Origin of the sequence: Amycolatopsis sp. NBC_01480 (assembly GCF_036227205.1) — a bacterium.
Taxonomy (GTDB): Bacteria; Actinomycetota; Actinomycetes; order Mycobacteriales; family Pseudonocardiaceae; genus Amycolatopsis.
Window position 1 is genome coordinate 7780331 of the sequence record NZ_CP109442.1, and the last position, 57671, is coordinate 7838001.

Below are 57671 nucleotides of genomic sequence, written 5' to 3' on the forward strand. Positions count from 1 at the left end.
TGTAGATAGTGAGCAAGATCGTCCTCGGACACAAATATGTGGGAGATCTCCCAAACCACAGAGTAACAGGCCCGCTACGGCGGGTCTTTCTGGCGTTCAGCTCCTGTCGGCTTCGACTAGCCTGATCTTGAACGTGTCCTCCCTTTGCGCAGTGTGCAGGGGAGGTGCGTCGTGAGTGGGTTCGTCTCACCGCTGGTGCTGCCTGACCGGATTGCCACTCCGTCTCCGGCTGGGCCGTCGTGTCCACCCGTCCCGATGGGCCTCCCGCAGCTACGCGACCTCAGCGGTGCGGACGGTCCGCGCTTGTCGATCGCGCTCATGGACGGCGGGGGACGGCTGCAGGACCGCGGCGCCGTCGCCGCGCTCGGCTGGAGCCCTGGCGACCGTCTGCTGATCACCCTCGTCCGGACATCGATCGTGATCCGCCGACGCCCCGACGGGGTGTTCGTCATGCCCCGCAAGCCCTACGTCGCCCTCCCTGCCCCGGTTCGCAAAGGCTGTGGCGCCATGGCGGGCAGCCGGCTGCTGCTGGTCGCCGACCCCGTCCACGAGGTCCTCATCGTCCATCCCGAAGCCGCCGTGCAGGCGATGCTCCGCACCTTCCACACCTCGCTGGCCGCCCCTGAGGAGGCATCATGAACGCACCCGTGACCCCGCAGGACCTCGAAGCGGCCCGGTTGCTGCTCTCACGTCTCGGCGTCGATCCCGCGGACCTCGTCTCCGGCGCCGGCACGGTCGAGGGCGCGCCCGATCAGCGGCCGATGCCGACGATTCGCGAGTGGATCCCGGTCGTGGCCGCGCTGGTCTCTCCGAGCACGGCCGCTTCGTACGGCTCGTACTGGAACAAGGCGGAGGCCAAATGGGGCGACCGGCGCATGAACACCATCACGGCCAGCGAAATCAAAACCATGGCCGAGACGGTGCGCAGCAGCGCCCGCGTCCGGCGCAATTCCCGCGGTGGGCGCAACGCGGTGGAGAACTTCGTCGCGGCCATGCGCTGCCTCTACAAGCACCTGGTCAACGACGGGCGCCTCGACGAACGCCACAATCCCGCCATACGGGTGACCAAACCACGCCGCAACCCCTCCACCCGCCGCGCCCTGGCCGGCAACCGATTGACCGAACTCAACGACGTTGTCGCCAGCACCGGCGACGACCCGGAACTCGACTCCCTCATCTGCCGCCTGCACGAAGAGACCGCCTGCCGCCGGGGCGGTGCCCTCACCCTTCGGCCTCGTGACCTGGACCGCCAGCAGTGCGCGATCCTGCTGCGGGAGAAAGGCGAGACCGAGCGCTGGCAGCCCGTTTCACCCACCCTCATGCGTCACCTCATCGCTCACGCCGAGGAACGTGGCAGTGGCGACCCGGAAGGTCAGCTCTTGCGCTACGCGAGCGGCAAGCCGATCACCGACCGCCGCTACGACTACCTCTTCGGCAGAGTTCAGAACGAACTCGACTGGGCCAGGACACTGCAAGTCAGCGCTCACTGGCTGCGCCACACCACCTTGACCTGGGTGGAGCGCCACTTCGGCATGGGCGTCGCCCGTGCTTATGCCGGGCATGCCGAGTCCGGCAGCGATATGACGACCACCAGCTACGTGAAGGCCGATATCGGCGAGGTCGCCGAGGCCCTGGCAGCTCTGACTGGTGAGCCGCACCCCCTTGCCCCCGCCAGAACTGCGCGGGCTGAGGCGGAGTGACTTTGGCGGGCGCGGCGGCACGCCGCGCCCGCCTTTATTCGGCTGCTGTCCGATGTGGAGCGCTCGCGTGGTACGCGATGACCATCTCGTGGAGCACGTGCTGCGGGTAGACAACCAGCAGGTCGTGCTCCACCAGCGCCGCGAGCAACACCTGATCACCAGGGCGTATCCGACACTGTCGACGTAGCCGGGCCGGCAGGGTCACGCACATCCTCGGCGGCACGGACGCCTGCCCTCGTTCCTCGCATGGTGCCACGACGAGCAGACCCGAAGACACCTCAAGCTGAATCGCCGAGCCGGCGACCCAGCCCAGCTGTTCCAGAGTCACCCGCGCGGCCACCACGCCGTTTCCACCGACTCGGACCACACTGAAAAAGACCGACCCGGCGTCCACCAAGGGCCCGAGATCTGCTACGGGCATCGGAACGACAGTGCCCCGGCTTCGCTGACGCGCGGGTAGAGCGAGTGCTGCGACGATTCGATCCGCTGACCTCGACACAACACCAACTGAGAGGTCGCCAATCGGCGGTTCAGATGCTGCCGGGCATTCAGGCGCCTCGGCCCTGGCGGTACTCCATGTTCTCGACATCCTGCGTCCACGTGTTCTCGGCGTGGGAGGGCGTCGGCCAAGAGTGACTTGGTCAGCTTTTGCCGAGCATGCCGCACGAACTCAAGGTCGGCAACGTTCTGCGCCGGGATTCGAGCTTCTGACGACTGACTCCGGAGGGATGGGCACGGCGGTGACTATGGCCTCTACCTGCGACTTTGCCATCTCTAGTGACGTCCGCGGCCCCGTGAACCACGCCGTTCGCCGCCGGTTCGTGTCACGTCCGGTGTCACGCGAAATTCGTGTGGACCTTCGGGCGTGTCGTCGGCGATCGATGGGAGGTGTCGGCTCCTCTGGCGGACTCGGACCCTGAGTCAGGAGGACAAGAACGCCTTCCTTGGCTGCCGCCGGCCCCGTCGTCATCTGGGGGACAAGTACCTCGATGACGACGGCGCTCGCGGGACTGCTTGGCATCGCGATGCCGGAACGCGACGACACGGAGAAGGTTGAACAGAATGCCTCCACGCAAGCGCCAGACGGCAGCCGTAGCCAAGCGGCGTGGAGCGGCTCAGAAGAAGGCCACTGCCGCCCAAGGCGACGGGACGGGGCAGGCGGCCCAGGCTCGATCTGAGCTCTAGCTGTTGCGGGTCATGACGTTGGTGACGTGGGTGAGGGCCTGAGCTGAGGTGAGGTTCCCCCTGGGCGGTGGACACCGAGCTAGCAGGACTGCGGTCCTGCTGGAAGGATGTCCGTTATGCCTCCTCGTAAGCGTCGGTCGTACACGGCCGAGTACAAGATTGAGGCTGCGCATCGTGTGATCGACTCCGACCGCACGATCGCCGAGGTTGCCCGTGAGCTGGGGATCGATCCGGGGATGTTCAGTGTCTGGGTCAAAGACGAACGGCGGAGGATCGCCGCCGCCGGGGTCCACGGCGAGAAACCCCTGGAAGCTGCAGAGCAAGCCGAACTGCTGCGATTGCGCAGGCAGGTGGCCGAGCTGGAGAAGGACAACGCGTTCTTGGTAAAAGCGTCGGCGTACTTTGCCGCGATGCAGAAGAACCCGCGAGGTTCGATCTGATGGCGAAGTACGCCGGCCCCGACGAGCCCGCCGGCTCCACACCACCCGAGGGCACACGGTTCTCTGTCCTGCGCATGGCGCGGCTGCTCGGTGTCTCGACGTCCGGCTACTACGCGTACATGAAACGTTCCGCAGCAACGATGTTGACGCCCCGGCGGCAGCGCCGCGCTGATCTGGCGGTGAAGATCCTCGACGTACACACCGAGTCCGACGGTACCTACGGGTCCCCGCGGATCACCGCCGAACTACGGGCACGCGGTGAAACAGTGAACGAGAAAACCGTCGCGGCAATCATGGCCGGAATCGGGATCGAGGGCATCAGTCCCCGCACCTTCAAAGTCCGCACCACGGTGGTTGACCCGGCGGCGTCGTTTCCGCCGGATCTGGTGCGACGCAACTTCGACCAGGGCAAGCTCGACGCGGTCTGGCTGACCGACATCACCTACCTCACCTGCGGTGAGGGTGATCTGTACTTGTGCGCGATCCGCGACGGGCATTCCCGCCGCGTGCTCGGGCACATCGTCGCCGACCATATCGGTGCTGACATGGTCTGTGAGGCCATCGACGCGGCGGTGGCCTGCCGCAGCCGCGGTGTCGCCGGCACAGTGCTGCATTCCGATCGCGGTGGGGAATTCACGGCCGGGTTGACGGCGCGAGCCTGCGACCGGTACGGGTTGAAACGGTCGATGGGTGAGACCGGTATCTGCTGGGACAACAGCCCCGCGGAATCGTTCTGGTCAACGTTCAAGCACGAGTACTTTTACCGCCACACGTTCACAGTCAAGGCAGAACTTGTTGCTGCAGTTGACAAGTGGATCGGTCGGTACAACAATGAGAGGCGTCACTCGGCTATCGGGATGCTCAATCCTGTGTGCTACGAACAGTCCCTGACAGGCGCAGCGAAAGCTGCTTGAAGACCTGTCCACTGTTCGGGGGGAACCTCAAGGGACGGGTCTTTCAGCGGCAGGATGAGAAGTGCGACCAACTCGTCCGCCGAGCAGAAAGACCCGTCCATGCACCACCGTAATGCCCCACTGTCCCTCGAAGGCCGCCGTCGGCTCGTCGCGCGTTGCCAGGCCCGCCCGATCGCCCACGTCGCGGCCGAGATGGGTATCTCGCGGCAATGCGCATCCAAGTGGGTCAACCGCTGGCGGCGCCACGGCGAGGCCGGCCTGCTCGACCGGCCCAGCGTCCCGCACCGCCAGCCGACGGCTGCCCCCGCCGAGGTGGTGGTCCGGATCGAGCAGTTGCGCCGGCAGCGGAAGTACTCCGCTCGCCGGATCGCCACCGAGCTGGCCGCCGACGGCATCACGATCTCGGTGCGCACCGTCGGCCGCCACTTGCTGCACCTCGGCCTGAACCGACGACGGTTCCTCGACCCCACCGGCCAGAACAACCGGCAACCGCGGCGGATCATCGCCCGCTGGCCCGGGCACATGGTCCACCTCGATGTGAAGAAGACCGGCCAGATCCCCGACGGCGGCGGCTGGCGCGTCCACGGCAAAGGCAGCGACCAGGACCGACTGGTCGCCCGAAGCAAAACCCGAGGTCAACGGGCCCGCTACACCTACCTGCACTCGGCCGTCGACGGCTACTCCCGCCTGGCCTATACCGAAGCCCTGCCCGACGAGAAAGCCTCCACCGCGATCGGGTTCGTCCACCGCGCCCGCGCGTTCTTCGCCGCCCACGGCATCACCCACATCCACCGCCTCGTCACCGACAACGGCGCCTGCTACCGCGCGAACGACTTCGCCACCGTCCTGCGCGGCGCCCGCCATCAGCGGATCACGCCCTACACCCCGCGCCACAACGGGAAAGTCGAGCGTTACAACCGGATCCTGGCCGAAGAGTTCCTCTACGCCCACGTCTGGACCAGCGAAGCCCACCGCACCGAGGCTTTGGCGGTCTGGAACATCCACTACAACTACCATCGACCCCACACTGCCGCCGGAAACCAGCCGCCAGCATCCCGGCTCCACACCGGCGTCACCAACCTCATGGCCTCATACATCTAGCAGTGGTACCACCGCTAGAGCGCTTTGCAGTTCTACCTGCAGTAGCTGGGCGCCCTAACGGTGCACACCGTTAGGGCGCTAGTATCTGCTTTGCCACTTCGCTGTTAAAGCAGCAAGGTGGCAAAGCAGCAGAAATGAAGGCGGCGTCCGTCTTCGACGGACGCCGCCTCGTGCCTAACTGCGACCCGGGGTCTTGAGTAGCTCGTGGGTCAATGCAGCCAGCGGTACTGCTAGCTGCACCAGCGGGATTGCTAGCTGGAGCAGCCGGATGAAGGACTTCCGCCTGTCGGGACCGTGGTAGCGGTCCCGACAGGCGGTATTCCCCGGCAACGTTTCGCCGGAGCCATCGTCCTCACCTTCGCGGCATTCACTCATTTGTGGTTCTCCCTGTTGGAGGATGACGCTGCTCGCCGATCCCGTTCCCCGAGTGATCGGGAGGCGACCGGACCACTTGATGAGTGACACCGCCCATCAGCCTAGCCTGTGAACCACGCGCAGGTTCTTGGGGCCCTGCAACGGAAACGTCAACTCATATGGACGCGGCTGCGAATCGACTTTGTATCGACATAGGTGACCGATTCGACAAGCTGCTCGCTGAGCATACGCAGGCGTTCGTCAAAGCGATCCGCGTGCGTCCGAAATAACGGTGGGTGTGGCGAAGGTCTGGTCGGATTCGCGGCTGGTACTGGTACTCCCCCTGCCGGATCGAGCCGGCGTGCAAGAACGGCAAGTCCGAGCGGCGTCTGGCACTGACCGTGCAGTTCCGGTGAACCTGTGTTCGCAGGCAGTTCGTGACCGGACGACGCGTGCGGATCGGGTGAACCGGGTCGCGCAGCGCCGTATTGTCCGAGGCATTACGAACACCGTGCAGGCCGCACGCGTTGGACCGGCGGCGTTTTCTCACGGTCAGTCAGGCGGCCGAGCTACTGGGCGTCTCGGCGATGACGATCTACCGGGCGATCGACGCCGGCGAGTTCCCAGCCATTCGCACGCGGGGGCGTATCTCGATCCTGGCGAAGGCCATCGACCTGATGGAGGAGGCTGCCTTGGTGCAGAACGCACTCGTTGACTCGGCTCAGTATGTCGCGCAGCCGCTTGAGGCTGGCTGTGCTGAGGTGCCTGATCCGTTCGGTCGGCGGGGAATTTCTGCGTCCTGAGGTCGGCGCTTGGTGGGCTGGATCGTGCGCTCAGGCTGGGTCTCGGGCGGGCGGTCCACCGCCGCTCGGCCTGGAGCCTGCGCCAGATTGAGCGCTCGACGGCATTGCGGGCGCGGAGGGTCTGAGGGTTCGCGCGTCCTCGCGTGGGGGTGTACGGAGTGGAGGAAGTAGCGTTGAGGTGTCTCTGGGCGTCGGTTTCGAGCGATTCGCTGAGCCGCCAGGCATCGCAGTCTGTTGAGCCGCCCCGGTAGCGGTGGGCTTGCCGGATGAGGCCGAGTTGGGCGGAGATGTCGCGGGCGCGGCGGACGGTCTTGGGGTCGAGGTGCGCTCGCTCGGCCCAGGTTCGCACGGAGATCGATCCGTGGGTTCGCACGATGGCTTCGGCCAGTGTGTCGAGGGCAGCGTGAAGGCTCCGAGCGCGGATACCCAGGGCTGGCACGCCTAGACGACCGACAGCGTCACGAAGCGCGCATCGGATGGCGTCGAGCCGGGGGTTCCGACCGTGCTCCGCGGAGACCGGAAGGTGGAGCGCGGTCTGTTGCGGGTATTGCGGAAGACGTCGGCGTCGGGGGCGGTCGAGGGTAGCTTCGGCGAGCGCGGGGAGCCACCGCTGCCGGAGCCATAGCCGGCGTCCGAGGCGCTTGGCTTGTCGCGGTGAGGCGTCGATGAATCGTTGCCAGGCCTGGTGTTCGGTCAGGTGCTGTTCGGCGGCGGCGATGGTGGTGGCGGGCGCCCAGAACCATCGCTGCCACGCCTGTCTTCCGATCTGCCGTGCTTTGGATCGTGGTCGGTTGGCCCAGTTCCACGCAGATGCGGCATCCACGTCGGCGCGTGCGAGGGCGAGGGCGTCGCCGTACTCGCGCTCAGACCGGCTCCCGACGGTCTTGTGTGGACGACGGCGGAGAGAATTTCCTTGTGGCGATGGGGATATCTGGCTCTCGGGGTGTCCGTAAGGCGGTGCGTCGGCTGGAATGAGGGTGCCGTCGAGTATCGGGCTGTTGAGGCGGAGGCGGTGTGGCGCGGAGGTGAGCCGGAGCGAGTGGCGGACCGTGGCTGATACGCCGTGGAGCGCGGACGCGTGTCGGGTGATGGTACGAAGATCGTCGTCGAGGCCGGACGGAGCTTTCACGATGAGGTGGACGTGCCCGGGCCGGCCGGAGGCCCGGCGTAGCCACGGCAGCCCGAGCTTTTCGGCCCAGGCAACCAGGTCATCGGCGAGTGCGTGGCCGGCTTCCTCGGTGCGTCCGGAGTCGCTGGGGTCGATGTCGACGGCGACGAACGGCGGTCGCAGCGTTCCGACGATGGATCGCGCTGCAGGGGCTTCGTGCAGGAGCGCCGTGGCTGTGCTGATGTTGTTCGTGACGAGGTGAGCTGTGTTGTCCTCGGCGATGAGGACGAACGGCGCGGTGAACAGCGCGCGATCCAGGGCCAATGGATCCGGGGCACTCGGTTGGGGTGCGAGCTGGTGGTGGGTTGGGCTGCGCATGGGAATCCTCGGTGCGCCGCGCTCAGGAGCAATACCGCGCGACGCTGGTGATGGGGCAGGTCAGCGCGGCAGTGCCGCGGGTTCGGTCGGCCGCCGCCACGGCCAGCGCAGCGGTGGCGTGAGGTGGCGCAGCGCTGCGGGGACGCGGTTGATGCGGAGGATGGCGGCGGTCCAGCTCATGCCGACTCCGACGCCGATGAGGGCGACGTGGTCGCCGGGGGCGACGGCATGGCGGGCGAGGAGGTGGGTGAGGCCGATGATCTGGTCGTTGGGGCCGATGTGGCCCCACTGATCGCCGGCGTGCTTGAGGGTGACAGCGGCGGGGATGTTCAGTGGTTGCAGGCATTGGGTTTCGAGGTGGTGGTGCCCGTAGTGGGGCAGCAGCACCCAGGCAAGATCGCTGGTGGTGAGCTTGGTGTCGGTGAGTACGCGGTTCATGACGTCACGGATGCCGCGGGTGTTGCGGGTGCGGACGGACTTCGTGCCGACGGTCTTCAGGTATTGGGTTTTGCGTTGGTGGACGTGTTCGATGCCGGTTTCGGTGGTGCCGGCGGGGAGGAAGCGGCTGTGGCCGCGGTGGAGTTGTTCGAGGGTGGGGTCGGTGTAGGAGGCGGTGGCGAGAATTTGGGCGAGGCCGGGGTGGCGGCTGAGGATGAGGGCGGAGCCGCCGTCGCCGTAGGCGATGCCGTGGTCGGTGGTGAGGTGGTCGAAGGCGGGCGGGCCGAAGGTTTCGCCGCCGGTCAGCAGGATGTGGTCGGTGTCGGGGCTGCCGGCGAGGATGCGCGCGGAGAGGTCGATGCCGCCGACGAGGCTGTTGCTCATGGCGTTGATTTCGGTGGCGATGCCGGGTCCGGCGGGCATGCCGAGGCGGGAGCGGACGTAGCTGGCGCGGGACCAGAAGTCGATTCCGCGGCTGCCGCGCCAGATCGCGGCGTGGAAGTGGGCTTCGGGGACTGGGAGAGGCCCGTCGGTGATCTGGGCGAGGCTGGCCAGGGCGTTGTGGCCGGCGCGGACGGCGAGGTCCATGCCGGTGCTGTCGCGGGCGACGGACACTGATCGTTGGCCGGCGCGGGGGTCCAAGCTGGAGCCGATGGGGACGGGGACCAGGTCGCCGAGGGCGGCGCCGACGCCGCGGACGTGCAACTTGTTCCATCGCATGTCACGCCTCCGTCGCCGGAGGTGGCGGTGGGGCAAGGTCGCGCTCGATCGCGGTGACCGAGGTGTAGTAGGCGCGCAACTGCCGCGTGGTGATTCCGGCGGTGGCGGCGATCTCGTCGAGCGTCGGCCTGCGCTCGACGGCATGACCCGCGGCGTAGAGGTCGCGGGCCGCGTCGAGGATGCGCGTGCGCATGGCGTTCTCCGTGTGGTGAGCCTGAGGGGCGGGGCGGTGGCGCCGAGCTGCCGCGAACACGCGCCGTCCGGGGTGACGCCTCCGGCCGGACGCGCCGGCCCGGAGTGCGCGGCGGGGTGGGGGCGTCATCGGGGCCTTCGGCTGGAACTGACGCGCCGTCGGGTGATCCGCTCGAGATGTTCGGCGCGCAGGTTTTCGGCGCGGATGGTCACGGCGGGGTCGAGGTCGGGCGCCGGTTCGAGGGCGGAGCCGAAACGGGGGTCGGTGGTGACGGCGAGCATCAGCACGGCGGCGTTGCGGCTGAGGTTGACGACCGCGTACGGCAGTGCCCGGCGGATGTAGATCAGGTCGCCGGGGGCCGGCAGCACGGGGCGCAGGGATTCGCCGGCGAGGACGGCGGCGTAGCCGCTGAGCAGGATGAGCGCGGTCTCGGCGGCGCGGTCGCGGTGGGTGGGCAACTGCCTGTTGCCCGGGATGAGCAGCCGTCCGGCGGAGAGCTGTTCGGTGGGGACAGCGGGGGCGTAGAGGATGGAGGTGACCAGGGTGCCGCCGGGCACGGTGCGGGTGTCAGCACCGCTGGGCCGTCGGTGCACGCCCCCGTCGATCCGGCCGGTCACCGCTGCTTTCCTCGGGACTTGTGGTGGCTGGCGAAGGGTCGATAGGGAGTGCCGGCGAGACTGCGGGCGAGCGCGGTGTTGTCGGCGGTCGCGGCAGGTGTGCGGCGGCCGTGGCCGCACGCTGCGGCGACCGCGGTCACCGGCCGACCCAGGGCGTTCTCGGCGAGTTCGAGCGCACGGCGGGAATCCTGTGGGTTGACCTCGTCGACGAGTCCGGCGATCACCTCGATGTCGTCGGGCAGGCGGCCGAGGGCTCGGTAGAAGGCGGCGTCGGTCGGTGGGCCGGTGGTGCCGGTGCACATGGGGATGTGCACCGGCGGCATCGTTTCGCCGAGCGTCCGCAGCCGGTGATGCAGGGCCCGGATCAGCCGGACTGCGGGGCCGAGGCTGTCCGGGGTGACGAGGGGTACGTGCTTGAGGTCGCCGTGGCAGAGGTGCAGGATCCACCGGGCTTCGCGTGGGGTGTCGGTGATCAGCCGGGTGATCTGGCCGGCGAGGAATCTGGCCATCAGCGGTGCGAGCGCAGTGGGCGCCGTGTCGAATGCGATCAGGGAGGCGGGGGTTTCCAGTTGGAACACGACCTCCTCGCCCCAGTGCTGGTGTATTTCCTCGACGTCGTCGATGAGGGCCTGGCGGAACACGCCGAGGTGGGTGAGCAGGTGGAGCGGGGCGCCGAAGCAGAGGTACGCGAGATCGAGTGGATTCGGGACCGATACTTGCATCGGCGGCAGCGTGCGGGTGGTGTCGAGGGCGCGGCGGGCGGCCATGACGGCGGTGGTGTCGCTGGCGCGGCGCAGGGCCACGTCTTCCGGGGCGAGGCGCTGGCCGGGGGTGATGCGGTAGCGGGGGTAGTCGTGGTAGCCGGTGGCGTTGCCGCGGCGGATCGGGGTGAGGGCGTCCCGGTCGGCGAGTTGGTGGAGCCAGCGGACGACCCAGTCCGGGTCGCGGTCGCAGGGCAGGGTCGTCAGCCCGGCCTTGTCGGTGTGGTCGAGGATCCACTGCATTGCCGTGCGGTCGTCCGGATGCAGCTGCTGGGGCAGTGATCCGACGAAGTGCACGGCGCGGCCGGGCGCGTCCAGTGCGGGGTCGTTCTCGAGGTGGTGTGGTGTGGTGGTCGACATGGTCTCCCCTGGGGTGGATGGGTTGAGGCTCGGCTGCGGCGAGGGGAGGGGACGCCGTGCGGCCGCGGGAAAGAGGGGCGCGTGACCCGCCCCCGGACAATGCGCGGGGACGGGCCACGGTCTGGCCGGAGGGATTCGGGACCGGTCAGCCGGTCACCGGGAGGTGACCCGGCTTGGGTGTCGCGGTCGGAGCCGGCCGCTGTCCGGTGTCGGTGTGCTGCTGGTCGCGGTCGGACGGGTGCCCGGGCCGCTCGGTCGGGTTGGGCCGGTGGGCCGGGCTGGTGGGCCGGCCGGGCGGGGTCGGGTTGCTGGTGGGCGGCGAGGTGGGCGGGGTGCCGGTTCCACAGGCGACGGCGGCGACCCGCACGGTGATCGCCTTCTTCGCGCCGGGCGTGGTGACGGTGATGGTCGCCGCGGTGCCGCTGGCGCCACCGGAGGCACCCGGCGTCACCGTGAGGTTTCCGCTGCTGTGCGCGGCGGCGCTGACGGTGGTGACTCCGTTGTGGCACTTCGCCGAGAACGGCCCGACGCTGGTCCCGCCGACCCGCACGCTCGCGACCGTCGCTTCGGCGAGTCCGGCGCCGGCGCGCAGTGAGATGCCGCTCGCGACGACGGCGCCGGACGGGGACGAGACGGACCCGCCGCCGGTCCGGATCTCCCCGCTGCTGCTGACCGACGGGGCTGGACCGAAGTGCTCGCCGTCGTTGACGGTGATGCCGCTGGCCGACGATGCGGTCGTGGCCGCTTGCGCCTGGGGCGACTGCTCAGTGAACAGAAAGGCGTGGGTGAGCGTGCCGGCGACCAGCGCGCCGACGGCGATACTGCTCAGGCCGAGGCTGGTGGTCAGCAGGCGGCGGGTCTCGGGTCGAGGTGTCGACATGGTTTTCCCTTTTCTCCCTTGATGGTGCGGGTCAGCGGATGAAGACGGGGGTGCCGAGCGGCACCGTGGTGGCCAGGACGCGCAATGCGTCCGCGGGAACGCGGATGCAGCCGTCGCTGGATGGGGTGCCGAAAACGTTCGCGGCGGGCCAGGTGTGGATGCCGGTGGTGCCCGGCCCGCCGCCGAAGGTCTCGTGGCTGGTCGAGTGGATCCCGAGCGGAAGGATCACCGGACTGTAGGTCTGATGACTGTCCTGAATAGACGCCATCACGAAGGTCCGTCCGGCCGGTGTTGGGGCGGAGGACTTTCCGACGCCCACTGTCCACGTCCCGATCTCGTTTCCGTCCCGGAACAGGTGCAGTCGGAACGTGGCCCGGTCCACTTCGATCCGGAAGGGCGTGTGAGCGGTGTCGAGACTGTTGTCCTGTGTGGACAGCCACCCGGTGGAGCCATTCGGCCTGCTGGGCAGGAGAACCTGCACCCAGCCGCGCTCTGCGGCGATCACCGGGACCCACGTGTCCGAGGAGATCTCCTGCGGCGGCAGTGCCGCGATCGCCGGACCACCTGGCGCGGCGAAGACCGGAACCCGGTCACGGGGGTGCACCACTGTTCCAGCCGGAATCTCCTGCACGTTCACATCCGTTGGGGCGCCTGGAGTTGTCGCGTAGGTCGTGGCCTCGGGCAGGGCGCCCAGATTTGGCACCGTGCGCGCCGCGATGATCTGTGCCTGCGCGTTCGACGGTGCCGTTGGTGTGACGGCGGCCGAGCTGTCGTCGCGAGCCTCGATGTGCTCGGACAGCAGCAGGACGCTCACGAATGCGACAGCGCACGTGACCACCGAGACGATGATCTGCACTGGCCAGCCTGGATCGATCGGGTCGCGAAATTCATTGCGACGGCGTGACATCGTGGACCTCCACCGGGCGGCACGAAGCCTGTGGTCGGGGTGCGGACCCGCCCTCTCGGCGGGCCCGCACCGGTGGTCACTGAGCGGCAAGAGCGGCGACGAACCCGGAGTCGGGGGTGCCGACACCGGTCACGTTGTCCCAGCCAGGAGCACTCTGCAGGGGCTCCTTCTGCGGCTGCGGCCGCGCGTCGAAGTCGACGAGGTAACTACCCCGGCTCCCGGGCACAGTGGTGCCGGGAAGCGCGTGCATCACCGAGGTCCACACGCCGGCCTTCTGCGGCGTCACATCGGCGATACCGCCGTGCATCCCGTAGAGCGCCGGCGTGAGCAGCCCGCCGCGGCCGCCACGTGCCTGCTGCGCGTCGGCGGCAAGACCGGCGATCAACGGCGACGCGAGCGAGGTGCCGCCGTAGGAACCGATGCCGAACTGGCCGTTCACGGTCTGCCCGACCAGCATCCCGGTGTAGGAGTCCGCGAGCGCGGCGATGTCCGGCACCGCTCGATGCCCGTGCGACGCGGACGCCGGCACGACACCGGTTTGCCAGTCCGGGGTGTCATAGAGCGCCGACGCGCCACCGCCCGCGCCACCGGCGAAAGGCCCGTCGGCATCGGACTGCGGGACCCATTGGCCGCCGGTGAGGGTGTTGCCGCTGTTCTCCCAGCCCGTCACCATGACCGGCTTGTTCGCGGAGTCGAGACCGACGCTGGTGCCGCCGACCGCGGTCACCCAGGGGCTGCTCGCCGGGAAGCTGGCCGTCGGCTGCCCGGCCAGGGTTTCGTTCGTGCCGGCGTCGCCACTGGACACCGTGATCGACTGGCCCTGGATCGCGGCCTGCAGCGCCATGGAGTTGAACTGGTCCCGCGCGGCCGGGGTCATGCTGCGCTCGCCGTCGGCGTTTCCCCAAGAGAGACTGAGCACGTCGACCGCGTTGTCGGAGACGGCCTGGTTGACCGAGTCGTAGAGGCCACCAATGCAGGACTTGGCCGCGTAATACCGGATTTTCGCGCTCGGCGCGACAGTGTGCGCGGCCTGGACGTCCAGGGTCTGCTCCCCGGCCCAGCTGTCGGGGTTGCACTGCTGCTGGTCGGTGAATCCACCTTCCGGCAGTACCGCGGAGTACTGCCCGGCCGCCAAGGCTGGGACTCCGAGCTGCGGCGCGGCGCGGTTGGTGTCGTCGACGACCGTCTCGGAGTTGTACGCCCCGACGACGCCGACCGTCGTACCGGCGCCGCTATTGCCTGCCCCGAGCCCGTACATGGCGCGCACGGACGTTCCGGTGTAGCCGCACAGCGCGTTCGACTGCGCGCCCGCGGGATACTTCTGCGGAACGTCCGCGTTGTTCTGCTCACCCCACCAGCGGGCGCAGTCCTGCGCGTCCGCCGCAGCCGGAGCGGTGTGCTGCGGCCGGACCGTTTTCGCACTGTCGTCCAGACCGAGCACCGCGGTCACCGTCGTGCGCAGCGACCGGGGAATGGTGATCGGCGAGTCCGGGGCGACGAGCGTCTCGGTCCGGCCGCCCACGTGGGAGCGGAACGTGGAGAGCGTCGCACCGAACACCCGCTCGAGGTCCCCGGTCGGGGCCTGGGCGTCGATGAAGTGCCGGTTGCCGCTGACCCCGGTGACGGTCACGCCCTCCCGCGTCAGCCAATCCCGGACCTGCGCCACCGCGTCATCGGTAGGACCGAAACGGTCGGTGAACTGCTGCGAGGTCAGGAACTTCCCCTTCCCCGCGTTCCCCGGCGCGGACACAGCCGCGGCGAGCCGGGCCGCCCCTGCCTCGTCGCGCAGCGCGAGCGCGATCTGGATGTGCCGGACTGCGGCGGCGTCGGTACCGCCGACCTTGGCCGCAGGAGTAGCCCACGCCGGCGTGTTGCCGGCGACGACGGTCCGATCGCCGTCAGCGGGACCGGCGGCCTGGACGCCCGCGGGCACCGCGGCGGCACCCGCCGCGAACGCCAGCGCGGACATCAGCGCCGTGGCCGTGGATGACAAAGGCATGAGAATCCTTTCGAATCTATTTCTGGGCAGGTCGAATAGACGCCGCAATACGGCGTGCTTCAGGCATGGGAGTAGCGCGCAACGATGGATGATTGCCGCGAAATATCTCGCGAAACTAATTCCGTGTCGTTCGATGGTGACCGACTACGGATGTCGAGTAGAAAACTGCCGGGTTAGGTGGTGCTCGAGAGAATCGAGGCGGCCCTCGCGCAGGTGTTTCCAGCCTGGGGCGTGCGCAGGTGGTCATCGCGACGTAGCCACCGGCTCCGGTGCCGCCAATCCCCGCGACGGCAACCTCGGCGGCCCGAGCGAGCCTGATCAGGGAGTTGGGTTCGGCTGCCCGCCGATGCAGCTGACGCACTCGCGGGATGTAGATCGACGGCACGTTCGCGGCCAGCAACCAGACTTCTTCGGAACGATGCGGCGAGGTCCGATGCGCGTACAACTCCCGCGTCGCCTGCACATAGCCCACCGCCCAGGTTCCGCCGAAGCCAACATCCTGCACGCTAGGATCGTCGTCGCCGTCGCGTCTCCATCGGAAACCCAACGGGACGGCACCAACCGCCCCGGCGACGGCCGACCCGGCCAGACCTCGGCGCGGATCGTGCCGGACGAACGCCGCAGCGTCCGTCCACACCGACGACACCGAGACGGGACGGTCCGATGCCCGTGCCCAGCCGCGGCTCGCAGCTCCGAGAGCGCCACCCGTCACATCGAGGCTCAGGACAAACCTGCGCAGGCGCAGGATCTTCCGGCGTGCCTCGTGGAGCGCGTCCGCCTGGCGCCGCAACTGCCGTAGGCGAGCGTCGGCGCTCTTACTCTGCCGCCAAAGCGAACGGCGATCCGGTGCGCGTGGATCGGCCGCGGTCGCGGAGCGGGCAACTTGCCAATAGAGCTCGCCGTTCAGCGCGATCAGCCGGTAATGCCGTTCGAGTTCCACGAGATCGGCGCCGGCATGCTCAGTGAGACCCGTGCGAAAAAACACGAACAAATCGGCGGCGATGTCACGGGGAACCCGGTGTACGTGATCGTCCGCCCGCAATTGCAGCCGCCGCGACGAGCATGCCCAGGTGACAGCCGAGTCCATCTGTTCTCCCCGCTCCTGCGGTCACTGGGCCCGAACGCCGCACCCTCCCTGACGCGACGACACCAGATGACCAAGTACGTCTCACCGTAACGTCGAACCGTAGGATGTCAACACCGTGATACAAGATGCGTGAGGAATCCATCCATGCCGCGCCGCGCGATCAAGCAGCTCATAGTATGGTCGCGACCGTTGGTCTCGCCGACGCGGCGCCGAGACGCGGAGGCACTGCCCTGATGCCCGCGAGGTTCGGCCCGAGATGTACGTGTGGCTCCCGGCGAGCCGGGGCGAGTCGGCGGGTCTCGCTGCGCTTTATCCGGACGGGATGCGATCCTGCGGGGTGCGGTGCGCAGGCTCCGGTGGACATGGCATGTTCCTGCGCCGAGCACGGATTGATTCGCGGACGCCGCTGGGCTGGTCATGCACTTATTAGCTTGGCGCCCGGGATGCTGGAGACATGCCCCTCCGAATGGCACGCTCGGAGTGGAGCCGGCCGCGGATACACTTGGAGCTCGCCGAGTGTTCCGTTGAACCTGTGCGGAGGACCCTCCGTTCCCGGAGCCGGACGTGATGACCGGCCGCACCGCGGACCGGGCTCGCGCCCGCCGCGAGAAGTTCGGGAACAGGGATCATGAGCGTCCAGGCCAAGTCGTCGGTGGTGGCCGTCTGCGCAGGCCGACAAGTCCGGCGTGCCAACGGAAAAGTAGGTCTAGTAACCTCTTCCGCGTCAGGGGACTATGGACGGACAGCTGGTCGTGCCGCAAGGTGGCACGACCAGCTGCTCCCTGTCTTGTCAAGCTTTGCTCGTAGTCCGGTATTGCGCGAGGTGTTCTTCGCAGAGGTAGAGGGTCAGTCCCTCAGGCGTGTCGAACCGGGATAGGCCGCCCCAGGCTTCGTCGGGATCCAGCTTGACCAGCATCGCTTTCAGGGCGCGGAAATCGGCGTCCGTCGTCGCATGCAGCTCCGGCCGACTGTTGACTGGTGTACCGCCGGGGAGAGATCGGTCGTGGTCGATATCCTTCGGCAACTGGACGATCAGTTCCTTCATCAGGTCGCAGTCTGCCTTCGCCTGCTGGCTCAGGACATCCACGGCGATGCCGAGTATCGGACCGGCCAGTGGCGCCGCATGCTTGAGCACTCGGACGAGGTGCCCGAGGTAGGGGCCCAGCTTGATGAACCACTCCCGCGGCTGCGAGATCGGGTACACACCGTGAGGTTCAGGCAGCCGGTGCCAGGACCCGGGTTCCTCGCAGTACAGGTGGATTTCGTACGTGCCTCCGGTGATCCGCCCCCGCCCGGCCGGCACCACCGCGAACACACTCGGACACCGGGCCTCCTGCTGCTGCTGGGCGAGGCGCTGCAGACGCAGGAACATGCGCTGGGAGAAGTCGCTGTGCTCCTCCAGCCGGCCACCGAGCCGTTCCAGGGTCTTGGCCAGCCGCTCGATGCTGGTCCCGGTCGCGTCGTTCTCGGACGGGGCCAGGCCGAGCAGGAGCTCCGGCACTGAAACCGGTTCGCCGGAGCGGTGACACTCGATTTCGTACCGCGGCGGTGTGCGCGCAAGCCGGGCGTGGAGGTTGTCGTAGTCGAACAGTTCGGGACAGTCTTCGGAACAGCGGCACGGTACCTGGCGGGTGATGTGGAGGCCGGGAAAGCGTTCCAGCGTCAGGTTCAGTCCGTCGTCCAGGACCATGAAGAAGCTGACCGGCGATGGCCCCCGAACTGTCAGCTCGACGCGGTTGCGCTGCCGGTCCGCGCTGATCAATGCGAGGTGCCGGCCGTCGCTGTGAGCGAGCAGGGCCCCGGTCCGCCAATGGGTGTTGCGACTGAAACGGTGCGACCGCGCGATGAACCACGTGGGAATGCCGGGCGGGGTGGTGTTCAGCTGGTAGATGACCTTGATCTCGTGGCAGCCGGTCTGGTGCCGGGCCGCTTCCCACTCGGGCTCGTAGGCCGGTGGGTCCCACTGCAACCGCTCGACGACCAGGCTGACGTCGCCGGTCCGGGACGCGTCGACGCGGTAGGAGAGGTCGTACTTGTCCATCATGCTCAGGAAGTGGTCGCGGACGCCCCTGTCCAAGTCCTTCCACAGCTCGTTGAGGTGCTGGCGGGTCAACAGGCCGTGGAGGTCGGCGACCTCCCCGCTGTCGAGGACCCGGCTGATGTAGTCGTTGACCCAGGCCGGGCGCAGCACGACGATCTCGCTGAGCTCGGGATCGTCGGAGTAGTACAGGATGTCGCCGAGTTCGTGCAGTGCCCGGGCGATGAAGCTGTGACGCTGGGCGTCGTTCACGCCGGCGGTGGTCATCACGTCCCACATGCGGCCTGGCGTGATGTGGTTGTCCGGGATGGCCCGCACTGCGTCCGCGGCTGTGAGCCAGGTTGTCGGCCACTCCGACCCCATCAGCGGGAGCTGGGCTGCCTGTTCGGCGAGTAGCCCGCGAAGGTCGGCGAAACCCTGTCGGGTTGCGTTGTCGACCTGCAGGCTGGCCACGATCCGCGGGTACTTCGAACGCAACTCGGCCAAGGGTAGGTCCACCGGCCGGTCGTGGATGTGGGTGGCCACCAGCACGATCGGCGATTCCGGCGCGCGGGCGGTGATGATGTCCAGCCAGTAGTGCAGTTTCCCTTGTTCCCAGCCGAGCCTGGAGTTCCACAGCAGGACGAACAGTGAGCGGTTGGTGAGGAAGAACTGGTGGGTGGCGTGGTAGATCTGCTGTCCGCCGAAGTCCCAGGTGCTCAGCTGCATCCGGACGCCGTCGCGGTCGGGATGGTCCAGGGTCAGGTTTCGGATCAGCAAGCCGTGGGTGGACGGCTCGTCCGGATTGTGTGCGTCCTCGGCGAGCGCCTTGACCAGGGAGGTCTTCCCGACGCCGCCCTCGCCGACGACGAGCAGCTTCGACAGCCACTGGGCCGAACTGCCCCGAGCGCGTTCCCGGAGGAAGTCCAAGATCGACTGGGAGCTGCCTGTGGTGATCTCCGGCGGCGGGCTGACCAGCGGATTACCGGCGACCGCCAGGTTATCCAGCCGGGGCATGTCGACCAAGTAGTCGGGCAGGATCTGCAGCCGGTTATCCGCCATCTGAAGGGTGGCCAGCTGATCGAGTTCGCCGAGGCTGCCGGGCAGTGCTTCGATCTTGTTTCCTGTGACGTTCAGAGTCTTGAGCCGGCGCATCTCCCCGATCGTGTCCGGGAGAGTCGTTAGCGTGTTGTCGGCGAGGACGAGGTTAGTGAGGTTGGTTAGGCGTCCGATCTCGGGCGTTAGCTCGCGGAGCCGGTTGTCGGACACCTGGAGCGTCGCGAGGTCGGTAAGGTCCCCGATGCTCGCTGGCAGCTCGGTAAGGCGGTTGCGCTGCAAAGACAAAAGCATAAGGTCCCGCATGCGGCCAACCGTTTGCGGCAAGGATGTTAGTTCGTTGTTTGACAGGTGCAGATGTCTGAGATGACTCAACTGTGTGAAGCTGCCAGGTATTTCCGCGAGATTGTTGTCGTTGAGGCAGAGAAAACGCAGGAATCCGATCTCATCTATGCCTCCGGGAACCTTGGAAAGTTCGCATTCGCTGAGGTCCAATGTTTTCAGTCGTGTCAGTTTGTCGAAATTCAGGGCGATTGAATTAATCTTGTTCTTCGCCGCGGAGAAGTAGGTCAGGTCCGTGAGCTTGGACAGCCATGCCGGCAGCTCGGTCAAATCGATGTTGTCGCACTCGAGGATCGTGAGTCCGGTCAGGTCTTCCAGCCATGCCGGCAGGCAGCCGAGCCGGTTCCCGCTGATTGACAGGTCCGATAGACTCGCGCTCGCGCCCAACTGTGCGGGCAGTTCGGTCAACTCGTTGTTGCGCACCCAGAGATCGGCCAGGCGAGGCAGGTCGGCGATCCAGGGGGGCAGAGCGCTTACCTTGTTGTCATTAAACTGCAGGGTCGTGAGATCCGTGAGTTCGGCAAGCCAGTCCGGCATCTCGGCGATCTGGTTGGAGCTGACATCCAAACTTGTAAGCCGTCGGAGCCGTCGGACCCAGTCGGGTAGCTCAGTGAGCCCGCAGCCTTGCAGGCTCAGGTGAGTCATCCACCTGAGGTCGCCCAGCCAGCCGGGTAGTTCCGACAACTGGTTGCCACCGACGTGCAGCCGGCGAAGCTCGGCACGAGAAGCCATCCAGTCAGGCAGGCTGGAGATCCTATTGTTGTTGAGCCACAGCTCCTCGATGCCGTTGGCGTTCGCGAGTTGGGGAGGTACGGTGGTGAACCGGTTGCTGCTCAGCAGCGCTTCTTGCAAATCGACTAGGTTTCCGATGGACACTGGCAACTCGGAAAGTTCGTTAGAAAATAGATGAAGGGCCTGCAGTCGCCGGAGATCACCCAGCCACTCCGGGATAGTCTTCAGCTGACAGTTGGACAATCCCAGTGAAGTCAGTTCGCCGAGGCCTCGGATACACGCAGGTACTTCATTGAGTGGATTGCCGTCGAGGTCGAGGGTAAGCAGGTCTGGCAGCGTACCCACCCATCGAGGGAGCTCCGTCAGCTCGTTATTGTCGAGGCGCAACCTGGTGAGGTTCGGTAGGCCGGAAAACTCGACGGGAAGCGCACGAATCCGGTTGTTGTCTACCCACAGCTGCTCGATCCCGGTGAGGTTCTCCAGCCACGACGGGAGCTCGGTCAGGTGGCAGTCGCCGATGCCGAGGAAGACCAGCGAGGTCATCTCCCCGAGCCAGTCTGGCAGCTCGTGCAGGAAGTTGCCGCTGACGTGGAGGCTAGTGAGATCCGTCATCTCACGGAGGCCTGCGGGCAGCGCAGCCAGGCGGTTTCCTTGGAGCCAGAGGATTTCTAGCCTGCCGAGTTCGCCTAGCCAGTCTGGTAAGCTTTCCAGCCAGTTTCTATGCAGGTACAGGGCCTCGAGCCTGGTCAGGTTGCGTATCCATTCGGGCACGCTGGTCAGTCCGCAGTTGCCGATATCAAGCGTGGTCAGCGCGGTCATCGCACCGATCCGGTCGGGCAAGGTGGTGATCCGGTTGCCATCGAGACGCAAGGTGGTCAGGTTGGCCGGTAGAATCGGCAGCTCTGTCAGGCGGTTCCCATCGATGTTCAAAGACGTCAGCAGGGTGAAGTCAGCGATCCAGGTCGGCAGTTCCGTGAGATGATTGCCGTCGAGCTCGAGCTCGGTAAGGTCGGACAGACCGGAGATCCACTCCGGTACCTCGGTCAATCGTGAAGTTCCAAGTCCCAGCTCCGTCAACGTTGTGATGGCACCGAGCCATTGAGGCAGCACGTCGAGGCGGTTTTCGTCGATGTACAGCACGGCGAGCTGGAGATCGCCTAGCCACGGCGGAAGGTACGTCAGGCGGTTGCTGTGTAGACGCAGTTCGGTGATTTCGGTGAGATCGGCGAACCAGCCGGGCATTTCTGCCAGCTGGTTGCCGTCGAGGTCGATCCGCTTCAGGTGCCTCAGGCCGGCCACCCAGCGCGGCACGGCGGGAAGCCGGCAGGACCCGATGCCGAGCGCAGTCAGTCCGGACATCGTGCCCAGCCATTCGGGGAGGGCAGCCAGGGGGTTCGCGTCGACGAAAAGCTCGCGAACGTCCAGATCGGCGAGCCACCGCGGCAGGTCGGTCAAGCGGTTCCGGTCGACTTCAAGCGTATGGAGGCGAGTGAGGCCCTTCATCGAGTCAGGTAAGTGACGCAGCCTGTTCCGCTCAAGCTTGAGTTCGGTCAAGGGCAGACTGGCCAGCCAGTCAGGCAGTTCCCGCAGGTAGTTGCCGCCCAGATCGAGCTTGGCGAGGTCGCTCAGGTCCGCTACGCGCGGGGGAATCTCACCGAGGTGGAGGTCGCTCAGGTCGAGAGTGGTCTCACCTCCCGCGAGCGCCCGGTCGATACGTCGATTGGATTCGTCCGCGCCCACGGTCATGACGTCCAGTTAATCACGACTCTCGCTGCTGTATCTAGACAAAACCGCGACACAGTACACTGGAACTGGATACGGGCTCGCTCCCAGCTAGCCCGTATCCAGCTCGCGAGCGCAACGCCGAGCGGCTGGCCCACCTCGACGATATTGAAGCTCACCGCTGATCCCTTAGCGCTTCGCCGCGACCGCGCAGTACCCTACGGTTACCTTTTATCACTTGGGTGGTTTCAGGATGGATCGTGACGCCGAGTATGTCGGCGAAGATACGGGGTTTGAGGTCGGCACGTTTCCAATTGAACAGACTCCGGTCATGCTGAACCCGAGGTTGGCCCTCCTGCCCACAGTTTCCATGACCCTCAGGGGCTTGGCCGCAGGGACCTCAGGGTGTTGCACCAAGTGCGTGCGAACCTCGCGACGATTTCGAGGCGCTCCGAAACGTCGCTAGATAGGTAGGGCGTCGGGTGTCGTGGGACAATCTGATAGATTAATTCGGCGCTGCAATTGAGCAGTGATCATGATACGGGTGGCCGACTACAACGGGCTCCCATGGTGCCGGCAGCGCTCTTAGCTATGTCTGGTTGATTTTGCCTCGACAGAACCCCGAAGTCAGGGCTTGTTCTCGATCGGGCCTTGTCCAGCGCCTCCTGGGTTGGCGGTGCTTCGTCTGTTGAAGACGACGATAAGATGCGGTTCAGGTATTCGGAACAACGGGCGAAACGGCCTGGAGGTGCGGCCAGGTTCGACCGCGAAGAAGGCCCCGGTGCAGTCGGAACGGCTATTGATCATAGCAATGATCAGTCTGCGCGGTCAGAATCCGTCGAACAGGTGGGCCGAGAGGCGTAGGTACTGCCAGCTGGGCAGCTCTCCCGGAAGTCCTGGTGCTTCAGTTACGGCGGACGGCGTCACAGCTGGCTTTTCGGCGGAACGGAGTAGCGATGACCGTCTGGCTCGCAGTCGCTGAAGGTCGGCGGGGTGGGGGCGCGGGTGCAGGCCGGTTCGCGTGCAGTGACGGATTCGAGGCGCCGGCGATTGATGATCAGCTGTTGGTCGGGCGTGTGTCGCGCTGGTACTTGTGGATTGCCTCGAGGACGTCGAGGAAGTCGATCTGGTGTTCTGCTGTCGTGGCGCCGAGGAGTTTGGAGATTTCCCGGGGTCGGACGCTTTCGAGGCCGATCTGGTTCATCAGTTCCCACATCCGGCCGCTGACGCCGGTGAGTTCGCTGGGTGGGATGTCGGTGTCGTCGGAGGCGGGTGCGTCGGCGAAGCGTTCCGCGGGGACGGCTGGGTCGAGAAGCCGGGGGTCGATGCGCCAGAACTCGGCCAGTGCGTTCGCGATCGCCGTGCGGGGTGGCGGGCGCAGGCCCTTCTTGAGCTGTGAGATCGCTGCGCGAGAGAAAGTCGCCTTGCTGTGGTGCTGTACCCACTCGGCGATGAACGCGGCCGAGGCGCTGTGGCGGGTGAGCCCTTCGGTCTGTGTGTCGATCATGGCCGGGTCCACGACGATGTTGCCGTTGACGGTGAAGAAATCGGATTGTTCGTCGAGTAGATAGGTCAGTCGTTCGGGGAAGGTGGGGAGCGCGAGCAGCGTCTCGGTCAGGACCTTCTGGTCGCGGCCGTACCGGAGGGGGATGGGCGTGTCCTGGTCGATCTGAGCAGGTGTCGCCGGTTTCCCTGCCATCGCCGATGCCCCCTTGTGTTGCGCGGTCTGCGTGCTGCCCGGGTCTGGTTGACAAACCCGCTGTGACGTCTACCCTGACGAACAGATGTCAACGTGATGATACAAGTCTGGCATTGACTGCCTTCCCCGGCAACGTCTTGACGCGAATGATCCCTCGGAGAGGGGATCGCGCTCGGGGAGGTGGACGGCGTGAATGATCGCGGCGAGCGGGTCTCCGCTGGTGAACGTGCCGTGCGGATGCCGTTGATGCAGTCGGGCAATCTCGGCATCGTCGTCCCGGTGCTCGCTGCGTCGCCGGGTGCCGGAGCGACGACGGTTGCCGCGGCGCTCGCGGACGCGGCCCAGATCCGCGGCTGCGCGGTGCTGCTGGTCGACACCGCCGACGGCGCCCGCTCTGGTCTGGCCCGGGCTGCCCGGACGGAGGGACCTGCGCGGCCGGGGCCTCGTCCTGGTAGTCGGATGCGCTATTCGTGGCGGGCTCAGGCGTTGCTGGCCCGGGCCGAGACCACGTCGGCGACGTTGAACGCCGCGGATCTCCCGCCGCCGCCGTACTGGTTGCCGCCGGGGCATCGGGTCCGGGCGACTGTCGTGGATCTGGCGTCCGATCCGTGGAGTATCGCCACGAACCCGGCGGCCGGCGCGGGGGCGTGGCTGGCCCCGGTCGGCGGGGGCACACACCCGATTGTGGTCGTTCGCCCGAGCCTGCCGGGTGTGATCCATGCAGAACAGATCCTCGCCCGGCTCGAGTATTGGGGACGCCGGGGGAGCGTCGCCCTGCCGTGTCGGCTCGTCGTTGTCGGGGTCCGGAAGTGGCCGGCTCAGGTCGCGGCCAGTGCCGGGGCGCGGGTGCAGGCGCTGATACCGACCACGGTCTTCCTGCCGCACGACTCCGGACTGGCCGTCGAGGGCGTGACTGCCTCGGTCACTCCGCCAGGCCTGCGTGATCCGCTGAAGGGTCTGCTTGATCAGATTCTGGGACCGTCGCCCGGCGGACCGGTCGAGACCACTGAGACGCGTGATCGATCGCGATGGCGGATCCGGCGAGCCAGGCTCGACGCTGGCGAGCCCACGCCGAGCTGAACGGTTCCACCGACGCCAATCGTAGTCCTTTGTGGACGTAGTGCTTGAAGCCTTCCCCGCTTCGCTGCCTGGCTCGGGCCAGGCGTGGCCAGGGGAGTCGCGATGCTCGCGCACATGCTAGGGGAATGGCTGGCTCAGGCCCCGGCCCCCGTGATTCCGGATGTGCCGCCTTCGGCGCCGCCGGGAGCCGATCGGATTCTCGGACTGGTCGGGAACGCGAAGTGGGGCGCCGGTATCGCGTTGATCATCGGGTTTTTCATCGGGTTGATCGTGTGGGCCGGCGGGCGGTGGGTTGATCACCACCGGGCCGGGAAGGTCGGCCTGGTCATGATGCTGTGCTCCATCGGCGGTGCCCTGCTCTACGGGCTGGGGTGGACCATCATCAACGGCTTCGCGGCGGCCCCGCAGTGACGGCCGCGCCAGACCGCCGCGCCCGCCGCGCCCGGGCCCGGCTGTCCACGGCCGCACTGGTGCTGCTCGGTGTGGCCGGTCTCGTCGCCGCCGTGATCGTCGGGCACTACCGCACGACGCCGCCAACGACGCCCTCCGTGCCGGACCCGGCTCCGGCGCCCCAGGCGAGCGGGGATGCCGCGGCAGAGCGCGCGCTGGCGACCCGGCTGATGCTGTGGCTGCCGGCCGAGGCGGCTCAGCCGCATGACTTGACCACCCGCGAGGCAGGGCCGGCGATCACCGTCCCCGCACCGTCCACACAGGCCGGACAGTGGATACCGACGGCGTTTCCTCAAAGCCCTGAGGGTGCGCTCGCGCAACTCGCCGCGCTCGACCAGACCGGTGTCGCGGGCGGTGATCCGGACACCTACGGCCGCGCCTACGCCGATCTCGCGCTGCCGGGTGCCCCGGACGTTGCAGGTTCCGGGCTGTACACGGTGCTGTCCCGCTTCCGGCGGGCGACCGGGGTCGCCGCCGGCGAGGCCACCGCGGGGCTGTCGGTGCGCTACGAGGTCACGCACGGACTGGTCAAGGGCACGACGGACGACGGCGGCTTCGCGGTGGTGTGCGTGCTGGGGCAGCTCTCGACCGACGTCCATGGCTACGGCACGACGCTGGGGATCGGCGACTGCCAAGCCATGCGGTGGACCGCCGGGGGCTGGCGGATCAGCGACGGACCCCGCGCGGCGTACGCCTCCTCGGCGTGGCCGGGAACCACGGAGGCGGTCAGCGCCGGCTACCGCGCCCTTTCCGGGAGTCCTCGGTGAACCCGCTCGATTGGCTGAAGCTGCTCGGCCAGCTCGGCGACAGCGCGGGTGAGGCTGCCAAACAGGGGCTGACGGTGGCGACGCAGAGCGTCTTCGACTCCATCATGCTCGGCATCTGGACCGGCGCCTTGTTCGTGCTGCGCAACGTGCTGGAGTTCATCGACTGGATGTCGGTGTTCACGGTGTCGACGACGGACGGCCCGGTCTCGGTGCTGTGGCCGTTGATGGTGTGGATCAGCGGCGCACTGGCGATGGGGCTGTTCTTCTGGCAGCTGATCGTCACGGTCCTGCGTGGTGGGCGTGGTTTCGTCCGGCTGATTTCCGGTCCGATCCAGTACGGCGTGGCGCTGTCGGTGACGGTCGGGATCGTCGCGGCCTTCCTGGCCGCCGCGGACGGGGTGACGACCGCGGTCCTACAATACGGGCTGCACTCGGACAAATTCGCCGACGCTCTGCACGGACTGAATTTCCCCGACGGCGTCTCGGACACGATCAAAGCGATCGTGCTCGGGCTGTTCGGTATCACCGGTGCGTTCCCGGCCGCGTTCGGTCTCGGGTTCGAGATGGTGCTGCGGCAGGCGTCCATCTACGTCGTGGTCGCCACGGTGCCGCTGCTGGCGGCTGGGCTGCTCGCCGGTGCGACCGCGGGCTGGTTCTGGAAGGGCAGCCGGATCATCCTGGCGCTGGTTTTCACCAAACCCGGGATCGCGCTGGTGATCGTCATCGGCGTCGCGGTCGAAGGCGGCGCCCAGGGCTTCTTCGGGCTGCTTTCGGGCGTCATGATCCTGCTGATCTCGCTGTGGACGCCGTTTGTGCTGTTCAAGCTGTTCGCGTTCGTCGATCCCCGCACGGAGGCCGGTGGCGCGCTGCGCGACTCGCTGGCCGATGTGGGCGCCCACGGTTACGGCTCGGACAGCGTTCCGGGCGAAGTCGGGGGAAACGCGCTGGACAGCGTCAAGGACCGCATCAAGAAGAAGCTCACGGGTGGCGGTGAGGACGGAGACGACGACGCCGGTGCCAACGACGATCAGGAGCAGGCCAACCTCGATCGGTTCAGCGACGACGCCCCCGATGACGACACCGACATCCCCGACGACTTCGGCGAGCCGGAGCCCGCGGCGCCAGAGCCCGATGACGCGCCAGGGCAGGACCCCGCAGCCGAGGACCCCGCCGGGCCCGCGGCCGGTGAAGACCCACCCGACGACACGCCGCCGCTACCCGAACCCCCCGACGACGACACCCGGCCACCGTCCGCGGATCCCGGGCCCGGCCCAGGCAGCCCGCCCGGACCCGAGGGTGACGACGACTCGGGCCCGGCCGTGGAGACGGCGGTGGTCCCGTGAGTACCGGTCCCCGCGTGTATACCGGCCTCGCGCGCCGTGAGCACGCCGGCTGGCTGCTGGGTGTGCAGCCCGGGCAGGCTGCCGCCTGCGTCCTGCTCGCGCTGCCGGTCGTCGCCATCCTCTCCGCCGGCGACTTCACCGGCGCTCTCGCGGCCGCGGCCGGGTGCGGACCCGCTATCGCACTGGTCGTCGTGCCCGTACGCGGGCGTCCCGCGGCCCGCTGGCTGGCGCACCTGCTGCTGTTCCAGGTCGGGATCGCGCTGGGCTGGTCCCGCTGGCAGTCAAAGGCCTCCGCAGGCCACGCCGTCGACCCGGCACAGCCGGACCTGCCCGGCACCCTGACACGGCTGCGGTTCCCCGAAGGACCACCGATGCGCGACCTCGGCCGGATCTGCCTGATCCACGACACCGCCGAGGGCCGCTGGGGAGCCACCGCGAAACTCGTGCACTCCGGGGTCGGGATGCTGTCGGAGGCCCAATGCCAGCAGCTGGCGAACCGGTTGGGGAACCTGCTCGCGACGCTGGCACACAGTGAGGTCATCGACCGCATGTCGCTGGTGGTCCGCACGGTCCCGGACACCGGCGTCGAGTACGCCGCCTGGTGCGCGTCCCATGAAGCCCCGGACGTACCCGCGGCTGTCCGCCGCGCGGCCCGGGAACTGGACCGCACCGTCGGGGCGGTATCGGTGCGGCACGAAGTATTCGTCACCTTCACCGGTCCCGAGGACGCCCTGCGCCGCCCGGCCGCGGCAGCCGGCGGCGGCGTCGACGGACGGGCCGTGGTGCTGTACCGCGTCCTGGACGGGCTCGAGGACAAACTCCGTGCACTGGGCGCGCAGCGCATCACGTGGCTCTCCGGTGGCGGCCTGGCCGAAGCGATCCGGACCGGGTTCAACCCGGCGACCGCTGCCAGCCTCGCGGCCCGGCGCGCCGGTGTTCCGTGGGCTGCGGCCGGTCCGGGCCGGGCGCCGTCACCGACCGCGCGGGTGTACCAGCACGACGGGTTCGCCACCGTGTCCTACGCGGTCCTGATGCCCGAGGCCGGAACCCTGTTCGGCTCGCTCGGTGGACTGCTCGCCGTACGCACCGCCGGCGAACGACGATCCCTGGCGATCCACTACGAAACCCTGTCACCGCGCCGTGCCCGACGTGTTGTACGCGCAGGCCGTTTCCGCGTCGGAGTCGTGCGGGATGTCAAACGCTCCAAGGGATTCAATGGCACCGCCGCGGACACCCGTTCTGCCTCCGGCGCCCGCGCGCAGGAAAACGCGGTCGCCGCCGGGCACGGCCTGGTGCGGTTCGCCGTCGCTGCGGCGGTGTCGGTGCCGGCGGAGTGGGCGGTCGAGGACCACGCGGCGCGGATGGAGAACGACATCGCCGGACGGTTCCAGCTGCTGCGCATGGACCTGGCCCAGGACTCCGGGTTCGTGACCGCCGTGCTGCCGGTCGGGATCGGCCTGCCGAAACTGCGCGGAGCCGGACTGTGAGCCCCCGACCTCACGAGCGCGACGCCGCGGAACTGCTGCGTACCTTCGGCGCCACACCACGTCTCGACGCCCCGGCCACGGACCTCGTGCCGCGACGGCGAGAGCGGATCAACCGTCCGGTCGCTCCTCCCCGCGGGCGCGCCAGGCCCGGGCAGGGCTGGTCTCCGGTGCGGGCGCCCCTGGCGGTCTACCAGGCCAGCACCCACGAGATCGGCGGTCTGTTCCCGCTGCTGACCGCCAGCCCGCTCCCGGCCGCCGGCGCCCGGATGGGCTACGACGTCAGCTCTGGTGGCGCGTTCTACTGCCACCCGGTCGAATGGGTCCTGGGTGGCGGCTACGCGACCAACCCCAACATCGTCCTCTTTGGAGAGCCCGGCCGCGGAAAGTCCTCGACTGTCGTCGCGTTCCTGTTTCGCATGCTGAGGTTCGGCGTTCGCACCTTGATCAGCGGCGATGTGAAAGGCGAATACACCCCGGTCGTCCGGCAGCTCGGCGTGACACCGATCATGCTCGGCGCCGGCTTCAGCGCCCGTATCAATGCCCTCGACCTCGGTCCCCTGACCGCGCACTGGAACTCCTGGGCTGCTGCCCGGCAGCGCGCGGAACTCGACGGTGTTCTCGGCCGGTGGGGACAACTGCTCGCCGCGCTGGCCGAGTCCCAGGGCTACGCCCCGACCGTTACCGACGAAGCTGCTATCGCCGCGGTCCTGCACCGCCTGGTCGGAGCCACCGACGGCGCGAGCCGGCTGCGGCCGATCACCATCCCCGACGTGCATCGTGGGCTTGCCGACCCGGACGAGCAGCTGTGGCGAGGCCTGCGTTACGCCGACCGTCGCCAGTTCCTTGACCAGCTGCGCGCGATCACCGACGCGCTCGCCAACCTGATCTCGGGACCGTTGGCCGGACTCTTCGACGCCGCGACCAACGTCGCCCTCGACTGGAACGCCCCCGTGCAGAGCATGGATCTGTCTCGGTTGCGGTCCCGCGGTGACACCGCCGTCGCCGTCGCCCTCACGTGCCTGGGCGCATGGTCGTCACTGGCTACGGATCTGCGCAGTGACGGGCAGATTCGTATCGTCGTCCGCGACGAAGTGTGGCGCCAGCTGCGCCTCGGAACCCGCGCGGTCGCCACCATCGACGCCGAGCTCCGCCTCTCCCGGCTGGAGCAAACCATCCAAATCCTGGTCCTGCACAAGCTTTCCGACCTCCTGTCGGTCGGCGCCACCGGTTCCCAGGCCGTCGCGATCGCCAAGGACCTCATCGCCCTCTGCTCGACTCGCGTCCTGTTCGGACAGTCGACCCGGGTCGCCGACGAACTTGCCGCCGCCCTCGCCCTGACCGTGCCGGAGCAGCAGCGCCTCGCCGGATCGGTCAACGAACGCCGCGGACGTGCGCTCTGGAAAACCGAGAACCATCCAGCCCACGTCGTTCAAACCGTGCTGTCCAGCTTCGAAAAACGGCTCTTCGACACCAACGCACAACTCCGCCCGAGGAATGTTACTGGAACACGTGAGGGACGTCATGGCTAGCAGCCGTATCCGCTTGCAACCGCTGTCCACCTTCTGGCACCTCGAACAGGAGGTGTATGTCGGCTGGGACGAGCCGTTGCAAACCTACTTCGCCCAGGTTTTCAACGGAACGGACGAACACGGGGAGGACCGCCTGACTGTCGACGTCGGCAATGCGATCGGCGAAGTCACCAACCCCGGAGGAGTCATCGCCGCAGTTCGGCCGTACGCCCAGATTCCGGACGAACTTGGCGAATTGCTCAACGTCAGCCGCGTCTCGACGACGCAGACCTACACGGACTTGCGGCCAGATGCCCGAATATATCAACGTGAACGCTCTCTCGAGTCTGAGCTGAACCGGTTGTACGGACCTGAAGGCAGGGGCGCCGGACTCACCCACGCCGCCGACCAGACACAGGAAAACGCCGAATTGTTAGGCAACGATGTGGACACTACGGCGGACGAAACGTGGTTCGAAGACCCGCCCGCTGACGACCAGGTTTTCCACTCAGGACTCGGGACCTAGCGGTACGGCGGGAATCCGCCGACCGATGCGAGGGAGATTAGCGATGGACTACTACGAGGAAGAACAGTCGATTCGACAAGAGGCAGCAGATGAGCGCGGAGGCGAGGTGCGAAGAGAACTCGAGGACCGCGAACGCGAGCAGCGCATCGAGGAAGAACAGCGAGCCGAAGACGATCGTCTAGCCGAGGCCGAGGATCACGGCCAGATCCTCGGGTACTGACAATGCCGACCCGAACACGACGGCGCGCGGGATGAACCCGCCGTGCGGAAAGCTCCCGTTCGCCACCAACGCCCAACTCCGGCGTCCACCGGCGGCCCGGCACACCCGCGACGGAGAGGACCACAGCCATGGCTGACAGCCGGTTCCGCCTGCAACCCCACAACTCGACCATGTTCCCCGCCCGCGAGATCTACGTCGGCTGGGACAACGTCCTGCACACCTACTACGCCCACGTCATCGACGGAAACGACGACGACGGTGAAGAACGTCGAACTGTTGACCTCGGCGGCGACATCGCCGAGATCACCCAACCCAGCTCCGTCATCGGCGCTGTTCGGCCTTATGCCGAGATTCCCGACGATCTGGGCGAGCTGCTGACCATCAGCCGTGTCGCGAACACCGCTATGGGCACCGATTTGCGCACCGAGACCCAGATGGACGAAGGTCGGCGGCGCACTGAGCAGACCCGGGGAGCTCTCTACACCCCCTTCGGATTCATCACGACCCTGACCCAGGACGACGTCGACCCCGTCCTCGCCGAGTACGGCTGGACCGCCAGCCACGTCCACATAGCAGAGCGGGGCCACATCGAGACGTACCGCCGCGCCGATCAGGAACTCGTCCTGCCCTGGGGCTCGCCCGGCGAGCCCTACCCCGAACATCTGCTGAGCCCGATCCGCATCGACGGCCGCCCCCACAGCGTGAGCTCCCAGCTCGATCTTGACAGGGCCCTGACCGAGAGCGGCCCGGATTCGCACGGCCTGACTTCCGATCGTGACGAACGCATCGAGGGCCTGGACGACGAGCTTTCCTCCGATCACGAAGAAACGCTGACAGCTGGCCAAGGAGCCGGCAATGAGTCGGACAGCTGGTGGACCGAGGACCCGCCCGCCGACGAGAACGGGATCCACTTAGGACTGGGGACCTGAACCGTGTCCCGCCCCAGCACCAACCTGGTCGCCATCGCCGCGGCCGCCGTCGCCTTGGTAGGCCCGCCGGCGGGCGTGCTCGGCGCGGCGGCCGTCGCCGCATCGCAAGCCACCACCGGGACGCTGCTGCTCGGCTGCTCCGACGGCGGCCCCGGCGGCGGCACCCAGCAGATCGACCGGAGCGTGCTGGACGCGGACGCGATGGACATCGCCCGCACCATCGTCGACGTGGTCCGCCAACGGGTCCTGCCGCGGCGGGCCGCGGTCCTGGCCGTCGCGACCGGGCTGGTCGAGTCCGGGCTGCGCAACCTCGACTACGGCGACCGGGACTCCCTCGGCGTATTCCAGCAACGCCCGTCCCAGGGCTGGGGGACCCGCGCGCAGATCCTCGACCCGGTCCACGCTACGAACAGCTTCCTCGACCACCTCATCGTGATCCCCGGCTGGGCCACGATGCGACCCGGTGCCGCCGAACAAGCCGTGCAGCGCAGCGGCTTTCCCGAACGCTACGCACCTCGCGAACAACAAGCCGCCGACATCGTCACGAAGTTCTGGACCGGTCCCGACAACCCGACGCCGCCACCGGCAGGTGGTACCGAGCCGGTCGCGGCGACCCCGAGCTGCCCGGACCACGGCGCCTCCGACCTCCCCCTGCCGCCCGGCGGGTTCGACCCGCACCAGCTCCCGCCCGGGTTCACGCTCCCGGCGGACCCGCGCCAGGCCACCGCAGTGTCGTTCGCGTTGGCGCAGCTGGGAAAGCCCTACGTGTGGGGCGGGAAAGGCCCGCACTCCTATGACTGCTCCGGGCTGATGCTCGCCGCCTGGGCGGCGGCGGGCGTCGCCATTCCCGCCGGCACCGTGAGCCAGATCCACGCCGGGCACGCCGTCCCCGACGTTGCGCACGCCCAGCCGGGAGATCTGTTATTCACCGCCGGAGCGCTCGGCACCGCGGCCGTTCCGCGGCACGTCGGCATGTACGCCGGCCACGATGTGATCGTCGACGCCTACGACGAGAAGCACGGGATCATCCTCGAGCCCTTAGCCGGCTGGAGCGGCCACATCGTGGCGATCCGGCGGATCGCCGACCCCAGCACGCCCTCCCCGTCACCTGGAGGGAGCCCGCCATGACGATCACCATTCGGTGGCTGGCGCCGTTTCCTCCTCGTCCGGGAGGGAGCGGACCACCGTGTCCCGCACTCGCACCGACGCCGCGGGCACGGACCGCGACGTCGTCCTCATGGCCCTTGCCGTCGGCGCGGTCGCCATCCTCGTCGGCCTCGCCGCCGCGCTCGTCGCCGCGACGGCCCTCACCACCGGCCTGACCACCGGCACCTGGGCATGGCCACCCACGCACGGCTGGCTACCCGTGGCCGGCCACATCGTCCTCGACCCCGCACGGCCAGCCCATGCACTTCCGCAGCCCTGGGCCGACGGGGTGTCCGGACACGAACTTGCCTTCTACGTCAACTTCTCCGCCATCGTCCTGGTCGCCGCCGGTCTCACCAGCGGCGTCTCGATCCCCGCGTGGCGGCGCCTCGGCCCCACCGAACCCGGCCACGCCACCCACCGCCAGATCCGCACCAACCTGTCCACCGCCGCCGCGCGGAAGTCCGCCGCCTGGACCCGGCCCGACCTCACCAAAGCCGAGCGAAGGCGTGCCCCGATCGAAGAGATCGCGGTCCCGCTGCACCTCGGCCCACATCGGGAACGCCTCGTCACCTCGCTGGAAACACCGACCGGGACGATCGCCCCGACCCGCTCGGGTAAGTCCCGCACCGACCTGGCGCACAAGATGCTCGCCGCGCCGGCCGCGCTCTTCGCCTCCACCACGAAGGACGACCTCGCCGAATGGGGCCTGCTCGCCCGCTCCCGCCGCCCCCACGGCGGCCCGGCATGGCTGCTCGATATGACCGGCAGCGTCGACTGGCCGCGCCGTGTGCGCTGGAGCCCGATCACCGGGTGCGAGTCACCTGCCGTCGCGTTGCGCCGCGGCGAAACCCTGATCGAGACCTCGTCGATGGGATTGGAAGGAGTGGGCGGCAACGACAAGGTATTCCGCGGCCGCGCCACCATCGTGCTGCAGGCTTACCTGCTCGCCGCCGCGCGACACCACCGCAGTGTCGACGACCTCGTCAACTGGTCGATCACGAAGCCTGCCGACTTGGAACCCGTCCAGCTGCTGCAGCGGGAGTTCCCGCAGCTGGCGTTCAATCTCCGCTCGGAGATCGGCATGGTCGCCGAGACCTCCGACGCCGTCTGGATGAGCGTCCGCCGCGCCATCGAACCGTTCATGAACCCCGACATCCGCGACCTGTGCACGCCCAGCGCGGACGAGGCGTTCGACATCGACGCGTTCCTCGAGGACGGCAGCAGTGTGTTCGTCATCGCCGGCCAGCACCAGGCACCCCAGGCGAGGCCCGTCCTGACCGCGTTCGCCGAGCAGATCCTGACCACCGCCCAGGATCGTGCCCTGCACAGCGAGCACCGGCGCCTCGTGCCGCCGATGACCGCGATCCTCGACGAGCTCTACGAGGGCACGCCGATTCCGCGGCTTCCAGGGTTGATCTCCGACTCCGCCGGCCGCGGAGCCGTGATCCACTGGTCCGCTCAATCCCGGGCCCAGCTTGACGACCTCTATGGCGAGCACGGTCGCCAAACGCTGATCGACAATACCCTTGCGCTGTCTGTCTTTCCCGGTCTGAAGGACGACAAGACGCTGGAATGGCTGTCCACCATTTCCGCCCAGCATCGTCGCCGCACCTACCAGCACCAGAGCGACGGGCTCCTCGCCGCCGGCCGGGGATCGGTCGGCACCGAATCCGTCCCCACCTACCGGCCCGGGGACATCCGTACTCTCGACCGCGGCCGCGTCCTCATCCTGCACGGGAACCTCAAGCCCATCCTCGGCCGCACTCGCGACATCTCGAAACGCCGCGACTGGCCCCAGCTGGAAGCCGACGTCGCCGCCATCCGCGCCGGCACAGCCCACCAGCAACTCGCCGCCGTCAGCTCTGGTCGGGCCGCGGCATGACCGACGACCAGCATGACGTTCCGGTGCCCGACGAATCCGGCGCCGACGATCTCGACGACGACGCGGGAATTCGGCGTTCCCGCGCGGAGATCGACGCGATGGTTGAGCGCCTGTGGTCTGCCGCTCAAGCGCACCAAGGACGGCTCGAGGCGATGCATGAACGCGTCAGCCGGCTCGAAGCCCGCGAAGACGGCGACACCGAGCGTCTGGCCCGTTGGCTCGCCTTCCCACCACCTCCGGCAGCGGAAGATCCCGAGCACGAGGGCGAAACGCCCCTGTTCACGATCGCGCACTTCGTCCACTACTACAACGAGGTCTACACCGGACGCCCCGGAAGCCGCGCCCACGCCATCCCCGACTGCTGGCTCGACCACCCCGGCCTGCTCGCCGAGATCGCCACCCTCACCTACACCTGGCGCGCAGCACACCTCGGCAAACACGCCAACCCCCGCGACGCCCAGCATTGGCACGACCGCTGGCGGCCCGCCTTCGCCGACCGTCTCGCAACCGAATGGACACACCCCCACTGCCTCACCGACATTCACAAACCAGTTGGCACCAGCGGTCTGAAGGACCGCTACACCATCGAACAGTGAGGGCCCAGGCGCGCAGCGACCGTCCTGGAATCTTGCGGCATCCGCAGATGCGTAACGGGGCAACGCCAAGGTGTCCGGGCTACAGGGGGAAGCTCAGCAGGCACCTCTAACGTCCGGCTCAGATCCCTTGTGCGACGAACGGGGCAGGAACGGCTGGCGCGATCGAAGGACGTTGGAGCCTGTCAGCGGTCGAGGTTGCTGAGGATGTTGCTCAGTCTTCGTTCACCAACATCCACGCGTCCAGGCGGAAAGGACGCCGATGCGGGCATCGGGGCGCTTGGCCGGGCGACTCGTCGTCGCACTGTGTGGGCGGCGCAGCGTGGCGCGGGACGGTTGAGCTGGACCATGCTGCGAGGCGTTGCGCTTCGTCCACGGGTGGCCTGGCGTTGTGTACGCCGGAGAAGCTTTTGCCGCACGGTGTAGTGGGCTTCGATCGCGTGTGGCCAGGCACCAACTCCGGCGAGTACGGCAATGGTCAGGCTCAAGGCGTTGGACGACAGGATGTTCGCAGCGCCAGTGACGACTTGCAGCACCGCGAGAACGAAACCGATGGCGCAGGTCACAGCGACTTTTCGGACAAGAAGTCCGATGTGGGTGTTCACCTGGGCTGGCAGGCTGAACAAGTCGGCGAGTAGCCTGGCGTTCAATGTGATGGCAAGAGGGAACGTGACAATTGCCAAGCAGATGGCGAAGATCGGATCGTGCTCGGCGACGGCGGCGAGTGTGGATACCGTTGGCACGATGCCTGCCATTAAAACAGTGACGCCGGTGTGGTGTCGCCGGAGAAACTGGAGGTTTCGTGAGCCCCAGCCGGGCCGCCGTAACCCGAGGTGCGGGTAGTGGACAGTAGTTCTGCCTCGTCGGTAAGAAGTCGACACCTGCCCCAGTATTGTGAAACCAGAGGCACTAGCGCAACGGGTGTGACACTCGGATTCCGAACAACGTCGGGCCGCTCGGGCGAGTTTGATCTTGCCTATGCTAACGGACCTCGGTGGGTGCCGTAGCAGCGAAGTCCATGAAATACCCGTCGACGTTCTCAGCTCAGAGTTGACAGACTGACCGGAACGGCCGAAATCACTCGTCAACGCTCTCGCCCGCCGTGGGGTATTCGGGCGTTGTCCGTAGCTCCTGCCGTCATTCCGTTGTTCCTACCCCAACGTGATCCGGTATCGTGTAGCCAGCTGGACTAGAGCGTGTCTGCTAATTGCGGACGCGGTGGTGGATGAGCGTGCATGCGAGCAGGACGCCGCCGAGGTAGGTGGTGGCGTACTTGTCGTAGCGGGTAGCGATAGCGCGCCACTGTTTGAGTCGGCCGAAGCCGCGTTCGACGGTGTTGCGGTCCTTGTAGGTCTCGGCGTCGAACGCGGGTGGTCGTCCACCGGCTGATCCCTTTGCCTTGCGGCGTTTCTCCTGGTCGGTTCGCTCCGGGATCGTGTGGGCGATCTTCTTTGCCCGCAAGTAAGCGCGGGTGCTGGGATGGGAGTACGCCTTGTCCGCCAGCAACCGGAACGCCTCGGTGTCACCTCGCCGATGCGCCGCCAGCAGCGGCTTGAGATACGGGTTGTCACCGGCCTGGCCGGGCGAGAGCAATACCGTCAACGGACAGCAGAACCGGTCGGTCAGTGCGTGAATCTTGGTGCTCATCCCACCGCGGGAACGGCCCAGCGCGTGGTCGGCTGGTTCGCGGGCCAGATTCGTGTCATTCGATCGAGCCCCCTGCGTGGGCATCGTGCAGCGCGCCAGCCGAATGCTGATGCGCACGGGCGATGGTGGAATCGATCGACAGCAGATTGCGTAACTGTTCATCACGCTCGGGAGCAGCCGCCCGCACCGCGGCGAACATCCGCACATACGTTCCATCGTCAGACCAGCGGCGATGCCGCTCCCAGACCGACTGCCACGCCCCGAAATGATCGGGGACGTCCCGCCACGGAGATCCCGTGCGATAGCGCCAGACGATCCCTTCCAGCGTCAACCGATGGTCATTCCACGGGCGTCCCTGATGCCCGCCCGCCGGCAACACCGGCGCGATCAACGCCCACAACCCGTCAGAAATCTCGTCCGCGCGCAACACCTACAGAGCATCCCGCACCAACCTACCGATCTTTAGCAGACACGCTCTAGTCGTCTGGCTTCTGACTTCCGGAGGTCATTGCACATGGCGCAAAAAGTACTGGTCGAGATGGTCGACGACCTCGATGGTGGAGACGCTACTCAGACTGTCCCGTTCGGACTGGACGGTGTGGAGTACGAGATTGACCTGTCGGACGAGAACGCGGCCGAACTCCGGGACGCGTTGGCGCGGTTTGTCTCGTACGCACGCCGGGTAGGGGGCCGCAGGGTGAGGCTCGCGGTGGGCGAGTCGGCCGCAGAGCGCAAGGCTCCGACGGCGGCTGAGAGGGAGAAGAACAGGGAGATCCGCCGGTGGGCGCAGGAGAACGGGTTCGCCGTCGCCGACCGTGGCAGGCTGCCGGCTGAGGTGGAAAAGGCCTACGACGAGGCTCAGCGCGAGCCCGTGGTCGCGGTGAAGACGACTGCCGCAGCCCGCAAGCGCGCTCCCCGAAGGAAGGCCGTGGCCAAGGCCTGACTCCCACCGAGGTACCGCTGCCTGCGGAGCTCTGCCACTTCGGCGGAGCTCCGCGGCCTTCTTTCGACTGAGCTGCGCGCGGTGCGGCGATTGGGCGCAGAGCGGAGCGTGCTCGCGCGACGTATCTCGGCGGAGTACTTCTGGTCTGTGTCGGCGGCGGCAACCCATTGACGATCGCCTTGATGGGGTCAGTATCCGTGCCCGGAGTGCAGATGCTCGTCGTCGTCCGGTCGCTCGGTGCTGTACTCGGCATCGAGCGGCTGGGCCTCGCGGAGGGTTCTTGTCTCGTCGGTGCGAGTTCGCTCCTGACGACCATCGAGCCGGACAGCCTTCGCCCCGTTGGCCATCTCCGCGTCCAGCCGACGATTCAGATCAGGTTGGTCCGTGGGCGAGACTGGCGGCGCAGCCGGGCCTGCGACGTGCGTTGTCCATCGGTCGGTGATCTGGTGCCATGCCGAGGCTTTGGCTCCGTTTCCTGGGGGCCGGTCGCCGAGTGGGGCTGCGGGGTCGTTGGTGTGGATCCGATAGGTCTCACGGTATGCCGCCGCGTCGCCGATCAAGTCGGTCCAGCGGGCGGCGAGGACCGGGTCGTCGGGGGCTGGGCCTGCGGCCGCCGCCCAAGACGGCAGGGTGGCGATGGTGCTTTCGCGGAGATCGGCCAACCGGCTGTGGATCTTGTCGTTGATGCTGGTGAGCTTGTCCATGCGTTGTTGGTGATCACCAGGGGCGCCGATGTCAGCAGCCGCGAGCCAGGGAAGTGCCCGGTGGTGGCCTTCACCGGTCCGATGCCGGCGTGTTAGCTCAGCTACCAAAAGGTGCGCGGCCCGCACGGCGACATCCGTGCCGGGATCGCGCGATTGGGCGAGAGCGCTTGCAGCGTGGTCGAGCGCAGGGTCGACGTCGATGCGCAGGGCTGCTGCGGCCGCGGCGTGCCGCCAAACCACGTTCCATGCGTCGGTGTCGATCGGAGCGTCGGGGAGATGATGGCCCACGATGACCCGCCACGAAGCGACGTCTGCGGTGGCCGGGGTGGCAGTCCGCGCGGGCGGCCGACGGTCCGCACGGTAGTTCCGCAATGCGCTGATCAGTGCGACGTCGGGGTCGTGGGCCCAGGTGAAGGTGTTCCCGCGGGTGACCGCTCGGAGGAGGCGATCGGCCTGCCAGCCCTGGTCTTGAGCGTCAGCGAGTGCGAACAGCAAGGACTGTTCGGCGCCGCGGTTTACGGCTGCGGGAACGTATCGGGCAATCAGGTCGAGGAACCGCTCGGTGTCGCCGGCTCGGGCGATCGCGTTGTACTGGGCGACAAGGGTGCGCAGCGGGTCGACCCCGGCGTGGTCGGTCGTGTCGAGGTAGTCCAAGACCTGGTCGCGTTTGCTGGTGCTCGTGCGGGACTGGGTTCCGCTCCTGGAGCTCGAGTATGGCTTGCCGTCTGGTGGTTTCCGTCCCGAAACGAGCGCGTTCCAGCGGCAGGAGATGTCGCCCCAGGCATGCGCGCGGGCGCCGTGGCTTTCCGGGTCGGGGCCGATCGGGAGACCCGGATCCGAGCCTCGGACGCGGAAGGTTTCGCGGTAGGCGGCGGCGAGCCCGACAAGCTCGTCCCATTCCTGTGCGGCAATGGGATTGTCGGGGCGCGGGCCGAGGCTACTTGCCCACTCGGGTGGGGTGCGGATGGCGTCGGCTCGGAGGTTCTCGATCCGGTCACGGATGGCCTCGTTCATGTGGTGGAGGTAGGGCACGGCGCCGTCGTGCTCGCGGGCGGTGCGGAAGTTCGGACGGGCCTGCCAGGGCAGGGCACGAGTGTGAGCTTCACCGCGGTCGGCGCGTAGCCCGATTTCATGGACGAGGGCGGCTTCGGTCCAGCGGTGGTCGGGCATCGGGTCTGGTGGTCGTTCCTTGTGGCGGGCCGCGAGCTGGTGGGCGACACGGGTGATGATCAAGTCGGCGTCGAATCCGAGGGCCATGGCGCCACTGGCTCGCGTCCACACGCGGTTCCAACGGCGGTCTTCGACAGCCGCGTCGGGGGCGATCGCGTCGAAGATCCCGCGCCACCGGGTGACGTCGGACGCTGCCGGGTCGCCGGCGACGAGGGGCAGGTCGTGCTGCTTGATGTGGTCGGTGATGCGCTGGTGCAGGACGGCGCCGGGGTCTTTGGCCTTGATGATGGGGTTCTTCCCGCGGGCGGCGGGGATGAGGGTGTCGGCCTGCCAGCCCAGGTCGTTGGCGTTGCGCAGGGTTTGGATGAGGGCGGCTTCGCTGTCGTGGTCGAGGGTTTCGGGTGCGTGGCGCTGGAGCGCGGCACGGTAGGTGTCGTCGTCACGATAGGTCGCGGTGTAGTTGTAGCGCAGAACCAGTGTGCCGAGGTTCTCCTCCTTGCTCAGGTTGTCGCGCAGCGTCTCGGTGGCGGAGACTTCGGCTTCGGAGTGCTGGAGAACTCCGGTCAGAACGTCCTTCGGCTTCGCTGGTTCGGGTGTTTCCTGATGCAGGTCGATGACGTGGTGGTGGGTGACGACGTAGATGAAGTTCCGCCACATCGCGCGGGTGACGCCCGGGTAGAACTGCTCCCGCGTCATGGTCGGGGGCACGAGGAGGTGCGCGTTTCCCTTGCTGGTCATGCCCTGGACCCTGTTGATGGTCGTGGCGTAGGCGAGCTCGACGTAGGTACGGGCGTAGCGCGGCGGCAGTGTGATCCGGCCGCCGTGGTTCTCATGGTGCACGGTCAGTTGGCCGGCAGGGCTGACCTTGACCACCCGCCAGGTGTCGCCGTTCTTGACGAAGTCTTTTCCCCCGAACAGGGTGAGCCGACGGCGGTTATGCCGGGTCACCACGAGATCTCCGATGCTCGCGGCCGTACCGTCGTGCAGCTCGGCCTCGTGGCCACGAGGCGTGCTACGGCGGCGAAGGCGTAACTCCCGGGCTTCGAGGTTGAGCGCCACGGTGTCGACGTTGGTGGGCACGATCAGCAGTGACTCCGTGCCCTCGCGCAGGTCGGCCCGCCACGCGTGCAAGGCGGCGTCGCGCATAGTGTCGATCGACCCGCCGCGGACCAAGCCGTTCTCGAGGTAGTAGGTGAGGCCGCGGGGGTCGCCCTCACGGATCTTCAGCGAGGCGTTGGCCTGTTTGTAGCGGTCGGGGCCCTTGAAACGGACGACTTGGTGGAACCGGATGGCGCCGACGTCGTGGGCGATGAGCCGGATCGCGCCGCCCGCCTCGACGGCGGCGAGTTGCCGGTCATCGCCGATCAGGCGGACGTCGGCACCGTGGTCGAGCGCGTACTTGACGGCGGCGTGGAGGGTGTGGGTGCCGGCCATCGCGGCTTCGTCAACAATGAGGAGATCGCCTTGCTGCATCGGGAACATGCGCTCGGCGAACCCGAGCTGGATCGCGGTGGGCAACTGGTGCAGGGTGTGTGGTCGCGCGTCGATTGAGGCGCCGAGTTCCTGCGCGGCGCGCGCGGACGGCCCGAACGCGTACACCCGGCCCCCGGAGGAGCGCCAGGCCGTGGCGAACACGGCCATCGCCGCGGTCTTTCCCGTCCCCGCCGGGGCCAGGGCCAGTTGCAGCCGACGCCCGGAGCGGGCGAACTGGGTGACCATCCGCTGCTGGCCGGTATTGAGTTTCGCGCCGCGCAAGGCCTTGCGGACGCCGCGTTCGCTGATCTGGTGGCCGCCACGGCGGTGCGCCCAGGCGACCAGATCGCCCTCTTCGGCCAGCGTGCGGACAGTGGTGTAGCGAGTGGAGTGGTGTTCGTGGAACACCGATTCGCCGCTGCGGCGGCGCGTGAAGGGTGGCTCCGCGACCAGGGTCATGCCCTGGAGCGCGAGGGTGTCGCGTGAGGCGAGGATGGTGTCGACGACGTCGGCGACGAACTTCTCACGGGCCGCGGCGGGGATGGTGAGGTGCGCGGTCTGGGCGTGTGCCTCGGATTCGAGGTTCCAGCGGGAGAAGTGCGCGTATTTCTCCGACACCACTGCCAGGGTCGAGGCGGCCAGTACCGCGAGGTCGGCCTGCTGGTCTTCTGCATCCAGAGCCGGGGAAGCGGTGAAGGTTCGGCGGCCGAGGGTGCCCAGGAGTCCCGCGGGGACGAGGGTTTCGGCGAATGACCGCCAGACAGCGGTGTGCTCAGCGAGGGACTTGGGAGGCTGTTTCCCGGGTCGGCCGTCGAGCTTCGCGGCTCGGTCGATCGCGAAGATCTCCTTCGGCGTGGGCTCTTTCCCGTGCAGCGTCCGGAACTCCACGATCCGGCGGGCGCGGGCGGTCTCGAACTGCCGTGTCCGTTGGGAGAAGCCCTTCACCAGGGTGAGGGGAACATCGGCGAGCTGCCAGATCTTGCGGGTGTGGTCGATCCCTTCGGACGCCCGTTGCGACCAGCGGGCTCCGTGTTCACGGAACAGGTCACGGGTGCGGGAGTCGAAATACTGCGACGCGGTGACACCGCCGGCGAGGATGGTGCGCCCGTCGAGCGTGGTCCATTCCTTGTCGTCGGAGCGGCGGGCCTTCGCGGCGATGAGGGCGTGGATGTGGAAGTGCGGGTCGCCGGCGCGGGAGTCCCAGTGCTCGAACAGCGCGGCGGTGATCCCGTCGACGTCGACTTGGGCCTCGCCCATGTTCCCGCGCCGGGTGTAGGCGAGGTTGCGTTCCACATAGGACAGGGTGTCGCGTGTGGCCTGGCGGACGAGGTTCGCGATCAGTTCCCGCTCGGCGGGGGCAGCCATCGCCCACGCGACCGACACTGACTTGTCCGGTGCGAAGACCATCTCGTAGCCGGACACCGCGGACTTGAGGGTCCGTTCCTGGGCGGCCAGCCACGTGGCGAAGGCCTTCTCATTGAGCGGCCCTTTCGCCTTGGTGTCCTCGCGGCAAGCCTTCTCCTGCACCGCCCGCCGCAGTGTCCGGCGGACCTCGGCGTCGATGGGCGCACCGATCGGGCGGCCGTGCTCGAGGTTGTAGTCCTTGTACGCCTGCGCGGTCTGGCTGCGCAGGTGATCGAGCGCGCTGTACTTCGGGAAGCTCCGGCCGAGGCGCGTTGCCTTCAACGCCTCGGCCGGGGTGGCGCCGTCGGCGATCATCTCGGCCTCGATGGCGTCGGCGTCGGGGTGCCGGCCTTCGCCGAACAGGGCCTGCATCTGCGCAGGGGTGATCTCGCCGGTGAGTCCTAAATCCTGCGCACCGGCGCCGTACCATTCGCCTGCCGGGTACCCATGGGAGAGGTAGTAGTCACTCAGCAGCTCGCCGGGTTCGAGCCGGCGGTCGTGACACGCGACCGCGTTCGTGAGGTACTCATGACCACCAGGGCTCAGCTTCCGCAAGCCCATCACTACCGGTTCAGGCTACGCCGGAAAACGAGTTCCGCCCACCTGGTTCAGACGCTCTGCAAGACGTCCTGTGTGGATGGTGGGCTGGGCAGAGGTGAGGGTGGAGGGGGTGAGGGTGGCGGCGGGGTGAGCGGGGCAGGGTGGTGAGGGCGCGGGCTGTGGAGGCGGGATGGTGTGGAGGTGGGAGGCGTGTGCGGGGTGAGGTGTCGGCGGCTTGCGCCCGCGCGGTGCCGGCGCGGCACGCGCCGGCACCGCGCGAGCACGATGACCGGCGTCGGCGCGCGCCAGCCCACGCGGCCGGCATGCCCGGGCGACGCGTGACCATGGGACCGGCACCGCGCTGGATGGGGAGGCGGGTGGGGGAGGCGGTCAGGGCCCTGGACACGACAAAAGGCGGCCGCCGGTCGAAGGACCGGCGGCCGCCTTTTCGCTGCGGTCGTGCTCTACGTGATCACGGGAGTTCCTCTAACGGAGTGTGCGGGGCGGAAGATGGGTCCGCGCCGAAGCGCGAGCCCACCGCGTGGTCAGGCTGCGATCAGCTCGGAGCGCCACTCCGGGTTGAGCGACGCCGCGCCGACTTCGGCGCACATGTCGCACCGGCCGGTCGGTTCGGCGCGGTACTCGGCGGGTGTGCGTTCGAGGTTGCACGAGATGCACAGGGCGTCAGGCGTCGCGAGCGGGCGCATGGTGCGGGCTTCGAATTCGTACTCTTCCTTCAGCCACGTCTTGTCGGGGGTTTCCTTGATCTCTTGCGCCACTCCGGGGTTCTCGTCGTAGCGGTCGGCGACGGCGTCGTCTTTTCGGGCGCGGCCGGTCATCGGGATGTCCGGGACGATTTCGTGGCGCCGCTCGTCATACTGAATTTCGATGGGGCGGCGCACGACCGACCGGCGCGCGCGCTGCTCGGCGGGCTCGTGGTAGTGCGCGACCGGCGCGGCTGGCGGGGGTGCCGGTTGGTTGGTCGGCTGCGGGCCTTCGAACGTCGCGGCTTCGTGTCGGCACGTGCTGGAGCAGAACGGCATGTCGGGTGCCATGGAGAGATTGCCGTCGCAATTGCCGCATCGGTGGATGTCGCCGGTCTCGGCTTCGTTCTGCCGGGTTCGCGCCGCGCGGCGCTGGTTCGCGATTTCGGCGCGCTCGCGGCTGACGTAGACACAGGACATGACCAGCGCTCGGTACGGGCCATCGAGGTTCGGCCAGATCTGGTAGGACTGCTGGATGGCGTCCACGATCAGAGGGTGCGTCGCGGACGGGTTGGTGAGCAGCGTTTCGCAGATCTTGACGGCTTCGCGTTCGTAGCTGTCGGTCCGTGCGGTGAGCCAGCGCACGGACCGACGCGCCTTGCCGATGGGTGCGGGTTGGCCGCGGAGCAGTGCGGCCAGCTCGTTCGGGTCGGTCACGAGGTCGGCACGGGTCTCGGTCGAGTAGACGCACGCGTGGAAGAGGCGACGTTCGTCGTCGCTGAGCTTGTCCACTTCGGCCTGGATCGCACGGACGCGAACCACGGTGTCACCGCTGGTGGGGTCGCTGGCCCTGAGCAGGTGCGCGCAGGTCATCAGGAGCCGCTGTGGTGCGTCGCTCTGGTGCTCGACCATCGAGCGCAGCGCGGTGAGCGCCGTCCGCTCGCGTCCGGCCTGCAATGCTGCCACTACGTCGTCGAAGGTTTTCTTCATTGGAAGTATTCCTCTTCGTTGATTTCGGATGAGGCTTTTGGGGTTGGCGCCCCGCCTGCCTTACGTGATCAATACTAGTAAGCTACAAAGGCTAATTCAATCAATTCGCGGTATTCGTCATGACTTTTTCGGTCATAATTTCGAGTGGTATTTCGAGCGTTCGACTGGGTGATTTTCCGGGACTGGAAGGTTGACCAGCGTCCTGAGCTGCGGTTTTGTGCTGTAGGGGTGACCGCGTGCTGAGTGGCGGAGGAGGGGCCCCGAAGCTCCCGGGGCAGGCCCCCGGCCTGCCCCTAATGCCTGACCAAGGCCGAAAAGGGGACCCGAATACAAGGTCGGGGCCTTAATATTGTTTTGACACGCTTTTAGTCAAAAGAATATTGGGGTGGCCTTGTATTTGGGGCATCGGCCGATACAATTTCGGGGCCCCTCCTCCGCCGCGGACGCGACCTGGCAACCTGGGGTGCCCTCCGCGGGTGCGCTGGAAAACCAGGCCCCGAGCAGCGGCGGACGGCCGCGCTGCCGCCCGGCTACGCTGATACGTACCGTCGCGTGATGGGTTTCGTTGACCTTCGGCGCGCGGCGGTGACGCCACCGTGGCTTTGGCGGGCCGCTGCTTCGGCGGCGATGCGCTTCACGCCTTCGCGCGTGGGGCCTTCACAGTGGCGGAGCTGGTGTGGCCGGCCCGGCTTGTCCGCGGCCGGCCACACCCCGGCTGTCGCGCTGCGCGCGATGATCTGGACGAGCCGGTAGCCTCGCGGACGAACACAGCCCTCCCTGGTGTGCGGGAGGTAGTCATGGCGTCAGCTGGAGGAGGCGCGGGTCGCAGGCGGCGGAGGCGCTCGAGCGCGGAAGTCGCGAAGCTGGAGGCGCTGCGTCAGGCGCACGTGGAGCGGCTGGCCCAGGCGCGGGATAACGAGCGTCGTGTCAAAGAGGCGCTGGGCCCGTTCGCGGCAGCGGCAGCGGGCGTGGAGGCGGCGCACGAACACCGGGCGGAGCGGCACGCGAAGGTGGACGAGCGGCTGGTGCGCCGCCTGGAAGAACTCGACCGGGCGCGCGCGGCGGCACTGGTTGAGGCGGAGGGCGCCCGGGCGGAAGCCGCCGCGTCCTCGGCGGCCGAGGTGGAGGAGTGGCGCGCGATGATGGGCGAGGCGGTCCGCACGATCAGGGATGCCGGCGTCGAACTGGACGGCACTGCGGAGCTGCTCGGGATCTCTGCACGCGAGGTGAACGCCCTGGCCCGGCTGCGCCCGCCGGAGTCACCACCGGACAGTTCGCCGCCACGTGATGGTGGAGATGGCGAGCCCGCGGCGCGGGACGCGGGCAGCGTGTCCGACGACGTGCCGGGGTCCAGAGCGGATGTGGCGCCTGGGTGGCCTCCGGACGGCACTGGCATGGCGTGACCAGCATGACGAGAGGGGTGGGTGAGCGCGCAGCGCTCACCCACCCCTCTCGATCGGTACGGCTGTCAGCCGCGGGTGGTGACGCGGGCCGGCGGCGAGGACTGCGCGGCATCGGCCCGTCGCCGCAGTTCCCGCAACGTATTGCTACGACGGAGCAGGTAGTAGGTCACGACGCCGGCGGCGCCGCAGAAGAAGATCAATCCACCGAGGCGCGGTCCCGCGGCCGAGTCGCGGATGATGACGTCGAGCTGGCCGACGAAGATCGCGAACGGCAACGTGAGGGCGCCCGCGATGGCGAACCGGCGACGGCGCAGGCTCGGCCCGGTCGTCCGTGGGGGTCGGGTGAGCCAGGCGACGATCACGCCGGAGAGAGCACCGGCCCCGGCGTAGAAGGGGATGGTGAGCAGCATCGACGGGTTGAGGGCCGCGACCCCGATCATCGCGACCAGGCCGAGCGGCACCGTGGACAGGTAGACGCCGAGGGCGGCTGACCCGATCAGGCCGGCCGCAGTGATGCGGTACGGGTTCCTGGGCATGATTCCAGCGTAGAGGGAGAGCAGCCCCACAAAGGGTGATTTTTCCCCGCGGCGGCGCCCGCGCCCGCGGCCGCCGCGGGTCGGGTCGCGCCGCTGCCGGTGCGAGCCGTCCGGGGCGCGGGACTGCTGTGCAGGCCGAGGTCGGTGGCGGTGGCGTGGGCGTGTTCTGGAAGGGGTCGTCTGGGTCATCGCGGCGTGCCGGTGATCGGGCGGCGGTAGCCGGTGGCGTCGGTGCGCCACCGGTCGAAGGCGCCGAGCCAGTCGCCGGTGGCGGCGAAGGCCACGCGCTCGTAGGGCGTCCACATGTTCGACGCGCTGAGACGGGAGACCTCCGCGGTCATTCGGCGGCTGGGGTGATCCGGGCCGCCGGAGAAGATGGCGTGGAACCGGCCGCGGCGCGGGTCCAGCGGGGCGAGTCGGGGTCGGCCGGTGACGTCGGGCGTCCGCCACAGCGCGGGCGGGAGGTAGGTCCGGCGACGAGCTGGGTCGGCACACGATGGGCAGGTGTCGGTGTCGAGCCGGTGTCGTGTGCGCACGGACACCAGATGCCCGTCGTGCCAGATGGAGACCGGGCCGGTTCCGCTGTTACCGCGGTCGGGCACGACGTAGGGCACGCCGGATTCGGTGACCGCATACCACCGTTCAGCGGCGTAGCGGTCGGACGGGAGTTCGTCGACGGGGAGGTGGAGCCACTCCGGTACGGCGCCGCGGCGGGCGTGGTGGAGCAGGTAGGTCCCGAGGTAGTCGGCGAGCAGCCGCTCGGCCGCGTCGAGGGTGGCGTAGGACGCGGGCAGCAGCGCGGGCCAGCGCCGTCCCGACGGGTCGTAGAACACAGCACCTTCGTCGAGGAGCGTGTCGACGTCGCGGGACGTGCTGCGGTGCCGGCGGCGGGCGAGGGTTCGGGCGCTTCCGTCGCTCATCTCGTGGAACGAGGTGAGCCCGAGGCGGTTGTTGGCGCGGTCGACGCGGCGGACGTGGGACAGGACCGATACGAGGTCGGGGTGCGAGCGTGGCACGGCCAGGCTCCTTCCGGCGTGGGCGCAGGGCCAGGTGCGGGCTCGGCGCACGGCAGCACGAAGAAGGCTGGTGGGTTCGGCGACGGGGCCTGTCGCCGAACCCACCGGCCCCGGGGCGGTGCCCGGTCGGCGGGGAAGTGCCGACCGGACACCGGGTTCGGTGGATCAGAACGGCGGGTTGTCGCCGCCTCCACCGGCGGTGACGAGATCACCCGTAGCGGCGGGAGCGGGGCCCCACAGGTCGCCATCGGGACTCGCGGCCGGCTGCTGCTGCTGCGGGACCGAGTCGCGTACCGCCTTGGTGACCGTCGCGGTGGCGTAGCGGAGCGAAGGGCCGATCTCGTCGACCTCGAGTTCGACGACCGTGCGCTTCTCGCCTTCCCTGGTCTCGAAGGACCGCATCCCCAGTCGACCCTGGACAATCACGCGCTGGCCCCGCCGGAGCGACTCGACCATGTTTTCCGCGGGCTGACGCCAGATGTTGCAGCGCATGAACAGCGTCTCGCCGTCCTTCCACTCACCCGACTGGCGATCGAGGGTGCGCGGGTTGCACGCGACGGTGAAGTTCGCGACCGCGTGTCCGTTCTGGGTGAACCTCAGTTCCGGGTCCGCGGTGAGGTTGCCGACGATGGTGACGTTGGGCTCTCCGGCCATGGTGGCCTCCCTTGTGGGCTGGTGGTGTGTGGAACGCGGCGCAGCCTCAGCACGCCCCGTCCGGGCCCGCGAGCCCCGGACCGGCTCGTCCGGCCGGCGTGAACCGGCTCGCGCCCGACGGGCAGCGACGCGCGCAACCGCAGGGCCGGTTCACCCGCGCCGGATGCGGCCGGGGCTCCGGGGCCGCTGGGGGCCCGGGCGGGGTGTGCTTACCTCTGGGCGATCCACGCGCCACGGCCCGCGGGGGCCGCCGAGGAACCCGTCACCGCCGGCGGTGGACCGGCGACGACCTGGGTCAGGTTCCCGCGTCGGTGCGGTCCGGACTGTCGAGCGGGCCGAACCGGGCCAGCACGTCGCCGTCGCGGGTGGCCAGGACGGCGGTGGCGTGGTCACCGAGCTGCCGGGCCAGCACGGTGAGCGCGGTGGTGAGGACCGCGGCGGCATCTGGTTGCCCGGACGCAACGCGGACGACGAACCCGGGCAAGCGCATGGCGCCGTGCGACTCGGCAGTCGCTCTCATCGCGCGCACCGCGTCGTCGAACGTCCCCACGGGGTTGATGCTGACGCCAGTGAGCCACGCGTAGAGCTGCTGGAGACAGTCAGCGCCCCATTCGCCGCCGCTGTCCTCCACCTCCTTGACGCGGGCGAGCAGGTCGATGATCGCGGCACCGCCCGCGCTGTCCGGGTCGATCACCCGCTCCGTGACATCGGGTGAAACTGGACAGTCCTGTATGGACTTTGCGGAGTTGTGAAGGGCTGCGACGCTGCCGTCGAACAGCGGTGTCAGCGTGACACGTCTCGTGGAATCTGAAGCCGCAGGATCGTGGCCGGTGCGACGGAACCTAGGCCTGCCAACGGTTCGGCGGGCCTAGCCGACGCGATCGGTCGGCTAGGCCCGCATAGTCGGTTAGGTCTGAGCACTGTTCATGAGCGTTCGGCGTGCGTTGTGCGCGTGGTCGAGAAGCACGCTTGCCGTCTCGGCGTGTGGCGCGCCGGCGTGCAGACCCTCCATGATCAGGGAGCTGAGGTTGGCAGGAGGGTTGATCGCCTCCGCGGCGAGCCGGGCCCAGGTTCCGTCTCCGCGGACGTACGACACGGCGGCCAGCACGGCGGCGATCTGCCGGCCTTCTGCGGTGGGTGCCAGCCGGAGCAGGTGCAGCAACAGGTTCCCGGCCGGGGCTGCGTAGTTGGTCTGGTCGGCGACCGTGATCAGCGCCATGGAGATGTGATAACTGGCGAACGCGCTGATGAGATCGGCGAGGTGCTCATCGGAGTGGGGCAGGGCTCCTTCACGCGCATTGCTGATTGCGGAATCGAGGCGTCCCAGACGTGTTCGCAGCGCGATGACGTCACCAGCCCGGTCTTCAGCGCGGACGGCGGTGGCGGCCGCCGCGACGAGCCGCTCGATCCCGGCGCGCTCGGATTCCGGAGCGCGCGCGAACAACGCCGCCAGCGCGTCGCGGTTCTCGTGGATCTGATAGCCCTCGAGTGCCAGAGAGAGGGCAGAAGCGGACGTCGCCGGGTCAGAGAGGGTGCCGCGGCACTCCGCGTGGCAATAGCCGATCCACGTGGCGCCGGCGGAGAACCGTGGCAGATAGGCGAATTCGATGCTCTGGCGGCTTGCTGTGCGGCAGGCACTGGTGAAGTCGTTGACCTGTAGGCGCAACGGAAGGTCCGCCAGATCGTGCGGGCGATCTGTGACGATGATGCCGATGACCTTCAGGATGGGCTCGTTTCCGAATGCCTGGAGGAATGCGTGAGCCGAGCTGGTCGGCTCAGCGGCCATGGTCGTCAGATCCTGCACCATGACGTTCCCGATCAGGTATTTGTCATCGTCGGCGGCTGTCACGGCGACGAGGACCAACGCTTCCGAAGGGTAGTAGCCGATGAACGCGGGCAGGGCAGCGAACAGATGCTCGTTCGTCGGCTGGTTGGGGTTGTGCATTGTTTTCCCCTTTCAATCTGTTCGTGAGCTGGACGGGGCGGTCAGCCGGTTCGAACGACGCACTCGTGGGCGGACATGAGGATCTGGCTGAGTTCGAGATGGACCTGCGCTCGCCGGGCGCGCGGACGGCTCAACCTGTCGTTCCGGCGGTGAGCTGAGTTCGACGCCGCCGAGCATGGTGCGGACGAGGCCGGCCGCACGCTCGTACTGGTCACTGGCGGTAGATGACGTCGGTGTTGTAAAGGACATCGGGCCTCCTGAGCTAGGCGGACAGATCCCCGAATTCCCGCGCGACTTCCTGTCGTTCTTGCGCGCGGGTTGGCAGGATCCCCCAGGCAGCACCGCCACGGGACGCGCAACTGCTGCTAGGCGTCAGAACGCCGTGCACCGGTGGTGAGGTGCTCGCGAGCCTCCTGGCTCGTTTCGTGCATAAACTGGCTGAACAAGACAGGGTCAATGCCCCGGGCGAAACACGCGCTGAGCAAGCGAACCAGAGGCGTCCCTGTCCGAGCAGCCTCGAGCGCGATGCGTGCACCCGCACCGTCGCCGTGGCGGTAGGTGTGCACGGCGATGATCGCGATCAAGTGGCTGGCAGCAGGTTCTGGCGTCAGCCGCCAGAGGTGCAGAGCCAGGCGCTCGGCGCCGGCGCTGGGTTCGTTCTCCGCCTCGACGAGCATCGCGTCACGGAACTCAAGGGTGGTGAAAGTGGCCGCCAGATCAGCGATGACCAAGTCGTCGTCGGGCAGAACCCCGCGCTCCGATGCGCGGACGGCAGCGTCGGCTCGGGCGATGCGGTCCTGCGCGGCCGCCGGCTGTGACTGGTCCTGCTCGGATTGGCGGATTGCTGCGGCGATCAGCGGACGGAGCCGGTCGCGGTCAGCGTCGCTGGCGGAGGTGTAGCGCGCGGCGAGGTCTTCACGGCTCGCGGCCACGGTGAACCCCGCGAACGTGTTCGTGGCCGCGGCGACGGTCGTGGTGGGATCGGGCAGGATGCCCGTGCGATCGACGTCGACATAAGAGCGCCAGCGAGCGCCCGCGGCGAATTCCGGTAGGTGGACGACCTCCAGCGAGGGCACGCCGTGCTGGCGCAGGATCTCGAGGATGGTGTCCACTGTGCTACGTACGGGCAAGGAATCCTGCTCTTCCGTGCGGTGGCAGACCACGATCCCGGTAACCGCGAGGACGGGAAGATCGGACAGTTGGGTCAACCAAGGGTTGATACTGGAGGCAGGGTCCTGCTCGGCTGCGGCAAGATCAACGCGCATCGCCGGGCTGGGCGCGGGCGGGGCATCGAGCTGGGCCACGATCGAGACCAGCACCAGTGAGTCGCGCGGTACGAATTTGAACAGGGCGGGGATGGAGGCGATCAGTTCGCTGGTGCTGGAGATGATGACCGGCATGCTGAGTCCTTTCCGGACGGTGGAGGTGAGGTGTAATGCAACGCGCTTCCGGATCAGCGGTCGTCGTGTTGCTTCTTGTCCAGTTGGGGATCTACGCCGTCGAAGGTGATCGTGACCGACGGGTCGGAGTTGACGATGTCGAGCGCTTCGGCGACCCGCGCCTCGGCTTCCTCCACACTGGCCGCGTCGGCGACGTTGGTGATCACGACTCGCAGGGATGCGTATCCTTGGTAGGCCATCGTGATAGGCCGGAGGTTCAAGTCCGCCAGTACGTCCTGGGTTCCAGGCAGGCACCAGGTGCCCTCGAAGTGCTGCGTGAGAACTTCGGTGCGGACCTGGTCCCGGTAGGCGTTGTGCTCGGTCTCGGCCGCGGCGATCTCGTTCTGCAGGCGCTGGATCTCGGTGGTCATCGTGACGTCCTCTCTCATTCTCGGGATACGCGTTGCTTGGGAATCTCAGTGGCGTTGAGTACGCAGGTATTCACGGAAGCTGGCCGTGGTCACGTTCATGCGGCCGATCTCCTTGCTGTGCTCGAATAGCGCTAGCCGTCGAGCTTGCTGCAGAAAGATCCGGGCGCATTCACGCAATTGCTGGGCACGTGCCGGGCTTGCGTCTTGGGCCCGAACACGGCAGCTCGTGGCCCGCTCGCGCAGTTCCTGGGGCGTCGACGTCATCTCAAGCGACCTCTACGCGCGGGTATCCGACGATCGCACTGAGCGCGCCCCCTGATGACGTGACGGCCAGGTCTCCGGTGAGGTGGGCCTGAACGACGTTGGCGATGACTTCCTGGAAAGCCTGCCGAGCGCTCAGGTCTTCCAGGTCCTGGAGGACCCTCCAGGCGTGGTCCGCGTCGTCGGTGTCGGCTTCGAGCACGACCTCGAGACGGAGCTGGCTACGTACCAGGCGCTTCGGCTCGTACGTGGCGAGGTCGAGGTGCTCCAGCGTGGTGTTGAGGCTGTCCATGTCCCATTCGCCATCGTGATGACCCTGGATGGCGCGGTCGCGCACCTGCTTCCGGAATGCCTCGTGCGCTGCTTGGAGGGCTGCGAGCTTGTCTCGCAGCTCATCGGCGGACAGTGCGGAACCTTCCTGGGCGGCGGTCGTGGTGAACATGTTTTCGTTGCCGTCGAACATATCCAGCTCTCTCCATTCAGGATGGGGTTGTGGTGTGACCGACCCGGGCGGGCCCGCGTCCGCGTGTCTGAACGCGTGGTGCCGGCCCTGGTCGGTGAGGTGCGCTCGTCATCGCCGGCGGGTGGATGTCCAGCGCTTTTTGCTGGATATCCACCCGATCGGCGATGCAGAGTGTTGCGGCCCAGCGACCAAGGGCGGCGCCGTGCGCGCAACCTCTGTGTAGATGCCGGTTTTGCGTGGTGCGTGCCTGCGGCCGTTCAGATGGTGCGGTCGGGCAGCGTGCGCTGGCTCATGCTCCCTTTGGCCAAGCCGGACGTAATGGCGTCGTCGGCCTCGCGCATCGGGATGCGCCGCTGCTGAGCGGCGATGTGCAAGCTGGCCCGGGCTTCGTCGTCGGTGAAAGCGCCGCCGCCGACCAGTCGCCCGAGGGTGTACGCAGCGCTGACGAGAGTGTTGTGCGCGGTTTTCGGGGCGGCGTTGGCGACGGTGGCGGCCACGGTGTCGAGGTAGCGCTGTCGGCGGGCATCCGAGAGCGGCCGGACATCGCCGAATGTGGCAGGCTCGCGCGGTGGCTCGGGCGAGGTGAAGAGCGGCACCATCCATTGCGGCAGCGGCGCGATCGGCGCACGGTGGGCGACCGTGTACGTGCCGCCGCGGCACACCGAGCCGGCCGCCACGATGAACCCGCCGCGGCCGCGGCTGTCGATGCACCATCCGGCGCGGGCGACGGTGTTCCGCAACGTGCTGTCGCTGCTCACGTAGTAGTACAGGTGCGTGCCCGGGCCGGGAGTGCGGACGGTGTAGGTGTTGACAGGGCAGGGCTGGCCGGCCCGCTCGGCCAGACGGGACAGAACGTCCCGGCCGTGCCGCGCCCCGGGCCACTCCTCCGGCGGATCCTCGCCATGGCCCGTGTCGAGGTCGATGACGTAGAGATTGCTGGGCCCGCAGGCGATGCCGACGTTGCAGGTCGGGATGGCGCCCCACCAGTAGCGGATCAGGTCGGGGTCGATCGTGGCGCGCTGCTCCCAGCCGCGATGGCCTTCGGCGCATGCGTCAGTGCGCCCGCAGGAGTGCTCGCCGTGCAGGCACGGCACCTTCGAGCGTGGCCAGAGCGGCAGTACGTGCATTCCTTGCCGGGCAGCGGAAAGGGCGACACCCATCAGGTTCGGCGCGGGCCGGTGTCGCCAAGCGCGGCTGCTTGCGCTGTGTCGGTGCGCGATGTCGGCGAGGTGTGATGTGGTCATGGTCATCTCCCCGTTCATCCAGGGTAATTTGCCGGTCGCCCGGGTAGGAGATCTCCGGCGTCGTAGCATTGCTGGTGCGAGTGGCGGCTGACGTCGCACACAAGATCAGTCCTGTGTGGACCGCTGCGATGCTCGTTTTGGGGCCAGAGCGTCACCGGGGCCGGTCGTCGGCGTTCCGGACAGTTATGGCAACCACTGCCTCATCGTTGCTGGTGGGGCTTCGCTCGAATATGAGTTCGTAGGTCACGCCGCAGTGGACACGGATGACCGGCCGTGCTGCCCCGCAGGCGGTGATATCGCCTCCCTCTAGCTCATCCCAGAGCGCCACGGCTTCGATGAGGGTGAGCCCGCGCTTGATAAAGTAGGGAGTGAACTCGCGGATGGTGATGAACTCGGTATGCGTCTCGTCGGTGCCAGCCGATGTCGGGCTCGCGTGATGTGGCACGACGTCCTTCTGGTTCTCGTCCTGCGCCCCATTCTGGTTCGTCACGGTGTCACCCCGTTTTCGTCATAGAAGGCAAGCAGATCGAGTGCCCGCAGGAGGATCAGCCGGATGTTCGCGGATTTGCCCTCCAAGCCGAAGTAGCCGCCCGAGTCTCCACCGATCGCCAGAACGATCTCTCCGTCGATTTCAGGCTCACCGCCGAGCTGGTCCAGCGCCTCATCGGCGGTATACAGATCGACAGCTACGGTCGTGTGGTCCGCGTTTTCCCAGATCGTCGAGAGGGTCATCAGCTGCACCTTCCCTCGGGACGGACGAGTCGGCGGTCCACCCGGTAGCGGTTCGACGGTTCAAGGGCATGGAGTTGGTTGCCGGCGTCGAGGTCGTAGGGCATGAGCCCTCCTAGGGGTCCGGACGACTCGACGGGCTGCCCGAAGTGAGCGCAAGACCGCCGGGCCGTGATAGGCAGGTAGGAAACTAGGAGCCGGCCCCGGCGCCACTGGCTGGCGTTCTCGGGCAAGGCGTCCCAGGAGGAATCAGCGGGTGGTGCCGGCCCCGCTCGGTGCGAGCGCCCCACCGAGCAGACCGACAGCCCCGCCGCGCCGGCCGGCCTTCACCCCGTCTGCGTTGCCGTGTCCGAACGGCCAACGGTTGGCAGGAGTGCGTAAGTGCAGTCGACCTTGACGCCGTGGTGCACGCCGGCGCAGGTGACTGCCCCGAGAGACCGGTTCTGGACGGCCAGCTTTGCGCGAGCCTCCCGTTCGAGGTCGAGCATTTCGTTGCCGAAGAGTGCCTCGTAGTGGGCGATTTTATCAGCCTGCATGACCTCTTTTCCGGGAAAAGCCCTGTGCCACAAGCGCATTTGCATCCCGAATGCGGCGCTGCGGATCGGGATGCGAGTGGCGATTACGAGAGTCGCGCAGCAGATCTCGGCGTCGGTGGCCGGCCGGGTGTCGTCGCCGCTGGCGACCCGTTCAAGCAACTCGCGGCAGTGGGAACGGAACACCCACTCGGTGGTGAGGCGGAGATGGTCGGTGGGACACAACAGTATGTTGGAGTGCCAGAGCGTGTCCTCGGCGTCGGGGTGGCGTCGCATTGCAGCCTGAATCTCGTCCTCGGCCCATTCCAGGCACGCCAGAATGCCGCCGACGGCGTTGTTGGTGTCGTCGAGCAGCTCTTGCAACGACTGGGTCGTCGTGTCGAACATGACAGGATTCCTTCCAGGTCAGGTTATTCGGCGCACCGCCGGACCTTGTCGGTTCGACCGTTCGGCGCTGGCTCAGACCCGCGCGCTGCGGGCGCAGGATCTCGCCAACGTGCTGTTGCCGGAGATCCCGCGGAAGCGCAGGCCGGCGCCTCGCGGTCGAGGAGTTCGAGGCGCATCTGTTGCGTGGCAGACACAATCCCCGGCCTGAACGTCAAAGATCAGTCCTGGGATCCTGATGCGAATGAGCCGAGGAGTGCGGCTGGGGAAAGTGCTGTCGCCCGGTCCAGCGCGCGGGCGGCGATCGAGATGGTGATGGCCACCGCCCGCGCGTGGGCAAGCAGGCGGGAACTGAGTCAGTCGGCCATTCCGGCGCTGACCGGCTCGTCGTCGAGATCAGGCTCGGCCGACGAGGGATCGTTCTCGTCGGTGGCATCCTCGTGGTCAGCCGAATCGCCGGTCGTTTCGTCGGCCGACTTCGGCGCAGAACCATCGCCGAGGTGACCTGACCGGCCGACGTGCACCACGTCTTCCTCGCGTTCCGGGGTGATCACTTTGAGCTCGACGTCGTGCGCTTTGTGCCCCCACCGGATCACGGTCTGCATGTAGTCGGATTCCGTGCTGTCCGGCGTCCGCCAGGCTTCGCGGCGGAGCCGACTCTCGTACGCCGTCAGGGTCAGGAAGATGTCGAAAATGGTTGCTTTGGCGCCCGAGAGTTTTGCCGCATAGTCCGCCAGGTTTGCCTGCCCCAGAAGCTCGGCGGCAAGGCGGTGTCCACGTTCCATCGAGGAACGGAGCGCACGGTCCCCGCGGGCCTTCTGCACGGCCAGCCAGGTCTGCGCGCCCTCGGGTGCGCGACGACGATTGACGAATTCTTTCAACCACTCGCGACGTGTCTCGGCGGCGGCGTCCCAGTCCTTGTTGTTCTCCCTGACCCATTTCCGGATCATCCGCGCGGCCTCGCGCGCCTGCTGATCAGCTGGGGACTGGCCCTTGTTGTTCGGCGAAGAGCTGCCAGAGTGCTCGACCTTCCCCGCAGGAGCGTCCCAGAGCGCGTGTCCGTGCTTTCGGAAGTCGGTGCAGGCATAGCGCGCTGTCACCATGAAACCAGGACCGTCCGCGGGTCCGTCGTCCACGTCCTCCTTGACGATCCACGCCGCATGACCAGGACAACCGTTGTGTGAATCAGCGGTGAGTTCCGTACCGCGATCGGCCTCCGGGGTCGGCCGCAGGAGATCGAGGGGGCGGGCATCGCCCTCGTACTTCCTGGTCGACTGGTCGAGGATGGGCACGCCGGCCGCGGTCAGTTCCGTGGTGACCGCCTCAGTGAGCTCGCGCGTCGCGAGGTCCTCGGCGTGGTCGTTGCGACGGCGCTGGGCGAGCGCCTTGAAGTTGTTCGGGTGCTCGACCGCGGTGAGGATCAGTTCCTTGACGTTCTCCAGCAGGCCCTGCTGTTCGAACCAGGCGATTTCCGCTGCCTGCAGCAGATCCAGGCCATAGCGGTCGGCAGCCTTCACCGTCAGTTCGGAGGCGGCCAGCTCCACCGACGCCTGGATCTCGCGGCGGGACTTTCCGCGCTCCCTGGCGATCTTGGCCGGGGACACGCCGAGGTCCAGTAGGTACTGGTGGGCGTCGGCGACGTCCCGGTGAGTCAGGTTCCGCCGGTGGTCG

At 67.7% G+C, this 57671-nt stretch carries 47 protein-coding genes and 1 pseudogene (1 of these 48 cut by a window edge); 20 read left to right on the plus strand and 28 right to left on the minus strand.

The window, feature by feature from the left end:
• Positions 1 to 303 precede the first annotated feature (303 nt).
• The 6 genes from OG371_RS36685 to OG371_RS36710 all read left to right on the plus strand — a co-directional run bounded on the left by OG371_RS36685 (position 304) and on the right by OG371_RS36710 (position 6497).
• Positions 304 to 639, plus strand: a complete 336-nt coding sequence (locus OG371_RS36685) for a hypothetical protein (RefSeq protein WP_329060433.1) — start codon at positions 304 to 306, stop codon at positions 637 to 639.
• Positions 636 to 1700, plus strand: a complete 1065-nt coding sequence (locus tag OG371_RS36690; RefSeq protein WP_329060434.1) for a tyrosine-type recombinase/integrase — start codon at positions 636 to 638, stop codon at positions 1698 to 1700. The genes OG371_RS36685 and OG371_RS36690 overlap by 4 nt, the downstream gene beginning before the upstream one ends.
• Before the next feature lie 1301 nt (positions 1701 to 3001).
• Positions 3002 to 3325: a transposase gene (locus OG371_RS36695; protein ID WP_329057474.1), complete on the plus strand. Its 324-nt coding sequence runs from the start codon at positions 3002 to 3004 to the stop codon at positions 3323 to 3325.
• Complete coding sequence (locus OG371_RS36700; protein ID WP_329057475.1) at positions 3325 to 4239, plus strand: IS3 family transposase; 915 nt, start codon at positions 3325 to 3327, stop codon at positions 4237 to 4239. Before OG371_RS36695 ends, OG371_RS36700 begins: the two co-directional genes overlap by 1 nt.
• A gap of 99 nt (positions 4240 to 4338) precedes the next feature.
• Positions 4339 to 5340 (plus strand): IS481 family transposase, encoded by a 1002-nt coding sequence (locus OG371_RS36705; RefSeq protein WP_329073373.1) that lies wholly within the window; start codon positions 4339 to 4341, stop codon positions 5338 to 5340.
• 881 nt (positions 5341 to 6221) lie between these two features.
• Positions 6222 to 6497, plus strand: coding sequence for a helix-turn-helix domain-containing protein (locus OG371_RS36710; RefSeq protein WP_329060435.1), 276 nt, complete (start codon positions 6222 to 6224; stop codon positions 6495 to 6497).
• A 1546-nt stretch (positions 6498 to 8043) separates the two neighbouring features.
• Here the strand turns inward: OG371_RS36710 and OG371_RS36715 are convergent.
• From OG371_RS36715 to OG371_RS36760, 10 genes are all read right to left on the minus strand, one after another.
• Positions 8044 to 9141, minus strand: coding sequence for a 3-oxoacyl-[acyl-carrier-protein] synthase III C-terminal domain-containing protein (locus OG371_RS36715; protein ID WP_329060437.1), 1098 nt, complete (start codon positions 9139 to 9141; stop codon positions 8044 to 8046).
• 1 nt (position 9142) lies between these two features.
• Positions 9143 to 9334: a hypothetical protein gene (locus OG371_RS36720; RefSeq protein ID WP_329060439.1), complete on the minus strand. Its 192-nt coding sequence runs from the start codon at positions 9332 to 9334 to the stop codon at positions 9143 to 9145.
• 125 nt (positions 9335 to 9459) lie between these two features.
• Positions 9460 to 9951, minus strand: coding sequence for a hypothetical protein (locus OG371_RS36725; protein WP_329060440.1), 492 nt, complete (start codon positions 9949 to 9951; stop codon positions 9460 to 9462).
• Positions 9948 to 11072 carry a hypothetical protein gene (locus OG371_RS36730; protein ID WP_329060442.1) on the minus strand — a complete coding sequence of 375 codons (1125 nt, stop codon included), beginning with the start codon at positions 11070 to 11072 and terminating at the stop codon, positions 9948 to 9950. The genes OG371_RS36725 and OG371_RS36730 overlap by 4 nt, the downstream gene beginning before the upstream one ends.
• A 145-nt stretch (positions 11073 to 11217) precedes the next feature.
• On the minus strand, positions 11218 to 11952 hold the full coding sequence (locus OG371_RS36735; protein WP_329060444.1) for a hypothetical protein: 735 nt from the start codon (positions 11950 to 11952) through the stop codon (positions 11218 to 11220).
• Positions 11953 to 11983: 31 nt separating this feature from the next.
• Positions 11984 to 12766, minus strand: coding sequence for a L,D-transpeptidase (locus OG371_RS36740; protein ID WP_329060446.1), 783 nt, complete (start codon positions 12764 to 12766; stop codon positions 11984 to 11986).
• A 169-nt stretch (positions 12767 to 12935) separates the two neighbouring features.
• Positions 12936 to 14858, minus strand: coding sequence for a S53 family peptidase (locus tag OG371_RS36745; protein WP_329060448.1), 1923 nt, complete (start codon positions 14856 to 14858; stop codon positions 12936 to 12938).
• Positions 14859 to 14973: 115 nt separating this feature from the next.
• Positions 14974 to 15945 carry a hypothetical protein gene (locus OG371_RS36750; RefSeq protein WP_329060450.1) on the minus strand — a complete coding sequence of 324 codons (972 nt, stop codon included), beginning with the start codon at positions 15943 to 15945 and terminating at the stop codon, positions 14974 to 14976.
• A 790-nt stretch (positions 15946 to 16735) separates the two neighbouring features.
• Positions 16736 to 21838: a leucine-rich repeat domain-containing protein gene (locus tag OG371_RS36755; protein ID WP_329060452.1), complete on the minus strand. Its 5103-nt coding sequence runs from the start codon at positions 21836 to 21838 to the stop codon at positions 16736 to 16738.
• A gap of 1033 nt (positions 21839 to 22871) precedes the next feature.
• Positions 22872 to 23513 (minus strand): hypothetical protein, encoded by a 642-nt coding sequence (locus OG371_RS36760; protein WP_329060454.1) that lies wholly within the window; start codon positions 23511 to 23513, stop codon positions 22872 to 22874.
• A 189-nt stretch (positions 23514 to 23702) separates the two neighbouring features.
• Here OG371_RS36760 and OG371_RS36765 point away from each other — a divergent pair, with 189 nt between their 5' ends.
• The 12 genes from OG371_RS36765 to OG371_RS36820 all read left to right on the plus strand — a co-directional run bounded on the left by OG371_RS36765 (position 23703) and on the right by OG371_RS36820 (position 35450).
• The gene (locus OG371_RS36765; protein WP_329060456.1) at positions 23703 to 24593 is read left to right on the plus strand and encodes a hypothetical protein; all 891 of its coding nucleotides are present in this window, start codon (positions 23703 to 23705) and stop codon (positions 24591 to 24593) included.
• Between the two features lie 102 nt (positions 24594 to 24695).
• The gene (locus tag OG371_RS36770; RefSeq protein WP_329060459.1) at positions 24696 to 25004 is read left to right on the plus strand and encodes a hypothetical protein; all 309 of its coding nucleotides are present in this window, start codon (positions 24696 to 24698) and stop codon (positions 25002 to 25004) included.
• Complete coding sequence (locus OG371_RS36775) at positions 25001 to 25810, plus strand: hypothetical protein (RefSeq protein ID WP_329060461.1); 810 nt, start codon at positions 25001 to 25003, stop codon at positions 25808 to 25810. The genes OG371_RS36770 and OG371_RS36775 overlap by 4 nt, the downstream gene beginning before the upstream one ends.
• The gene (locus OG371_RS36780; protein WP_329060464.1) at positions 25807 to 27153 is read left to right on the plus strand and encodes a hypothetical protein; all 1347 of its coding nucleotides are present in this window, start codon (positions 25807 to 25809) and stop codon (positions 27151 to 27153) included. The genes OG371_RS36775 and OG371_RS36780 overlap by 4 nt, the downstream gene beginning before the upstream one ends.
• On the plus strand, positions 27150 to 28640 hold the full coding sequence (locus tag OG371_RS36785; RefSeq protein WP_329060466.1) for an SCO6880 family protein: 1491 nt from the start codon (positions 27150 to 27152) through the stop codon (positions 28638 to 28640). Before OG371_RS36780 ends, OG371_RS36785 begins: the two co-directional genes overlap by 4 nt.
• 167 nt (positions 28641 to 28807) lie before the next feature.
• Positions 28808 to 30169, plus strand: a complete 1362-nt coding sequence (locus tag OG371_RS36790) for an ATP-binding protein (RefSeq protein WP_329060468.1) — start codon at positions 28808 to 28810, stop codon at positions 30167 to 30169.
• The gene (locus OG371_RS36795) at positions 30162 to 30674 is read left to right on the plus strand and encodes a hypothetical protein (protein ID WP_329060470.1); all 513 of its coding nucleotides are present in this window, start codon (positions 30162 to 30164) and stop codon (positions 30672 to 30674) included. Before OG371_RS36790 ends, OG371_RS36795 begins: the two co-directional genes overlap by 8 nt.
• Before the next feature lie 43 nt (positions 30675 to 30717).
• Positions 30718 to 30894 (plus strand): hypothetical protein, encoded by a 177-nt coding sequence (locus OG371_RS36800; RefSeq protein ID WP_329060472.1) that lies wholly within the window; start codon positions 30718 to 30720, stop codon positions 30892 to 30894.
• 128 nt (positions 30895 to 31022) lie between these two features.
• The gene (locus tag OG371_RS36805; RefSeq protein ID WP_329060474.1) at positions 31023 to 31823 is read left to right on the plus strand and encodes a hypothetical protein; all 801 of its coding nucleotides are present in this window, start codon (positions 31023 to 31025) and stop codon (positions 31821 to 31823) included.
• Between the two features lie 3 nt (positions 31824 to 31826).
• Complete coding sequence (locus OG371_RS36810) at positions 31827 to 32951, plus strand: C40 family peptidase (protein ID WP_329060476.1); 1125 nt, start codon at positions 31827 to 31829, stop codon at positions 32949 to 32951.
• A 58-nt stretch (positions 32952 to 33009) separates the two neighbouring features.
• Positions 33010 to 34854: a type IV secretory system conjugative DNA transfer family protein gene (locus OG371_RS36815; RefSeq protein WP_329060478.1), complete on the plus strand. Its 1845-nt coding sequence runs from the start codon at positions 33010 to 33012 to the stop codon at positions 34852 to 34854.
• Positions 34851 to 35450 (plus strand): hypothetical protein, encoded by a 600-nt coding sequence (locus OG371_RS36820; RefSeq protein ID WP_329060480.1) that lies wholly within the window; start codon positions 34851 to 34853, stop codon positions 35448 to 35450. The genes OG371_RS36815 and OG371_RS36820 overlap by 4 nt, the downstream gene beginning before the upstream one ends.
• Positions 35451 to 35632: 182 nt before the next feature.
• Here the strand turns inward: OG371_RS36820 and OG371_RS36825 are convergent, their stop codons facing one another.
• Both OG371_RS36825 and OG371_RS36830 read right to left on the minus strand, forming a co-directional pair.
• Positions 35633 to 36202, minus strand: a complete 570-nt coding sequence (locus OG371_RS36825; RefSeq protein WP_329060482.1) for a hypothetical protein — start codon at positions 36200 to 36202, stop codon at positions 35633 to 35635.
• 448 nt (positions 36203 to 36650) lie between these two features.
• Positions 36651 to 37524 (minus strand): annotated as a pseudogene (locus tag OG371_RS36830) (IS5 family transposase).
• A gap of 84 nt (positions 37525 to 37608) precedes the next feature.
• Here OG371_RS36830 and OG371_RS36835 point away from each other — a divergent pair.
• Complete coding sequence (locus tag OG371_RS36835; RefSeq protein ID WP_329060484.1) at positions 37609 to 38037, plus strand: histone-like nucleoid-structuring protein Lsr2; 429 nt, start codon at positions 37609 to 37611, stop codon at positions 38035 to 38037.
• 188 nt (positions 38038 to 38225) lie between these two features.
• On the opposite strand, the gene mobF is transcribed toward OG371_RS36835, so the two are convergent.
• Together mobF and OG371_RS36845 are read right to left on the minus strand one after the other, a co-directional pair.
• A complete protein-coding gene (gene mobF, locus OG371_RS36840) occupies positions 38226 to 43349 on the minus strand; it encodes a MobF family relaxase (protein ID WP_329060485.1) in 5124 nt (1707 codons plus the stop codon).
• Between the two features lie 524 nt (positions 43350 to 43873).
• The gene (locus OG371_RS36845) at positions 43874 to 45022 is read right to left on the minus strand and encodes a hypothetical protein (RefSeq protein ID WP_329060487.1); all 1149 of its coding nucleotides are present in this window, start codon (positions 45020 to 45022) and stop codon (positions 43874 to 43876) included.
• Positions 45023 to 45819: 797 nt separating this feature from the next.
• On the opposite strand from OG371_RS36845, the gene OG371_RS36850 reads away from it, so the two are divergent.
• Positions 45820 to 46425 carry a hypothetical protein gene (locus OG371_RS36850; RefSeq protein WP_329060489.1) on the plus strand — a complete coding sequence of 202 codons (606 nt, stop codon included), beginning with the start codon at positions 45820 to 45822 and terminating at the stop codon, positions 46423 to 46425.
• A 65-nt stretch (positions 46426 to 46490) separates the two neighbouring features.
• Here the strand turns inward: OG371_RS36850 and OG371_RS36855 are convergent, their stop codons facing one another.
• The 14 genes from OG371_RS36855 to OG371_RS36920 all read right to left on the minus strand — a co-directional run.
• Positions 46491 to 46961 carry a hypothetical protein gene (locus OG371_RS36855; protein WP_329060491.1) on the minus strand — a complete coding sequence of 157 codons (471 nt, stop codon included), beginning with the start codon at positions 46959 to 46961 and terminating at the stop codon, positions 46491 to 46493.
• Between the two features lie 185 nt (positions 46962 to 47146).
• Complete coding sequence (locus OG371_RS36860; protein ID WP_329060494.1) at positions 47147 to 47977, minus strand: hypothetical protein; 831 nt, start codon at positions 47975 to 47977, stop codon at positions 47147 to 47149.
• A 165-nt stretch (positions 47978 to 48142) separates the two neighbouring features.
• A complete protein-coding gene (locus OG371_RS36865; RefSeq protein WP_329060495.1) occupies positions 48143 to 48631 on the minus strand; it encodes a single-stranded DNA-binding protein in 489 nt (162 codons plus the stop codon).
• 295 nt (positions 48632 to 48926) lie between these two features.
• The gene (locus tag OG371_RS36870) at positions 48927 to 49325 is read right to left on the minus strand and encodes a hypothetical protein (protein ID WP_329060497.1); all 399 of its coding nucleotides are present in this window, start codon (positions 49323 to 49325) and stop codon (positions 48927 to 48929) included.
• A 213-nt stretch (positions 49326 to 49538) separates the two neighbouring features.
• On the minus strand, positions 49539 to 50576 hold the full coding sequence (locus tag OG371_RS36875; protein ID WP_329060499.1) for a DUF4192 domain-containing protein: 1038 nt from the start codon (positions 50574 to 50576) through the stop codon (positions 49539 to 49541).
• Positions 50577 to 50941: 365 nt separating this feature from the next.
• Positions 50942 to 51976 carry a DUF4192 domain-containing protein gene (locus tag OG371_RS36880; RefSeq protein ID WP_329060501.1) on the minus strand — a complete coding sequence of 345 codons (1035 nt, stop codon included), beginning with the start codon at positions 51974 to 51976 and terminating at the stop codon, positions 50942 to 50944.
• 53 nt (positions 51977 to 52029) lie between these two features.
• Positions 52030 to 52386, minus strand: a complete 357-nt coding sequence (locus OG371_RS36885) for a hypothetical protein (RefSeq protein ID WP_329060503.1) — start codon at positions 52384 to 52386, stop codon at positions 52030 to 52032.
• A gap of 45 nt (positions 52387 to 52431) precedes the next feature.
• Positions 52432 to 52650, minus strand: a complete 219-nt coding sequence (locus tag OG371_RS36890; RefSeq protein ID WP_329060504.1) for a hypothetical protein — start codon at positions 52648 to 52650, stop codon at positions 52432 to 52434.
• Between the two features lies 1 nt (position 52651).
• The gene (locus tag OG371_RS36895; RefSeq protein WP_329060506.1) at positions 52652 to 53110 is read right to left on the minus strand and encodes a hypothetical protein; all 459 of its coding nucleotides are present in this window, start codon (positions 53108 to 53110) and stop codon (positions 52652 to 52654) included.
• Between the two features lie 257 nt (positions 53111 to 53367).
• Complete coding sequence (locus OG371_RS36900; RefSeq protein WP_329060508.1) at positions 53368 to 54354, minus strand: bifunctional DNA primase/polymerase; 987 nt, start codon at positions 54352 to 54354, stop codon at positions 53368 to 53370.
• A 151-nt stretch (positions 54355 to 54505) separates the two neighbouring features.
• Complete coding sequence (locus OG371_RS36905; protein WP_329060510.1) at positions 54506 to 54844, minus strand: hypothetical protein; 339 nt, start codon at positions 54842 to 54844, stop codon at positions 54506 to 54508.
• Positions 54841 to 55086: a hypothetical protein gene (locus tag OG371_RS36910; protein WP_329060512.1), complete on the minus strand. Its 246-nt coding sequence runs from the start codon at positions 55084 to 55086 to the stop codon at positions 54841 to 54843. The genes OG371_RS36905 and OG371_RS36910 overlap by 4 nt, the downstream gene beginning before the upstream one ends.
• 323 nt (positions 55087 to 55409) lie before the next feature.
• Positions 55410 to 56003: a hypothetical protein gene (locus OG371_RS36915; protein WP_329060514.1), complete on the minus strand. Its 594-nt coding sequence runs from the start codon at positions 56001 to 56003 to the stop codon at positions 55410 to 55412.
• Positions 56004 to 56356: 353 nt separating this feature from the next.
• Positions 56357 to 57671, minus strand: the 3' portion of a protein-coding gene (locus OG371_RS36920) for a ParB/RepB/Spo0J family partition protein (protein ID WP_329060516.1). 452 nt of this gene lie beyond the right edge of the window; the window shows 1315 of its 1767 coding nt (coding positions 453-1767); the start codon falls outside the window, past its right edge — the gene reads right to left on this strand; the stop codon is at positions 56357 to 56359.

Bases quoted from the DNA above. Each gene is read 5' to 3' on its own strand.
- OG371_RS36690 (WP_329060434.1), top strand. From the start codon at position 636: ATGAACGCACCCGTGACCCCGCAGGACCTCGAAGCGGCCCGGTTGCTG.
- OG371_RS36695 (WP_329057474.1), top strand. From the start codon at position 3,002: ATGCCTCCTCGTAAGCGTCGGTCGTACACGGCCGAGTACAAGATTGAG.
- OG371_RS36700 (WP_329057475.1), top strand. From the start codon at position 3,325: ATGGCGAAGTACGCCGGCCCCGACGAGCCCGCCGGCTCCACACCACCC.
- OG371_RS36705 (WP_329073373.1), top strand. From the start codon at position 4,339: ATGCACCACCGTAATGCCCCACTGTCCCTCGAAGGCCGCCGTCGGCTC.
- OG371_RS36715 (WP_329060437.1), bottom strand. From the start codon at position 9,141: ATGCGATGGAACAAGTTGCACGTCCGCGGCGTCGGCGCCGCCCTCGGC.
- OG371_RS36720 (WP_329060439.1), bottom strand. From the start codon at position 9,334: ATGCGCACGCGCATCCTCGACGCGGCCCGCGACCTCTACGCCGCGGGT.
- OG371_RS36730 (WP_329060442.1), bottom strand. From the start codon at position 11,072: ATGTCGACCACCACACCACACCACCTCGAGAACGACCCCGCACTGGAC.
- OG371_RS36735 (WP_329060444.1), bottom strand. From the start codon at position 11,952: ATGTCGACACCTCGACCCGAGACCCGCCGCCTGCTGACCACCAGCCTC.
- OG371_RS36745 (WP_329060448.1), bottom strand. From the start codon at position 14,858: ATGCCTTTGTCATCCACGGCCACGGCGCTGATGTCCGCGCTGGCGTTC.
- OG371_RS36750 (WP_329060450.1), bottom strand. From the start codon at position 15,945: ATGGACTCGGCTGTCACCTGGGCATGCTCGTCGCGGCGGCTGCAATTG.
- OG371_RS36755 (WP_329060452.1), bottom strand. From the start codon at position 21,838: ATGACCGTGGGCGCGGACGAATCCAATCGACGTATCGACCGGGCGCTC.
- OG371_RS36760 (WP_329060454.1), bottom strand. From the start codon at position 23,513: ATGGCAGGGAAACCGGCGACACCTGCTCAGATCGACCAGGACACGCCC.
- OG371_RS36770 (WP_329060459.1), top strand. From the start codon at position 24,696: ATGCTCGCGCACATGCTAGGGGAATGGCTGGCTCAGGCCCCGGCCCCC.
- OG371_RS36795 (WP_329060470.1), top strand. From the start codon at position 30,162: ATGGCTAGCAGCCGTATCCGCTTGCAACCGCTGTCCACCTTCTGGCAC.
- OG371_RS36800 (WP_329060472.1), top strand. From the start codon at position 30,718: ATGGACTACTACGAGGAAGAACAGTCGATTCGACAAGAGGCAGCAGAT.
- OG371_RS36805 (WP_329060474.1), top strand. From the start codon at position 31,023: ATGGCTGACAGCCGGTTCCGCCTGCAACCCCACAACTCGACCATGTTC.
- OG371_RS36820 (WP_329060480.1), top strand. From the start codon at position 34,851: ATGACCGACGACCAGCATGACGTTCCGGTGCCCGACGAATCCGGCGCC.
- OG371_RS36825 (WP_329060482.1), bottom strand. From the start codon at position 36,202: ATGGCAGGCATCGTGCCAACGGTATCCACACTCGCCGCCGTCGCCGAG.
- OG371_RS36835 (WP_329060484.1), top strand. From the start codon at position 37,609: ATGGCGCAAAAAGTACTGGTCGAGATGGTCGACGACCTCGATGGTGGA.
- mobF (WP_329060485.1), bottom strand. From the start codon at position 43,349: ATGGGCTTGCGGAAGCTGAGCCCTGGTGGTCATGAGTACCTCACGAAC.
- OG371_RS36845 (WP_329060487.1), bottom strand. From the start codon at position 45,022: ATGAAGAAAACCTTCGACGACGTAGTGGCAGCATTGCAGGCCGGACGC.
- OG371_RS36850 (WP_329060489.1), top strand. From the start codon at position 45,820: ATGGCGTCAGCTGGAGGAGGCGCGGGTCGCAGGCGGCGGAGGCGCTCG.
- OG371_RS36855 (WP_329060491.1), bottom strand. From the start codon at position 46,961: ATGCCCAGGAACCCGTACCGCATCACTGCGGCCGGCCTGATCGGGTCA.
- OG371_RS36865 (WP_329060495.1), bottom strand. From the start codon at position 48,631: ATGGCCGGAGAGCCCAACGTCACCATCGTCGGCAACCTCACCGCGGAC.
- OG371_RS36875 (WP_329060499.1), bottom strand. From the start codon at position 50,576: ATGCACAACCCCAACCAGCCGACGAACGAGCATCTGTTCGCTGCCCTG.
- OG371_RS36880 (WP_329060501.1), bottom strand. From the start codon at position 51,976: ATGCCGGTCATCATCTCCAGCACCAGCGAACTGATCGCCTCCATCCCC.
- OG371_RS36885 (WP_329060503.1), bottom strand. From the start codon at position 52,386: ATGACCACCGAGATCCAGCGCCTGCAGAACGAGATCGCCGCGGCCGAG.
- OG371_RS36890 (WP_329060504.1), bottom strand. From the start codon at position 52,650: ATGACGTCGACGCCCCAGGAACTGCGCGAGCGGGCCACGAGCTGCCGT.
- OG371_RS36895 (WP_329060506.1), bottom strand. From the start codon at position 53,110: ATGTTCGACGGCAACGAAAACATGTTCACCACGACCGCCGCCCAGGAA.
- OG371_RS36900 (WP_329060508.1), bottom strand. From the start codon at position 54,354: ATGACCACATCACACCTCGCCGACATCGCGCACCGACACAGCGCAAGC.
- OG371_RS36910 (WP_329060512.1), bottom strand. From the start codon at position 55,086: ATGACCCTCTCGACGATCTGGGAAAACGCGGACCACACGACCGTAGCT.
- OG371_RS36915 (WP_329060514.1), bottom strand. From the start codon at position 56,003: ATGTTCGACACGACGACCCAGTCGTTGCAAGAGCTGCTCGACGACACC.